This window comes from Marinobacter antarcticus (assembly GCF_900142385.1).
GTDB lineage: Bacteria > Pseudomonadota > Gammaproteobacteria > Pseudomonadales > Oleiphilaceae > Marinobacter > Marinobacter antarcticus.
In genome coordinates, this window is record NZ_FRAQ01000003.1 from 56,511 (window position 1) to 112,119 (window position 55,609).

Below are 55,609 nucleotides of genomic sequence, written 5' to 3' on the forward strand. Positions count from 1 at the left end.
CTGGAAAGTACGGCGCACGGTAGACAAGGAAGATTCAACAGCAGACCAGGTGGCCATTGCGGTGTCAGCTGACCCTGCCATAGCGGCCAAACTGGTTCGGGCCTGTAACAGCCCGCTTTACCGGGGGTTCAGCGATGTGCGAAATGTCCGTGAGGCGGTCATCCGGTTGGGCATGAGAACGACTCGCCAGCTTGTAACTGTGTTCTCCATGCGGGAGGTGTTCAAAACCCGTCAGCCGACACTGCAGAAAGAGATGGAAAAACTCTGGAGACACTCCCGTGAAGTGGCGGCACTTTGCTGGGTGCTGGCGGACCATACAACCCGGCTGAATCCGGAAGAAGCGCTGTTGGCTGGGCTGCTTCACGATATCGGTGTGGTTCCGATTCTGGTGCAAGCCGAGCACCACGTAAATCTGTTTGCCGACGACACTAATCTTCAGAATGCCATTAGCGAACTCCGGGCTGATGTCGGCACCGCTGTTCTGGAAAGCTGGTCGTTCCCGCCCGCATTCATTGATGCGGCGCGGCATGCAGAAGACTGGAGTTACGAGAGCCGGGAGGCGGAGCCACAGCTGGTAGATGTTGTGATTGTTGCTCAACTTCACGCCATGATCGGTTCCAGCCAGAACGAAGGCTTGCCAGCATTCGACCAGGTGCCTGCTTATCGCCGGTTGGGCGACCTTGAGTTGAATGCATCCCGCAGCCTTGAGCTTCTGACAGAGGCGCGGGCACGGGTCGATGAGGTTCAACAGTTGCTGTCCATCCGATGAAGGTTCCGGTTTTTCCTCTCAACTCGGTTGTACTGCCCGGTGGCAGGATTCCGCTGCAGCTGTTCGAGCCGCGCTATATAGATATGCTGACCCGTTGCATGAAGGGTGATCAAGGTTTTGTTATAACCTTGTTGCGTGATGGGGCAGAAACCGGTCGCGTGGCGTCTTTTTATGAGACCGGCACTTACGTGCGCATTATCGATTTTCAGCAGTTGGACAACGGGTTGCTGGGAATTACCGTGGAGGGTGAGGCCAAGGTTTCCATTACCCGCACCTGGCAGCAGAATGACGGGTTAAATCTCTGCGAGATGGTGTTTTTGCCGGTAGAAGTCTCGGGAAGTATTCCTACTGCTTTTTATGAGTTGCCATCAGTGTTGCGTGCGCTTTTCCGGCATCCGGTCATCCAAGAGCTGGGCATGAGCGTGGATTATGAGGATGCCCGGGATGTCAGCTGGCGGCTGACTGAGCTACTACCTCTGGACAAGCAGGAAAAGCAGCATCTCATGGAGATGCAAGATCCTATAGCGCGCCTGAGCCGCTTGCAGGGGCTGCTTGAAGCCCTCGAAGAGGGCTGATGCTGATGGCATCAGGAGGCTGGCGCATAATGCTGTATGGCATCTGGCCACATGAGCCAGATGTAACTGCCGCTGAACGCCAGCCAGACTAATGCTGCCGAAATGGTCACTATATCCGGAGCGATAGGAACCCGGTCAAACCGGCTGAAACTGGCTCGTGTTGCGCCGGTGATCGCCAGCCCCAGCAACAGCCCCCCTACGATATCGCTGAACCAGTGTACGCCCAGATAAAGCCGGCTGACGGCCACCGGAATCAGCGGTAACGAGAGCATAATGTAAGCCTGCCAGCGTTTGCGGTTGCGGGCTTCAGCTGCCACAAAACTGGCCAACAGCGTAACAAATACCGTGATGCCTGCAGTATGGCCGCTGGGAAAGGAGCCGGATGACGGTGGGTTTACAACCTGATCCGGGCGTACAGCGCCAATGGCGGATTTCAGACCCCAGACCAGCACAATGGTCATAACGGCAGCCAGCAGGATGTGAACGGCGGCAGCGTAGTGCCCCCGGAACGCCAGTGCCAGACAGGCCAGTATAGCTGCGGTTGCGAGAACTGGAGGGTCGCCCAGAAGTGTGGCGGCAATAGCAGGTGCATCAAATAATGGCTGGCGTAAATCGTTGAACCACTGCATTGCCAGTTGATCGAAAGGCTCAATCACTGCAGTCATGGTTGCCAGCTGGCCCCAGAGTATAAACAGGGCAAAAGCACCCAGGGCAAGCATTAGAGAGGCCAGCGGAAACTCTCCCTCATGTGCTGGGCGCTCATTGGTATAAAGGCGCCAGAAGCGATGGGTTGCCTCATACTGCGCCATCTGCCGCTGCAGCCAGAGATAAATTCGGCTGTCTTCGGCGAGGCCGAGCTGGAAGCGAAAGAGGACGACGTAGATCGCCGCCAGAGTCGCAAGACTGATGCCGGTAACCAGGTAAAAATGAGCGGGTGGCGGTACCTCGCTCGCTAATGCGCTACCCACCAGAAATCCCGGCAAAATATAAACCGGTGCCCAGCCGATGGCCGACCCGATGTTGAATGCCAGAAAGCGGCGCCAAGGCATCAGAAGAGCGCCGGCTATCACCGGAATCATCGGTCGGATAGGCCCTACGAAGCGTCCGATAATGACGCTCTTGCCGCCATGACTGCGGAAGAAGCGCTCGCCTTTGTTGACTAGCTCAGGGTGACGGTTAAACGGCCACACGCTTGTTAGCCGGCCCTGGAAAAGCCTGCCGATCGCAAAACTTGCTGTGTCCCCCGCGATCGCCCCTAGCCCGGCCCATACCAGTGTCGCCATCAGAGGCATGCCAATCTGGGCGGCCAGCGCGGCAATGGCGAACAGCAACGCAACACCGGGCACAATAATGCCCGCAACCGCCAGGGATTCAATAAACGCGGTGCTGAACAGTGCTATTGATAACCATCCCGGATTGGCACTCAGCCACGCGGTCAAATCCGTAAGCCAAGCGCTGCTCATGTCCGGAGCATCTCTCCCGGGCTGAACCAGGCCGAGTCAGCCCCGCGCCGGCGGGCTTCGAGCATGGCCTGATGCGCACGTTTGCGCAGAGTATCGGTGCGGGTGTCGCTGTTGCCCCGGGTTGTGCAGCCCAGGCTTACCGTGGCCTTGCCGATCACCGGCCAGTGATTTTCGGAGATGGTGCGCCTTATACGTTCAGCGATCACGCGCACGCCTTCTTCCGGAGTGAACGGGAGGATCAGGAAGAACTCTGAATCATTCAGCGTATACAGTGTGTCGCCGGCACGAATCACTCCGAACAGGTGCTGGGTCATATTGCAGAATAACCCCTGCATACCAGGTTTGCCGTGGAGGTCAGCCGCCTCGTCAGCGTAATCTATGGCCAGGTTGATCACCGAGAGACTGTGGCCGGTGGCAATTGCCCTGCTGATTTCTTTCTGCAGCGTCTCATCAAGAAAGCGAGCGTTGTGGGCGCCCGTAACCGGATCGGTAATGGCAAGATCCTCGGCAGACTGTGCCATGTGATCGTAATGCCATATATAAAGTGCCGCGACAGTCAGGACAATGAGCAAACCGCTGAGAGCCGTGAGGGCATCTGCTGGAGGCTGATTTATAAAGAGCAGAATCGCCGTGGGGGTAAGCAGAAGCAGGGACAGCATCAGCGCTTGGCGAAGCGGCAGTATCAGCAGGTTAAGTACCAGTAACGGCATGGCCCAGTGGGTAATGCCTGTGCTGTTCATTGTAAGCATGGCAGCCAGTAGGCCGCTGTTCAGGCCGGAGAGAATAACCAGGTGACCAGGCGCAGAGAGCTGGTGCCTGCGGCTCAGAAAAGTATAGGCGACGCCCGCAAGAGTCAGGGCAGCCATACCGGAAGCCAGATAGAAAAGCTCGTAAAAACCATAGCGAAGGTTTTGCAGGGCCAGAGTAAAAATAAACAGGGTGGCAAGGCCGTAGCCAACGCTGTGTGTCCAGGTTCTCAGCCGGGTTTCTGTCATGGCGCAGATCCTTCCGCACGTGGCTGAGTGGGGGTGGTGGGTTTCCAGGCGCTGTAGGCCTGAGTACGATTGCCGCCCTGTTGCTGCGCGCGGCGCAGTGCGTTAGCTGCACTCTGCTGCAGGCTGTCTGCATCGTCGCCGATGTTCAGGCCGGCGATACCGGTGCTGACGGTCAGGTTCATGCCGTGGGCCTCAAGTAGAGCGCCAAGCCCTTTACGAATCGTTTCGGCTCGGGTGATGGCCTCATGGGTGGCTATGCCCGGTAAAATCACTAGAAACTGCAGGTCTGCCGCCCGGTAGTAGGTGTCGAAATCCCGTAGCTGAGAGTGCAGGAAACGGCCGATTCTTGGAAGAATCGAGCGGATATCTTCGTCCGGGTCGTTGTCACTTGCATGGGCGTCAAGACCAATCATGATGATGGACATATCGGTTCCCTCGCGCTCGCTCCGCTGGATTTCCTTGTGCAGGTCTGCAGAAAGATATTCGCGGCTGGCGGCCTGAGTGAGTTCGTCTGTTCGCCTCAAGGGCGCCAGTTGGCGGGTTTTGTATTCGCGCAGGAATATCAGCACAGCAGAAAGAAGAATGGTCAGCAGAAGCGCACTGATCATCTGGTGGCGATCAGCAATGCCTTCGGCCCATTGGGCTGCGGCCATCGCAAGAACTACAATGACCACGGTTATCAGGGTTGCGATTCCGCGGGGAACCAGTGCAAACGCAACCAGTACAAGCCCGTAGAGCCAATGGCTGAGTGCCCAGGGCCCTGTCCAGAAACTGGTTATCAACAACAATATCAGCGTTGCGAAAAACAGTTTCTGAAGGGTTGGCCAGGGGCTGGTTCCGCGCCCCGGGTGGAAGTTGCGTCCGCTGAGAATAACACCGGCCGCAGCTGCTGCGCTGGCCGCAGTAAGCGGCTCTCCGAGTATGGCGCACAGAACGGCTATGGCCACGAAAACGGCGAGGCTGGTGCGTGATAACCGGGTCAGCAAAAACTTTTCGGCCGTCTGGGCCATGGTATTCGTCCTTTTTCGGAGTTCCCATTGTACCGCAGCGGTATAATATCTGTTTGGGGTGCGTACTTGAAACGGGAAAGGTAAAGTTAGTCTCTTATTCCTGAATTCTGGCAAAAACACATAAGGTAAAGGGATGGATATTGCAGCTTATATGACCGACGTCGGGCAGCAGGCCCGGGCAGCGGCAACACTCATTGCCCGCTCTACAACAGAGGTGCGGAACCGTGCGCTCCTGGCGACTGCCGAAGCGTTGGATGCTGCCCGGAGTGACTTGGCCGAGGCAAACGCACTCGATCTTGCCGGCGGGCGGGAAAGCGGTCTGGATGCTGCAATGCTGGATCGGCTCGAGCTCACGCCCGCACGCGTCGATGCCATGATTGAGGGGCTCCGCCAGGTTGCCTCCTTGCCCGACCCCATTGGTGTAATTACCGACATGACCTACCGTCCCTCCGGTATTCAGGTGGGCAAAATGCGCGTGCCTCTGGGTGTTATCGGCATTATCTATGAGTCCCGTCCCAATGTAACGGTTGAGGCTGCAAGTCTTTGCCTGAAGTCTGGCAATGCCGCTATTTTGCGCGGAGGGTCCGAGTCCATTCATTCCAATCAGGCCATTGCTTTGTGTCTGGCGCGTGGGCTCGCAGAGGCCGGTTTGCCGGAAACGGCAGTGCAGGTTGTCAAAACCACCGAACGGGCAGCTGTCGGCGAATTGATTACCATGCCGGATTACGTGGATGTGATTGTGCCCAGAGGAGGAAAGGGGTTGATTGAACGAATCAGCCGGGACGCGCGGGTGCCGGTTATCAAGCATCTTGATGGCGTGTGTCATGTTTATATCGACAGCCATGCCGATCCGGAAAAGGCATTGAGCGTCGCTGTTAATGCCAAAACTCACCGCTACGGCACCTGCAACACTATGGAAACTCTTTTGGTAGACAAGGAAATCGCAGCTGACATGCTGCCGTTGCTGGGCTCGGCTTTTATTGAAAAGGGTGTTGAGCTGCGTGGGTGCGAGCAGACCCGGGAAGTTCTTACAGATATAAAAGCTGCCACGGAAGCAGACTGGGAGGAAGAGTACCTGGCTCCCGTGCTTGCCATTCGCGTGGTGGATGGGCTGGATGGAGCCATCGAGCACATCAACCGTTACAGTTCCCAGCATACAGACAGCATTATCACGGAGAACTACACCCGTGCCCGGCGCTTTATCACAGAAGTGGATTCGAGTTCGGTGATGGTCAATGCCTCCACTCGCCTTGCTGATGGCTTCGAGTATGGCCTGGGCGCCGAGATTGGTATCTCCACAGACAAAATACACGCTCGTGGCCCGGTCGGGCTCGAGGGGCTGACCTCACAGAAATACGTGGTGTTTGGCGATGGTCACATCCGGGCCTGATGCCGATGCATGTGATTTATGGCGGTACCTTCGACCCGGTGCACCATGGCCACCTGCGCCTTGCGCTGGAGGTCAGTGAGCGGCTCGGAAACGTGCCTGTTAATCTCGTGCCCTGTCATATCCCGCCTCACCGGGGTGAGACCGGGGCAACGGCGGCGCAACGGCTGCGCCTGCTGGAGCTGGCGATAGCCGGTGAACCATGCCTGCAAATTGACGACCGCGAACTTCGTAGAGAAGGCGCATCCTATACCGCAGATACTCTGCGCCAGCTGCGTAACGAGCTGGGCGCAGATGCGCCACTGGTGATGGTGGTAGGCACGGACGCATTTGCCGGCTTTGACCGCTGGCAGGAGTGGCAGCAGATTCCAGGCCTTGCCCACATTATTGTTGTGCGGCGCCCCGGCACTGCGCTGGATCGGGAAAGTGAGCCGGCCCGTTTGCTGGCAGAACGCGGCGTTGAGAGCGCCGATGCCCTTTGTGGCCAAGCATCAGGGCGTGTTCTGGAACTTGATCCACCCTGGCTGGATATCTCCGCAACCGGCATCCGCGAGCGTATTGGAGGCGGCCAGTCACCTCGTTATCTGGTTCCCGATGCGGTCTGGGCGGAGATTCAGCGAATGGGGCTTTATGGAGCATGCCCAGTGAACAACTTTTAGTGTTACAATCGCATTTGAATATGACTTTTCGGGTGGCCATTCCGGCCGGCACCCGGACAACAGGGTGATTATGCAGGCAGAGCAACTCAAAGATCTGATAGTGCACGCACTTGAAGATGTGAAAGCACAGGACATCAGTGTTATTGATGTACGGGATCGCACCAGCGTTACCGACTATATGGTTCTGGCATCCGGAACATCCAATCGCCACGTTAGATCCCTTGCGGATTCCGTTGCCACTGACGCCAAAGAGCAAGGTGTTCGAGTAGGTAATGTGGAAGGTGGCGGCGGCAGCGACTGGATTCTGGTGGATATGGGCGATGTCGTTGTTCATGTAATGATGCCGGCAACCCGTGAGTTTTACGATCTGGAGCGCTTCTGGCGCGATGCACCGGAAGTCGGTGCTGCGGGCAGCGAGTAATCATGCGCTTGCGCCTGATCTGTGTGGGGCAGAAAATGCCCGACTGGGTCAGTAAGGGCTACGACGATTACGCGCGTCGTATGCCCCCGGAAATGCCTCTTGAGCTGGTAGAGATTGCCATGCCCCATCGTGGTAAAAACCCCGACATTCCGAGGCTGATGCAGCGCGAGAGCGAGGCAGTACTGGCGGCTGCAGGTTCCAGAGACAGAGTCGTCGCGCTAGAGGTGACTGGTCGCCCCTGGTCTACTGAAAAGCTGGCGAGCCAGCTCGAAAGCTGGCAGCAAGACGGGCGGGACGTGAGTTTTCTGGTAGGAGGTCCTGACGGTTTGGCCGAGCCTTGTCGCCAGCGTGCAGACCAACAGTGGTCGCTTTCTCCTCTCACCCTGCCTCATCCTCTGGTGCGCATCCTGCTAGCGGAACAGCTGTACAGAGCCTGGTCGATTACCCGTAACCACCCGTACCACCGGGCCTAGGAAGCATCCATGCCGTGGGGTGAATTCAAGGATACTGCCGCCGAACGCAGGCTGTTCCAGCGTCGCGCCACCGTTATGCTGGTGTTCGTGTTCCTGCTCCTTGCAGGGCTTGTAGCGCGTATGTATCAGCTCCAGGTGGTAGAGCACGACATTTACACCACTCTCTCCGATAAAAACCGCGTGCAGGTTCAGTCTGTACCGCCTCCGCGCGGGCTCGTTTACGATCGCAACCACATATTACTGGCGGAAAACCGGCCTGTGTTCAGTGTGACCGTTGTACCGGAGCGGGTTGGTGGCATGGAAGCGACGCTGGAGCAGCTGGTCGGAATTCTGGATGTTTCCGACGAGGATATGGAGCGGTTCCAGCGCCGCCTTCGAGAGCCCCGGCGGCCCTTTCAGGAGATTCCACTGCGTTACGATCTGACCGAAGACGAGATTGCTCGCCTGGCGGTGCATCGGCACGAATTGCCCGGCGTGGAAGTGGAGGCAGAACTGGTTCGGTATTACCCGCACAGCGAGCTGACGGCTCATGCGTTGGGCTTTGTCGGCCGTATTAACCGCGATGAGCTGCAGCGGATTGATCCGGTCAACTACGCGGGCACCAACTACATTGGAAAATCCGGTGTCGAACGGTTCTATGAAGAGCTGCTGCATGGAAAGGTTGGCTATCAGCACGTAGAAACCAACGCGCGAGGCCGCACCTTGAGAGTTCTGGAACGGGAAAACCCGGTGCCGGGTGAGGATCTGCAGCTGCATATCGACCTGCGGCTGCAGAGCCGGGCATACGAGCTTCTCGATGGCCGCAGGGGCGCTATCGTCGCCATCGAGCCTGCAACAGGCGGGATACTGGCGCTTGCCAGCGTGCCAGGGTTTGATGCAAACAAGTTTGTTACCGGTATCAGCGTGGCGGACTATGCCGAGTTGAGGGACAGCAAGGACAAACCTCTGTTCAACCGGGCTCTGCGTGGGCAATACCCTCCCGGCTCCACGCTCAAGCCCATGTTAGCAATTGCGGCGCTTGATAGTGGTGCTGTTACGAGGGATCACACCATCTGGGATCCCGGGTACTTCCAGTTCAACACTTCTGGCCGTCGTTACAGGGACTGGAAGCGAGGGGGACACGGTTGGGTTGATCTTACCTATGCAATGGCTCAGTCCTGTGATGTCTATTTCTATGAAGCTGCTGTGGAAATGGGCGTGGATACCATGCACAGCTATTTGTCCCGCTTCGGTTTTGGCGAAGATGCGACTCTGGATGTGTCCGGGGCTCTTAGCGGCCTTCTGCCATCCCGGGACTGGAAGCGGGCAATGCGTAATGAGCCTTGGTATCCGGGCGACTCTGTCAACCTGGGCATCGGTCAGGGTTTTATGCTCGCGACGCCTTTGCAGCTCGCCACGGCCACAGCGTTGATTGCCAATCGCGGGGAGTGGGTTGAACCGAGATTACTGAGAGATATCCTGGGAGACAGGTCGGTCGAAGAGTTCCTGCCGAATGAAACCCATGAGCCGTTGAAACTTAAAGACACAAGCGATTGGGAGTTCATAGCGGACGCCATGGCGGAAGTGATGCATGGGGCTAAAGGCACTGCCCGCGCTGCTGGCCGGGGAGCTTCTTACCGGATGGCCGGGAAGACCGGCACGGCCCAAGTGTTCAGCCTGGCAGAAGATGAAGAGTACGATGCCGAAGAGATCCGGGAGCGGTTGCGCGATCATGCCATGTTTGTCGGCTTTGCGCCTTTGAAAAATCCGCAGATTGCCGTTGCCGTGATTGTTGAGAACGGAGGCGGTGGCAGTAGTACCGCTGCACCCGTTGCCCGGGCCCTGTTCGATGCCTGGTTGCTGGAGTTTTCTGCGACCGGCGACGGCGCGCTGGTCAGCAAAACCGATTCTGAAAACGAGGTGCGTTAATGGCCGCCCGGGGAGTACTTGACTCAACTGCCAGCAATCCTCTTGGGCGTCCGAGAGGCATCTGGTCGGTTCTGCATCTGGATCCGATTCTGCTTTTTCTGCTTCTGGTGCTGATCTCTGGCGGGCTGTTCGTGCTTTACAGTGGCGCAGATCGCAACCTTGATGTGGTCAAGGCGCAAGGTTTGCGCTTTGGTATTGCCTTTGTTGTGATGCTGGTTTTCGCCCAGCTCGATCCCTCAGTATTCCGGCGCTGGGCGCCCTGGCTCTATGGTTTGGGGTTGGTGGCGCTGATTGCTGTAATTTTTGTCGGTATCGGAGCTAAAGGTGCGCAGCGCTGGCTGGCGCTGCCGGGGCTGCCCAGGTTTCAGCCATCAGAACTGATGAAACTGGTCGTGCCCATGATGGCCGCCTGGTATCTGTCGCGGCATTTCTTGCCGCCAAGGCTATCTCGTATCGGTGTGGGCCTGGCGATTGTGCTGCTCCCCATGGTGCTGATCGTGAAACAGCCGGATCTCGGAACGTCGCTTCTGGTGGGTATGGCAGGACTGTTTGTGGTGTTTTTTGCAGGCATGAGCTGGAAACTGATCAGTGCGTTTGTTGTTATGGTTTCAGTAGCCGCACCGGTGATGTGGTTTTTTGGAATGCGCGACTACCAGAAGCAGCGTGTACTGACACTGCTGGATCCCCAGAGTGACCCTCTGGGCGCTGGCTGGAATATTATCCAGTCGAAAACCGCCATTGGCTCCGGCGGCTTCGATGGCAAAGGTTGGCTTCAGGGTACCCAGTCGCATCTGGAATTTCTTCCTGAGAGCCACACGGATTTTATTGTAGCCGTACTGGCGGAGGAGTTCGGATTTATCGGAATTCTGATACTGCTCAGCGTCTACTTTCTGATTATTCTGCGGTGCCTCTACATTGCGGTGACCGCCCAGGATTCATTCAGCCGGCTGGTAGCGGGTGCGCTGACCATGACCTTTTTCATCTATGTGTTTGTAAATGTTGGCATGGTGAGCGGTCTGCTACCCGTGGTGGGGGTGCCCTTGCCCCTGATTTCCTACGGCGGCACCTCAACCGTCACGCTGATGGCGGCGTTTGGCATTCTGATGTCGATACAGACCCATCGCAGGATGATCACGGCCTGATGTCACGCCGGTAATGGTGATACCTGCAGGGAACCCGTTACAATGGTATATGTCGCGGCGTTTTTTATCTTGCGACACGTATTTCAGAGGACTTCCGGACAGTGATATCAAATCGTTTACGTTTATGGTCGGTGGTATCGACAGCTCTGGCACTGGCCGGCTGCGCTTCGGCACCGACTCCGGCCGGCACCGATCATTCGTCACGTTATACGATTTCCCAGGACCGAGCGCCCAAGGGAAACTTTGATGCCTCCGGGTTGTCAGATGCCGTACCCGTTTATCAGGCGCCGGTCAGAGCCGGAAACAAATCGCCTTATACGGTTTGGGGCAAGCACTATTCAGTGTTGGGCAGCAACGATGGCTATGTTGCTCGTGGTACCGCAAGCTGGTACGGCGAGAAGTTTCATGGCCACAAGACGTCTAACGGCGAAACCTTCGACATGTATCAGATGTCAGCCGCTCATAAATCCCTGAGGATTCCGGGGTACGCAAGAGTGACCAACCTGGATAATGGCCGTACAGTGGTTGTCCGGGTCAATGATCGGGGCCCGTTTCATGGCGACCGGCTGATTGATTTGTCCTATGCGGCGGCCAAGAAACTGGGTTACCAGTCGCACGGAACTGCCCGGGTAGAGGTAGCATCGATTACAGTAAAGCCGGATGGAAGTATGTTCATTGCGGGTCAGCCTTTTGCTCTCGATGGACAGTCGACAGTGCAGTCAGCTCCCGCAACGGAAAATGCTATCGCCGTAAATGATGGGCAGGGTGCCAGCGGCGGGCTGTTTGTTCAGCTTGGTTCGTTCAGCAGTCGTGACCCTGCAGAGAAATTGCAGATTCGCGCCAAGAGCTTACTCAGCAACCCTGTGCGGGTGCGTGCTATAGATACCGCCTCCGGGCGTTTTCACCGGGTACAGGTTGGCCCTTTTCAGGACGAAGGTAGTGCGAGAAAGACCCAGAGCCTGCTGGAAGCAAGAGGGTTTTTGCAGTCAATTGTGCTGACCGATTCTCACTGAGCGTCAGACCACACACAAAATACACTTAACGACGAATGAATGGACCCATGGCATTAAAATCAGTTTTTCGCTCGCTCTCTTTTATTACTACGTCTCTCGCCTTTGTGTTGATGCTTTCGGTATCAGCCAAAGCCATGTCCCAGACTGTGCTGATTCCGTCTCCGCCACAGATTGCTGGCAGCTCCTACGTGCTTATGGATCCGAAAAGCGGTCGCATTATTATGGAGGAGAACAGTAACGAGAGGCTGCCGCCGGCCAGTCTGACCAAAATGATGACGGCATACATTGTTGAGCGTGAGCTGGACGAGGGCCGGATCAATATGTCCGACATGGTTCCAATTAGCGTAAAGGCCTGGAAAACAGAAGGTTCCCGCACATTTGTCAAAGAAGGCACCAGCGTCTCCGTAGAGGATCTCCTCAAAGGCGTTGTCATCCAGTCCGGCAATGATGCAACAGTTGCGCTGGCGGAGTTTGTTGCGGGCAGTGAGGGAGCGTTCGTTGATATTATGAATCAGCAGGCTCAGCTGCTTGGCATGAAGGATACCAACTTCGTGAATGCTACGGGTCTGCCCGCTACCGATCACTTCTCCACCGCGTATGATCTTGCCGTTCTGGCGCGCGCGATTATTAATGATTACCCGGAGAATTATCCGATCTACGCGGAGAAGCACTTTACTTACAACAATATTCGGCAGCCTAACCGCAACAGCTTGTTGTGGCGCGATGACAGTGTTGACGGCCTGAAAACCGGTCATACCGAAGAGGCCGGGTATTGCCTGGTTGCCTCCGCGAAACGCAACGACACCCGCTTTATTGCGACGGTAATGGGTACCAGCAGTTCACAGTCGCGGTCACAGGAAATTCAGAAAATGCTGAACTATGGGTTCCGCTACTTTGAGAGCGAGCGTTTGTTCCGCGCTGGCCAGGAGCTGATTGAAGCCAAGGTATGGGGCGGTCAGTCGGATAATCTATCTGTGGGTATGCTTGAAGATGCTTACGTGACCATTGCCCGCGGATCCCGTGACAGCCTGGAGTCCAGCGTGGATCTCGATGCGGTAATCAAGGCGCCGGTTCAGGCCGGCGATGAGCTCGGGCGAGTGAAGGTGTCGTTCAACGGTGAGGTACTGATAGATCAGCCGGTGCTCGCGCTGACTGACGTTCCCGAGGGTGGCCTGTTCAAGCGTGTTTGGGATGCCATCAAGCTGTTTTTTATTCAGCTATTTCAGTAAGAGCGATTTGAGCCCGGGAGTAAAGCGGCATGAGTGAGCCGAAAGCACCAAAAATTGAGTTTCCCTGCGACTACGTCATTAAGGTGATAGGCGATTCTGCGCCGGATTTTACAGAGTTTGTGGTGGGGATTGTCGCTCAGCATGCTCCGGGAATCTGTGAAGAGGATGTTTCCGTCAAAGACAGCAGTAAGGGGCGGTTCTGCTCGGTTCAGCTGACCATCTTTGTGACCGGTGAGTCGCAATTAACAGCTTTGTTCGTAGACCTTAAAGCCAGTGGCCGCGTACACATGGTGTTGTAAGCCTGATGCCCGAACTGATTGTCAGATCATTGGGGCCGCAGCCCTACCTGGAAACCTGGGAGGCTATGAAAAGCTTCACAGCGAATAGAGGTGATGGCACTAAAGACGAGCTCTGGTGCCTTGAGCACCCTCGGGTCTATACACAGGGACAGGCGGGCAAGGCCGAGCATATTCTGGCGCCCGGTGATATTCCGGTTATTCCGGTGGACCGGGGCGGGCAAGTAACCTACCACGGCCCAGGCCAGCTGGTGGTTTATCTGATGATCAACCTGTCTCGCCGCAAGATGGGGGTGAGAGCGCTGGTTGATGTGATTGAGCAGGCTATTGTTCGCACATTGGCCGAGCTCGGTATTATCGCCAAGCCCCGGCCTGATGCGCCGGGCGTGTACGTCGATGACGCGAAAATCGCCTCCCTCGGGTTGCGTGTGCGCCGTGGCTGTTCTTTCCATGGCCTGGCGCTGAATGTCGCTATGGACATGGAGCCGTTTCTGAGAATTAATCCCTGTGGTTATGCCGGGCTGGCCATGTGCCAGGTCAGCGATTTTGTTGCCTCTGCATCCATCGATGGTATTGAAAAGCGTCTGGTTGCCCAGCTGGTTGCCGGCCTTGGTGATTCCGGGGTGGGGTATCGCCAGGGCTGGTAGGATAACGCCACTGCTTTGTGCTTCTGACCATAGCAAGTGTTAACACGCTGGAAGAGATCAATGGCCGCCAGGCCGAAAAATACAGGTCGAATCGGAGAGGTCTGGTGGTTACAGTATCCGTATAATGACAGGAGTCACCCACTGCTGTTACGTTTAAAGGATCAAATCAGAGATTCAATCAGGGTGGTTAAATCCTCCGATTCGGGCAGGTATGCATGTCATCCAGACACTCAGGTAAATCAGTCTCCCGCATCAAGACAGGCAGCTTCGAACGCCGTCTGAGCCTTACCCGCGCTGGGCTCTTTGCCGGAACGCGTGTAGCCTCGCACATGGCCACCAACTGGTTCAGCAGCAAGGAAAATCGGGATAAGCGCCACCGCGCGATGCTGTCCAAGCAGGCGCGCCTGCTGGTGGGTGAGCTCGGCCAGCTGAAAGGCAGCGTGGTCAAAATTGGTCAGGTGATGGCGCTTTACGGCGAGCATTTCCTGCCTGAGGAAGTCACGGAGGCATTACACACTCTGGAAGATCAGACCACCTCCCTCGATTGGTCAGCCATCGAGCGTGTGCTCAAAGTGGAATTGGGTAACGAGCGGTTGGCAGAGTTGGACGTGGACCAGGAGCCTATCGGGGCGGCCTCCCTTGGTCAGGTACACCGGGCTTTGCGACGCAGCGATGGTCTGGAACTGGTACTCAAGGTTCAGTATCCAGGTGTTGCAGATGCGGTAGACAGTGACCTGAATGCTGTAGCCCAGTTGCTCAGAGTGGCCCGTCTGGTGAGTTTCGGGCCTGAGTTTGAGAATTGGCTGGAAGAGGTCAGGCAGATGATGCACCGGGAAGTGGATTATCACCTGGAGGCGCGCACCACTGAGAAGTTCCGCCAGATGCTCGTTGATGACCCGCGTTTTGTGGTTCCCAGGGTGCTGCCGGAGTATTCCAGTGCACAGGTTATCGCCTCTACCTACGAACATGGCCATTCCGTCAGTTCCGAGCTGGTTCGGGAGCTGCCCCTCCAGCGCCGCAGCGCACTTGGAGAAGCCTCGCTTGAGCTTTTCTTCAGGGAACTGTTCGTATGGGGTGAGATCCAGACCGACCCCAACTTTGGTAACTATCGTATTCGCATTGCCGGAGAAAACGGTGAGGGCGTTGAGTATGATCGCATCGTTCTGCTGGATTTTGGCGCAGTGCAGTCGTACTCGAGGGAGTTTCTCGACCCTGTCATCCAGATGATCCAGGCCTCTTACGAAGACGATCTTGATGCTGTGATTGATGGAGGCATAAAGCTTCGCTTCATGAGTACAGACTGGCCTAAGGAAGTGTTGGAGACGTTTGGCCAGGTTTGTATGTCTGTTCTGGAGCCGTTGTCCAGTGATCACGAAAGCTGGCCGGACAATGCCGTTAACAGCAAAGGCCAGTACCGTTGGAAGCAAAGCGACCTGCCATCACGAGTTGCGCGGCAGGCGGCGCGGTCGGCTATAAGCCGTTACTTCCGGGTGCCGCCCAGTGAGTTTGTATTTCTTAATCGTAAGTTGATCGGGGTGTATACCTTTATTGCCGTGCTGCATTCTGAATTTAACGGCGAGACGTTGTTGCGCAAATACCTTTACGGCGAGGGCGATGGCACGCCCGACGCTTCGGCGACCAGCCAGATCACAAAGGCGTAACGCAGCCCTTTACCGATACCCACGAGCACAATAAAGTTGAGCCAGGGTACGCGCATTATTCCGCCGACCAGCGTCAGCGCGTCGCCGCCCAATGGCAGCCAGCCCAGCAGTAAAGACCACTGCCCATAGCGGTTAAAGCTGTTCCGGGCCTTATGCAGCTGTGTCTCGCTGATCGGAAACCAGCGCTTGTGTTTGAAACGGTCTACTTGCCTGCCAATGACGCCGTTAACCACAGACCCCAGAGTGTTGCCGAGTGTGGCCCAAAGCCATAGCCACCACAGAGAATATCCCTGAACAACCAGCGTCCCTATCAGTATTTCTGAATAGGCCGGTAGCAGCGTGGCCGCGGCGAAAGAGGTCAGGAACAGTGTCAGGTAGACCACAGAATTCTCCTTGCGCTGATGGGCATGTTTCTCCTTTTGGTAAGCGAAAGCTTTCTACGTATGATCCGGTACTATGGCGGTCATTCAAAGCATCAATTTTTAATTTTCCGCAACCATGTCATCATGAATTCATCATTTTGCGCAGCCCCGGAGTGATTCCGGGAAAACTATTCCGGAGGTTTTTTATGGAGCAGGTGACTATTTACGGTCGTTCAAGTTGCGGGTTTTGCGTGCGTGCAAAGAGCCTGTGTGAGTCCCGCAACATGCCGTATACCTGGGTCGATATGATCGAGCATGACATGACCAAGGCGGACATCGCTGACAAAATCGGCCGCCCTGTCTACACGGTTCCGCAGATTCTTGTGGGTGACAGGTATATCGGTGGTTTCGACCAGTTCGCCGCATACGTGCGTGAGCAGGAAGCAAGTCAGGCTCGCTGATTCTTGCTTTAAAGCTTTGAAAAAAAGGGCCCTGCAGCAATTCTGCAGGGCCCTTTTTTGGCGGCCCGGAAAGGCCTGTACAGAGCGGGAAGAGAATCCGGGCTATCAGAACTTAAAGTCGGTCTTCAGCTTCTTCTCTGCCAGAGTGTTCTTCAGTTTCGCAACCCGGGGTAAGCCATTGTCGAAAGGAGGAAAGCTCTCTCCGGCAATCAGTGGCTCAAGGTACTCCCGGCACTCCCGTGTAATACCAAAACCGTCATCAGTGATGTAATGGATCGGCATTTTCTTTTCCTGGTTGGCCACTTCGCTGAGTGGAGCCTCGCCAATCTTCCAGCGGTACGGCTTTGCCTGCTCGCGCACAATGGTTGGCATAACGGCCTGCTTCCCGTCCAGTGCCATATCCACGGCAGCTTTGCCGACAGCGTAAGCCTGCTCAACGTCGGTTGCGGAGGCAATATGGCGCGCGCTGCGCTGCAGATAGTCCGCGACCGCCCAGTGGTATTTGTGCCCCAGTGCCTGTTTGACCATATTAGCCAGTGCCGGCGCCACGCCGCCGAGCTGGGTGTGGCCAAAGGCATCCTTGGCTCCGGCGTCTGCCAGAAAACGGCCATCTTCGTACTGGGCGCCTTCAGACGCGACAACCACGCAGTAGCCATACTCCTTCACACAGAAGTCGACCCGATCCAGAAACGCATCGCGGTTAAACGGGATTTCCGGGAACAGAATGATGTGGGGTGGCTCGCCTTCGCCTTGGCCAGCCAAGCCTCCGGAAGCCGCAATCCAGCCAGCGTGACGACCCATTACTTCAAGAATGAACACCTTGGTGGAAGTCTCGCACATGGATTTGATATCCAGGCTGGCTTCCAGTGTAGAGGTGGCAATGTACTTGGCCACTGAACCAAAGCCCGGGCAACAATCCGTAAACGGCAGGTCGTTGTCCACCGTTTTGGGAATACCGATACAGGTAATGGGATAGCCCAACTTCTCGCCCATCTGCGAGACCTTGTAGGCTGTATCCTGGGAGTCACCGCCACCGTTGTAGAAGAAGTAGCCGATATCGTGGGCGCGGAATACTTCAATAAGGCGCTCGTATTCACGACGGTTTTCCGAGAAGTTTTTCAGCTTGTGGCGACAGGAACCGAAGGCTCCACCTGGGGTGTGGATAAGCTCCTGAATGGCCTTTTCACTTTCAAGGCTGGTATCAATCAGCTCTTCGTTCAGCGCGCCCAGAATGCCGTTGCGCCCGGCAAACACTTTGCCGATTTTGTCCGGGTGCTTGCGGGCGGTCTGAATGACCCCGCAGGCACTGGCGTTGATGACGGCGGTAACTCCGCCAGACTGAGCGTAGAATGCGTTCTTGATGGCCATCTCGGGGTGGAGCCTCCTGCGGTTTCAATTATGGCGCAGATGATACGCCAAACGCATACGATTTTCATGGCAAGAAGTGCGGATGGCAGTGCTCTTGACGGAGTCGGGCGGATACGGGAGGCTTGTCGGGTTTAAACGAAGAGGACAGTCGGCGAATGCATATTCATATCCTGGGAATCTGTGGCACGTTTATGGGCAGCCTGGCTGTTCTGGCAAGGGAGCTTGGCCACACAGTTACTGGTTCCGATCAGGGCGTTTATCCGCCCATGAGTACTCAGCTTGAGGCTCAGGGCATAGGCCTGATGGATGGCTTCAGTGCACAGCACCTTGAGCCAAAGCCTGATCTGGTGTTGATAGGTAACGCCATGTCCCGGGGCAACCCCGAGGTGGAGGCGGTACTTAACCGCAACATTGATTACATGTCTGGCCCCGAGTGGCTGTCCCGCGAAGTGCTGCGGCATCGCTGGGTTATGGCCGTCGCCGGCACTCATGGTAAAACCACTACCACCGCCATGCTGCTCTGGATTCTTGAGCAGGCAGGGCTTGCGCCTGGTTATCTGGTGGGGGGGGTGCCCAAAGATTTTCCGGTTTCGGCCAGTCTCGGAAACAGTGATTTTTTTGTCATTGAAGCCGACGAGTACGACAGCGCATTCTTCGACAAGCGCTCCAAGTTTATCCACTATCGCCCTCATACTCTGATTCTGAACAATCTTGAGTTTGATCATGCGGATATCTTCGACAACGTAGAAGCGATTGAACGTCAGTTCCACTATCTGGTTCGCACAGTCCCTTCCCAGGGGCTGATAATCCGCCCAAGCCTGGATGCCCATCTTGATAAGGCTGTGGCCATGGGCTGCTGGAGCCCTGTTCAGAGCGCGGCGATTGGCAGCGAGACAACGGGTATGGCGGACTGGCGCGCCGAATTGCTTGCCGAAGACGGCAGCCGGTTTATGGTTATCCATCATGAACAGCCGGTCGCAGTGGTGAAGTGGAGCCAGACCGGCCTGCATAATGTTCGCAACGCCTTGGCAGCCATTGCAGCGGCAAGGCATGTGGGCGTGACGCCGGATCACGCGATAGCCGCACTGTGCCGGTTCTCTGGTGTAAAACGTCGTATGGAATTGCTGGCGGACATTGGTGGAGTGAAGGTCTACGATGATTTCGCCCACCACCCGACGGCAATAGCGACCACGCTGGACGGATTGCGCAATCAGGTAGGCGAAGAGCCGGTTATAGCTCTTATTGAACCCCGCTCCAATACTATGAAGCAGGGCGTTCACCAGCATACGTTATTGCCGAGTGCCGCTTTGGCCGACAGGGTTTATTGGGCCAATCTCAACGATATGGACTGGTTGCCTGAGCTGGTATCTGTGTGGCAGTCAGAAAATCCTGAATCCGGGCAACACAGTGTTGAATCGACCGTAGAGGCGTTGATTGGTCGTGTATTGGCGAACCTGCCCAGCCCTTGCCACATTGTCATCATGAGTAACGGCGGCTTTGGCGGCATTCACGGTAAGCTCATTGCAGAACTCGAACGTATCCATGGCTGATCCGGGACTCAGGGAAGCATTAAGATGACGGAAACCATGACTAATAATCTGTCGAAAGCACGAACGGTCAATCTCGCATTCACCGGCGCGTCCGGTGCCCAGTACGGCCTGCGTCTTCTGCAGTGCCTGGTGGCTGCAGGTTGCCGGGTTAACGTGATGATCAGTAAGGCCGCGCAGATCGTTATTGCGACAGAAACCGACCTGAAGCTGCCGGGAACTCCGCCGGCCATGCAAAAAACCTTGTCTGAATACGCTTCTGCCGAGCCTGGCCAGGTGCTGGTGTTTGGCCGCGAAGACTGGTTTTCTCCGCCCGCTTCGGGATCTGGCGAAAAAGCACCTCTAGTGGTTTGCCCCTGCAGTACCGGAACCCTTTCCGCACTGGCTACCGGTGCCAGTAACAACCTGATTGAGCGCGCCGGCGACGTGGCACTTAAAGAACGGCGCCAGCTGATTCTGGTGCCCCGCGAAGCACCTTATTCCGAAGTGCACCTGGAAAACATGCTGAAACTTACGCGTATGGGCGCCGTCATCATGCCGGCCAGCCCCGGGTTTTATCATCGGCCGGGTTCGGTGCAGGATCTTGTGGACTTTATTGTGGCCCGTATTCTTGACCATCTGGACCTGCCCCAGGATCTCATGCCCCGTTGGGGTGAGGCGCGCGTCAACGCCAAAACGGAGCGTAACGATGGTTTTGGCCAGCATGATTGATGGTTTTAACCATTGAGCGAATCGGCCTGCCGGCAGAGACTTGGTGAGCGTTAATTACAACACTGTTCACTGACTGAGGTTTACCATGATTCCACGTACGCTCTTCGATGCTGATCTTGATGGCTTTCGGGATTCTGTCCGGAAATTCCTTGAGCAGGAAGCTGCGCCATACCACGAACAGTGGGAGAAAGATGGCCAGGTCAGCCGTGAGCTGTGGCAGAAAGCTGGTGAGTTGGGCTTTTTGTGCCCGACCATGCCTGAGGAATACGGCGGCGTTGGCGCTGACTTCCGCTACAGCGCGGTCGTGATGGAGGAGGTCTCCCGGGCCGGGCTTTCCGGTATCGGCTGGACTCTGCATTCCGATATTGTCGCACCTTATATTCTGAACTATGGCTCGGAAGAGCTGAAAAAACACTACCTGCCCAAAATGGCCTCTGGTGAAATTATTACTGCCATTGCCATGAGCGAGCCGGGTGCCGGTTCCGACCTTCAGGGCGTGAAAACCACCGCGTTGAAAGATGGCGACCACTACATTCTGAACGGCTCCAAAACCTTTATTACCAACGGCCAGATGGCAGACATGGTGATTGTTGTTGCCAAAACCGATCCGAAAGAAGGCGCTAAAGGGATCAGCCTGCTGCTGGTTGAAACTGCTTGGGAAGGTTTTGAAAAAGGCCAGAACCTGAACAAAGTCGGCATGAAGGCTCAGGATACCTCCGAGCTGTTTTTTCAGGATGTTACCGTTCCCGTCACGCATCTGCTGGGATCCATGGAAGGGCAGGGCTTCTTGCAGTTGATGCAGGAACTCCCAGCTGAGCGTTTGCAGATTGGCCTTACCGCTATAGCCTCCGCAGAAGCGGCCTGGCAGTGGACACTGGATTACGTGAAAGAGCGTAAAGCCTTCGGCAAGCCGGTAATCAAATTCCAGAATACCCGCTTCAAAATGGCCGAGATGAAAGCAGATATCACGGCAGCCAGGGTGTTCACCGATCGCTGCCTGGAGCTCCATCTTGAGAAGAAGCTGGATATTCCAACTGCAGCAATGCTGAAGCAATACACAACGGACCTGCAGTGCCGGGTGATGGATGAGTGTGTTCAGCTACACGGTGGCTACGGATATATGTGGGAATACCCGATTGCTCGCGCCTGGGCAGACTCACGCGTGCAGCGGATCTATGGCGGAACCAACGAAATCATGAAAGAAATCGTTGCACGGGCGTTCTGAACCGCATTCCGCAATAGCCCCGGGATCAGCTCCCGGGGCTTGTTTGTTACCAAACTTTACAAATTGCCAAGCCTATCAAGGTCTCCGGCAGCCACATCCCCTAAAGTAACGGCACAACCTCTAACAAGGATATATGGTTGCCGTGATGAATCGCCTGATTTGCCTGCCTGTTTCCGTTCTTTTTCTCACCATTGCCGGTTGCGGCAAGGAATCCGATGAGTTGCCCGTGGACGGGCGCGACTTTGAGAGTGTGCCATCTGGTGTGTACGCGAGGGTAGATTATCGCTACAAGAATCTGTCGGAATACTTTGTCGAGCTGCTGGAATAATCGGCAGCCGTGCAGGGTTGGGACGGCAGGGTGCAAGACCTGATTTGGGCTAGTGCCGTATTCAATATTCAAGTTTTTGGGGAAGTTCACACTTCTCGGGGAGAGGAGTGGTGCCGAGGAGAGGACTTGAACCTCCACGCCCTTGCGAGCACTAGCACCTGAAGCTAGCGTGTCTACCAATTTCACCACCTCGGCAGGTGATTTGCAGATTTACCGTTAGTTTGTTGAAAACTAGGCGTTTCTGCCAAAGATGAAATGTTACCTCATCAGATGGCGCGTACTTTAATAATTCCCACTGAAGCTGTCAAACGTTTTTTCAGTAAACGGGTCTAAGGTATTTGTGCGTATAAATGGTGGGTTGTTAGGCAGTCGATCCGTACCAACGTATACTATGCTGTAAATGAATGTGAACAGCGCCGCTGTGGCGCAGTATTGAACAAGGACCCGAATGGTTTCCAGGAATAAAAAACACCAAGACCCCCACGCCGGCCGTGAGGCTCAAAATTATGACAACCCGATTCAAAGCCGGGAATTCATTCTCGCGCACCTGAAAGAACGGGGGGCGCCGGCAACACACGAAACATTGTGTTCAGAGTTCGGCCAGACAACTCCGGAAGGCATCGAGGCGCTGAGGCGCCGGTTGATTGCCATGTGTCGGGATGGTCAGCTTATTTGCAATCGCCGCGACGCCTACCTTCCGATTGAAGAGGCCGATCTGGTCAGCGGCCGGGTTATTGGTCATAGAGATGGCTTCGGGTTCCTGGTGCCGGATGATGGCGGGTCTGACCTGTTTCTCACCGCGCGCCAGATGCGCATGGTGTTTCACGGTGATCGGGTGGTCGCACGCGTAGACAAGGTTGATGACCGTGGCCGGCGTGAAGGCGTCATTGTTGATGTCATAGAGCACCGGACGCATCAGACGGTAGGGCGCTTTTTCAATGAAAGCGGTATTGCCTACGTGGTGCCTGAGAACGCCCGGATCAATCACGAAATATTGGTGCCAGAAGAGAATATCGGAGAGGCTCTCCATGGCCAGTATGTTGTTGTGGACATATTGCGCCAGCCCTCAGGTCGCACCAAGCCAACTGGCAAAATAGTCGAGATTCTGGGGGAGCATATGGCCCCGGGGATGGAAATTGACGTGGCTATTCGCTCTTACGATATTCCCCACAGCTGGCCCACGGAGGTGGGCGAGCAGGCGGCAGCTATTTCGGGTGAAGTGGCAGAAAAGGATAAAGCCAACCGGGTAGATATCCGCAATATGCGGCTGGTGACCATCGATGACGAGACGGCCCGGGATTTCGACGATGCGATATACTGCGAGCCCCGTGGCCGCGGTGCCTATCGTCTGGTGGTGGCAATAGCTGATGTATCTCATTATGTGCGTACGGATTCACCCCTCGATGAGGAGGCTCTGCGCCGGGGCAACTCGGTTTACTTCCCGGATCACGTAGTGCCCATGCTGCCTGAGAAGCTTTCCAACGGCCTGTGCTCTTTGAATCCGGACGTTGATCGCCTGTGCATGGTGGCAGATATGACCATCAGTGCTGCGGGAAACATCAGCGGGTACACCTTTTACCAGGCGGTAATGCGCAGCCATGCCCGGCTGACCTACAACAAGGTCAGCGATATGCTGGAGCGGCCCGACTCGGAGCCGGGTTACCGTCTGTCGGCACAGTATGCGGATGTGCTGCCACACCTGCACAACCTGTACGATCTTTACAAGCTGCTGCGCAAAGCGCGAACAGAGCGCGGTGCTATTGATTTCGAAACCACTGAAACCCGAATTGTTTTTGATGCCGAGCGTAAAATCGAAGAGATTGTGCCGGTGCACCGCAATGATGCTCACAAAATTGTGGAAGAGAGCATGCTGTGCGCCAACGTGGCAGCGGCGCGTTTCCTCAAGAAGCACAAAATGCCGGCGCTTTACCGGGTGCATGATGGCCCCTCTGTAGAGCGACTTAATTCGGTACGCCTGTTCCTGGGTGAGCTTGGCTTGCAGTTGGGTGGCGGAGACGAGCCGACTTCGGCTGATTACCAGGGGTTGTTATCCCAGATAAAAGACAGACCGGATGCCAATGTGATCCAGACTGTCATGCTGCGTTCACTGAGCCAGGCGGTTTACAGCCCGGAAGAGAGTGGTCACTTTGGCCTTGGTTTTCCGAGCTATGCCCACTTTACCTCACCGATTCGTCGCTACCCGGATCTGATTGTGCACAGGGCTATCAAGTCGCGGATTCACAATCCTGAGGTAACGAAGGATGTCGTGTCACCGCGCGTCTCCGATCCGGAGCTGGTGAAGTACCCTTACGATTATGCCCGCATGGAGAAGCTGGGCGAGCATGTATCGATGACTGAACGGCGGGCCGATGACGCCACTCGTGATGTCATGGCGTGGCTCAAGTGCGAGTTTCTCAGTGATCACGTTGGGGAAGAATTTGACGGGGTGATCGCCTCAGTAGTGCCCTTCGGGTTCTTTGTTGAGCTGTCGGATGTATACATTGAAGGCCTGGTGCATATCTCTGCGCTCAGCGGCGATTATTTCCATCATGACTCAGCGAAGCACCGCCTGATTGGCGAGCGGACAGCTGTCAGCTTCCGCCTGGGTGATGAGGTGCGCGTTCGTGTGATGCGGGTTGGCCTTGAAGACCGCAAGATCGATCTGGAGCTTATCAGTACACCGCAACGCCGCCAAGCTGACCGGGATGCACTTGATGTGCCCAAGCGTGACAGCCGTGGAAAGAATGGTAAGCGTTCCGATAAGGGGCGTGGCCGTGGCGGAGCTCCCGGTGCTGATAAGTCGGGAAAAGGCGGAAAAGTGGGAAAGCCTGGAAAGACGGGTAAGCCAGCTAGCGCGAAAGCCCAGCTAGTGGCTGAAGCCGCCCAAGAGGCTGGTAAAAAGCCGAAGAAAAGCTCGGGTAAGCCAGCTGGTACCCGTAAGCCGCGAAAATCGCCGAAGTCAGACAAATAACAGGAAGTTGAATCAGTGTCCGGAGAATTTGTATTTGGCTGGCATGCGGTTGAAGCCGTTCTCAAACGCGAGCCAGGAAGGTTGCAACAGGTCTGGATTCAGACCGGCCGGCAGGATAAGCGGGTAAAGACCATCACCGAGGGTCTGGATGAGCTTGGGGTTCGGTGGGCTGTTGTCCACCGCCGGGAGCTTGATGAACGCGTGGCTGGAGTTCACCAGGGTGTTGTTGCCGAGGTGAATGAAAGTCGCGAGTGGACGGAGGATGATCTTCTGGCCCAGCTTGCGGGGAGCGATAAACCACCGTTTCTGCTTGTGCTGGACGGTGTAACCGATCCTCACAATCTGGGTGCGTGCATGCGCACCTGCGATGCAGTTGGCGTTCAAGCCGTTATCGCGCCCAAAGATAAATCAGCTTCGCTGACGGCGGTAGCCCGGAAGGTTGCCTGCGGCGCTGCGGAATCTGTGCCTTTTGTGCGCGTAACTAATCTGGCGCGTTTTCTCCGCACACTGAAGGATCAGGGTGTGTGGTTGATCGGTGCCGCCGGTGAGGCGGAAGTCACGTTGTATCAGGCTGACTTCAAGGGCCCGGTCGCGCTGGTAATGGGCGCCGAAGGCAAAGGCATGCGCCGGCTAACGCGGGAGCACTGTGATCAGCTGATCAACATTCCCATGCTCGGCCATGTAGATAGCCTTAATGTTTCTGTTGCAACCGGTGTCTGTCTTTACGAAGCCTTGCGCCAGCGCCTTGGTTAACTCTTGCACAGAAGGCTATGTCCGCCTAGAATACCTCACCCCTTTTTCAGGGGAAGGTTTTGTATTGCCTTTATTCAGGCATGCATCGCTTCGCTTTTGATCAAGCCTTTCTTGTAAAGCCTTCTTGATAAAGCAAAAAAAGCCGGCGGCTCAGGCTGCCACCTCCTTGCTTTCATGCGTTCCGGCGAGTCCGTGAAAAAGAAAGCTGCTCAAACCGTAGGGAGAATTCATGCGTCACTACGAAATCGTGTTTATGGTACACCCGGATCAGAGCGAGCAAGTGCCCGCGATGATCGAGCGTTATACCAACGTCATCACTGAAGATGGCGGCAAGGTACATCGCCTGGAAGATTGGGGCCGTCGTCATCTGGCTTATCCGATCAACAAGATTCACAAGGCTCACTACGTGCTGATGAACGTTGAATGTTCACAGACCGCAATGGACGAGCTGACTCACAACTTCCGGTTCAACGATGCCATCATCCGCGAACTGATTCTGCGTCGCGATGAAGCTGATACCGAGCTGTCTCCGATGAAAGCTTCCGAGTCCCGTGAGGACCGTCGCCCCAGCGCAGATGACCGTCCGCGCCGTTCAGCTGAATCTGATGACCGTCAAGAAGAGCGTCAAGATGACAGTCAGAAAGCTGAAACCCAGGACGAAGAAGAGTAATTAACCGGAGTTGAGGAGTTAAGTTATGGCTCGTTTTTTCAGACGTCGTAAGTTCTGCCGCTTCACGGCAGAGGGTGTTAAAGAGATCGATCACAAGGATCTGGATACCCTGAAAGGCTACATCACTGAAACCGGCAAAATCGTGCCCAGCCGTATTACTGGCACCAAAGCACGTTATCAGCGTCAGCTGGCAACTGCTATCAAGCGTGCCCGCTACCTGGCACTGCTGCCGTACTCGGACAGCCACGATAACTAAGTAACAGATAAACAGGACTTGGGACCATGCGTGCACTGGCACAATTTGTAATGCGCGGTCCCGTTCAGGCCAGTGTGGTAGCCGCAGTCACAACTGCGGTACCTTTGCTGTTCTGGATTGGCGCAGCCGTTGTGGGCCTGGTTATTCTCAGGCTTGGTATCGGTCAGGGGCTTACCATTGGTCTCTGGGCATTACTTCCGGCTCTTGGCTGGAGTGTGTTTGGAGGCGATCCAACAGCCTTGGCAGTGTTGCTGCAGGTGATGCTGATGGCGTCATTGATCAGAACAACGCTGTCCTGGGAAAGAGCCCTTTTAGGAGGGAGCTTTCTGGCGATCGTCATGGGGCTTACTTTGCCCATGATGTATCCCGGTTTGCTGGACGAACTCGTTCGCGCCGGGGTCAGTTTTTACGAACAGTACAATGCTGAAGTGGCCCGTTCGCTCGGGGGCGATCTCGAGACGGTTATCCGGGACACGATGAATGCCAGTATGGCGGGCAGTTATCTGGCAGTAGGCGTAGGCATGACAATGCTGGCAAGATCGTGGCAGGCGGGATTGTATAATCCCGGCGGTTTCCGTACGGAATTCCACGGTCTGAAGTTGTCACCTGCTATTGCTGTGGTTTTTGCCGCCACTATGGTTGTAGGTCCGTTTCTCGGGCTGAACGCTATGTTGCTGGTTTGGGTAGCAGGAACGCCGATGTTTTTGGCGGGCCTTGCACTGATCCATGGCATTGTCGGGCGTAAAAATATGAGTGCTCAGTGGCTGGCGATGTTTTACGTTGCGCTGGTGCTTCTGGGCCCAAGTCTGATGATTCTGTTAGTGGTTCTGGCTTTTGTTGATAGCTGGCTGGATATCCGAGGGCGAATAAAGCCTGCCGGGCCGGCTGAATAAAGTACGAAGAGGTTAACGAGATGGAAGTTATTCTGCTCGAGAAAGTTGCAAACCTTGGCTCCCTGGGCGACAAGGTAAAAGTTAAATCCGGTTACGGCCGTAATTTTCTGCTTCCATACGGCAAAGCTGCACCTGCCACTGAAGCAAACCTGAAGGCGTTCGAAGAGCGTCGTGCTGAGCTTGAGAAAGTTGCAGCCGATAAGCTGGCAACGGCTCAGGCCCGCGCTGAGGCTCTGGAAGGTGCGTCCTTCACAGTTACCTCAAAAGCAGGTGATGAAGGCAAGCTGTTCGGCTCAATCGGTGTTCGCGATATTGCAGACGTAATCACTGCTGCGGGTACCGACGTCGAGAAGAGTGAAGTTCGTTTGCCGGAAGGCCCGCTGCGGGCGACCGGTGAGTACGAAATCGAGCTTCACCTGCATTCTGACGTTGAAGTAATCGTTAAGCTGGCGGTTGTTGCCGAGTAATCTGCTTTCTCTGAAAGCAGAGCCGGGCTTGCCCCGGCCTCTGTAACACGCTGGTGGCTTGCGGTGAGCTCTTCGGAGTTCATTGTCAGCCAAACCAACAGGCCCGAACCGTTTAATACGGCTTTCGGGCCTGTTGCTTTCTGGTATGCTGTCAGCATCCGGTAACCCCCTCCCATTGCTGCGACTTTCTACTTACACTGTCGTGGTTATGACGTTCAACTGAAGATGTGTTCATGGCCAAGCCTAATCTGAAGCCCGCGAGTACTGATCCCGAAACCAGCCGAATCAAGGTTCCCCCGCATTCCGTTGAGGCGGAACAGGCAGTGCTGGGTGGCCTGATGCTGGACAACCGGCGATTTGATGAGATCACTGAGATAATCTCCGCTGCCGATTTCTATCGCCAGGACCATCGGTTGATTTTTGGCGCGGTTGAGCGCCTGGCCAGTGAGAACGAGCCGCTGGACGTGGTCACTCTGGCTGAGTTTCTGGAGCGTGCCGGTGATATTGAAGATGCCGGTGGGTTGTCCTACCTGGCCGAAATGGCCGAAAAAACGCCGGGCGCAGCCAATATCCGTGCCTACGCAGAGATCGTGCGCGAGCGTTCTATTCTGAGGCAACTTGTAGAAGTTTCAGGCAAGATTTCAGATTCGGCCTTCAATCCCCTGGGGCGAAATAGCAACGAAATTCTGGACGAAGCCGAGCGCAACGTATTCCAGATTGCTGAGTCGAGAGTCAAAGAAGGCTCCGGCCCCCAATCTATTAATCCTATTCTGACCAAAACTCTGAGCCGTATAGAAGAGCTGTTCGAGTCCGGTGAGCAGACAACGGGCCTGACCACAGGGTTCAGAGATGTAGACGAGCAGACTTCCGGTATGCAACCGGCAGACCTCATTATCGTGGCAGGCAGACCTTCAATGGGTAAAACCACGTTTGCCATGAACATTGTCGAGAATGCGCTTATAAGCACAGGTACGCCGGTTCTGGTGTTCAGTATGGAGATGCCGGCAGATGCGCTTGCCATGCGTATGCTTTCATCCCTTGGGCGGATCGACCAGAGTAAGGTTCGCGGCGGCAAGCTGGAAGAAGACGATTGGCCCCGGCTTACTTCCGCCGTCAGTCTGCTTAAAGACAAACCCCTGTATATTGATGATACGCCTGGCCTTAGCCCCACGGAGCTGCGCTCCCGCGCTCGCCGGATTGCCCGTGAGAACGGCGGCAAAATCGGTTTGATTATGGTGGACTACCTGCAGTTGATGCGAGTGCCGGGCAACACGGAAGGCCGGACGGCAGAAATCTCCGAAATCTCCCGGTCTTTGAAGGGCATTGCCAAAGAGCTCAGCTGCCCTGTGGTTGCTCTTTCGCAGCTTAACCGGAGTCTTGAGCAACGCCCAAACAAACGCCCGATCAACTCCGATCTGCGTGAATCTGGCGCGATCGAGCAGGATGCGGACGTGATCATGTTTGTTTACCGTGATGAGGTGTATAACGAGGACACGCAGGATAAAGGTATTGCCGAAATCATCATTGGCAAACAGCGTAATGGTCCTATCGGTACTATTCGCCTTGCGTTCATCGGGAAATACACCAAGTTTGAAGATCTGGCTCACGGTGACTACGGCGATTACAGTGGTGAATACTGATGCCGCGCAGCACAACCGCCTACATTAATCTGGATGCACTACGACGGAATTACCGCACGGCCAGTGAGCGTGCGGGCAGTGCGAGGTCTATGGCCGTTGTGAAAGCTGACGGTTATGGCCACGGCATTGCCCGGGTGGCATCAGCCCTGGCGGATGTTGCGCCCAAGTACGCAGTCGCATGCATTGAAGAGGCGTTGGCCATCCGTGCGGCGGGCCTGGCCCAGCCAGTGGTGCTGCTCCAGGGTGTGCATGCCCGTGATGATCTGGCCGATTGCGAACGTGGCGATTTTGAGCCAGTACTGCACAGCGAGTATCAGTTGGTGTGGCTGGAGCAGGGCGGCTACGCGCCCCGGTTCTGGTTGAAGGTTAATACCGGTATGAACCGTCTTGGTTTTCGGCCGGATGATCTGCCCGCCGTGATGGCAAGGATGGAAAAGACGGGCGCCGGGCGTCGGCTTCTGGGTTTTGTCAGCCACTTTGCCTGCGCTGATGATACCAATAGCACAATGACCGCAGCCCAGACGGCCGTCTTTGTAACAGCAACATCGGCTTGGCCGGCCCTGATGAAGAGCGTGGGCAATTCCGCGGCCCACTTTATTCCCGGCCAGCCGCTGTTTGACTGGAGCCGCCCAGGAATCATGCTTTACGGTGGGTCACCGGTCGTTGGCAAGACAGGCCCAGAGCTGGGTCTTGAGCCCGTCATGAGCCTGGAGGCGCCGCTCATCACGACACGGGTAGTCAGAGCCGGTGAAACCGTAGGTTATGGTGGGGCCTGGGTTGCAGAGCGCGATACCCGCATGGGTATGGTGGCCGTTGGCTACGCAGATGGCTATCCCCGCCACGCCGGCACCGACACACCTGCTGCGATTGGTGGTCGCCGAATCCGGCTGATTGGCCGGGTGTCCATGGATATGCTGGCGGTGGACCTGAGCAATGCCCCGAAGGCCGTTGAGGGTGATCCTGTTGAGCTTTGGGGGCGCACAGTCGGAGTGGACGAGGTTGCCAGTTGTGCGGGCACCATCTCTTATGAGTTATTGACGGGTGTTACCAGCCGCGTTCCCCGCACGTATCTTTAGCGTGCAGGGCATGCTGGTGGCCCGGTTCAGGCATCTTCTGGCTCGTGAATAATCTCCTCGATGAAATCGAGAATGACAGCCAGGCTGCGGTCATCCAGTTTTTTGAGTACTTTATGGACGACCATTTTGCTGCCTTTGAGCATGCTGCTGATGCCCACTCTGGCCATGCCCAGCATCATGCTGCTGGCTTTCAACCGTCGGAGTGGTTCCAGAAAAAAGAAGTCCAGGCCAGCGTCGGTCATTTCCGTGATCAGGCTGTGGAGCTTGTCGACCGCTTCCTTGTCGGCCTTGCCGCGCTTTCGCAGTTCTTCCACTGTATAGAGCGCGCGGGTGCGCAGTTCGTCTGGAATGGGCGCAACAATGTGACTGTGTTGTTTCAGCATGGCGATCCCTGATGTTGTATGCTTATGATAACGATGACAAAGATGGTGCTGATCAGGTTTGGCTGTCTGCATCCTTTAACGTGAACCATTCTAAGAACCGATGACGGGAAACCATTGGCCTGATGGGGTCCCGAGGCACGTCATATCAGTAATATCCGGAGGTATCGAACTCTAGTGCATGTACTTGTTGTTCACGATTATGGACCCTTGGGGAAAATTCTGCTTGAGCGGCTTCGGGAGACATCTCTGCGTGTCAGTCCTTTGCTGGTCAGCGATCCTGTCAGCGCAAATCTCAGTGCGCTGGAGAGCTGGATTCCGGAAGACACCGATCTCATTGTTAATGCGCTATGGCTGGCAGACCCTGAGGCCGCAGAGCGGGATGCCGAGGGCACTCACAGAGCAGCGTTTTCCCTACCCGTAGCCATCGCGGAGTTTGCCCGAGACAGAGGTATGGCGTTGTTTCAGTTATCCTCGTGCTATGTGTTTGATGGCCGTAAACAGAGTGGTTACATAGCCTCCAACCCCGGCCACCCGGTAAATGAGCTGGGCAGCTGGCAGTGGGAGTGTGAACAGGCGTTGCGTACGCTCTTGCCCAGGCACATCATATTACGTACCGGCTGGAGCCTGAGTCGTTTTATTCGGAAGGTTCAAGCCAGTACTGCCTCTGATGAAACTTTGTCGCTGCCCGGGCGGTGTATGGGTCAGCCTGTGTCCGTACGAGATCTTGCGCGGGTAATAACCGCCGTTATACAGCAGCTGGATTGTGGTGCCGAAGTATGGGGAACATTCCAGTATGCCGGTGCGGAGGAAGTCAGTCTGTATGAGCTGGGCCTGGCGATTGCCGGCTTACCGGGTATTCCTGAGGGTCTTCATGTGGTGGATAAAATGCCGGCATGGGGGGCTCTGGAACCGCCAAATACCGCGCTGATCTGTACAAAAATCCGCAATACTTTTGGCATCAAACAGTTTCCCTGGCGCTCCGGGTTGGTTGATGAATTGGCAATATTGAGGAGCGAGGCAAAGCATGTGGAAGCCAGAGCGCCGGCCGAATAGCGTCGGCCGGTTTCGGTAAAAACAGTCTATTGCTGGCAACCCTGGCGGGAAAACTCCCGGGTTACCATCTGCAGTGCTTCAACATCAAGCAACTCCACTTCACGACCCCGTGCACGGATGATGCCCTGATTCTGGAAGCGGGTGAAAACGCGGCTGACTGTTTCCACGGCAAGTCCCAGGAAGTTGGCAATGTCATTTCTGGCCATTGGCAGGCTGAAGTTAGTGCCAGACATGCGCCTGCGCTGGAAACGGCTGGAAAGCGAAAGAAGCAGGGAGGCAATGCGCTCCTCAGCGGTATTTTTGCTTAACAGCATTGCGAGCTGGTGACTGTTCTGGATTTCCTGGCTCATAAGGTGATACATGTGGTGTTGCAATTCTGGCAGCTTGCCGGTGAGCTCTTCCAGCTTATCAATCGGGAACTCGCACACGTTGGTGCGCTCCAGAGCCTTGGCTGTGCAGGCGTAGGCTTCACAGCTCATGCTGTCCAGACCCACAAGCTCACCGGGCATAAAGAAGCCTGTGACCTGCTCCTCGCCGCCTTCGGTAATAATCGATGTTTTGACTGAACCGCTTTTTACGGCAAAGCAGGAGCGAAATGGCTTGCTCTGATCAAAAATGTGTTCGCCGCGATTGTAAATGCGACCCTGCTGAACGATGTCTTCCAGACTGTCCAGATCGTTGTCCTGAATGGCCAGAGGCAGACACAGATTGCTAAGGCTGCACTGGTGGCAGGACGCTTTGAGAGGAGAGGGAGCTTGGCGAAATTTTATTGCTTGGGCCATCGCTTATAAACCATCCAAATTGATGCAAGTCAAATTGCTACTCTAATACGCGAGAGCCGGTTTGCCAATGACCAAACTTGAGCACATGTGTATATAGTGGAAATAAAAGGCGGAGCCAGAGAGCCTGGCTCCGCCTGTATAGTCGTCAGGCTGGCAGTTTCTCAAACACCAGAGACGCGTTTGTTCCACCAAAGCCGAAGCTGTTGGACATAACGGTAACAAGATCGGCTTCCCTCCCCTGAGGCCCTATCAGAGGCATATTTCCAATGGCCTCATCTACAGAGGCAAGATTGGCGGTGCCGGCAATAAAGCCGTGCTGCAGCATCAGCAGGGAATAAATGGCCTCATGAACGCCTGCGGCGCCTAGGGAGTGCCCGGAAAGAGACTTGGTGGATGAAATGGCGGGAATATCGGTGCCAAAGGTCTTATGTATGGCACCTATCTCGGCTGCATCGCCTACCGGGGTACTGGTTCCGTGGGCGTTGATGTAATCAATCTTGCCGCGAACGGTCGCCATGGCCTGCTTCATGCAGCGCTGAGCACCTTCACCCGAGGGCGCTACCATGTCGTAGCCATCGGAGGTGGCACCGTACCCGGTAAGCTCCGCAATAATGTTGGCGCCTCGCTTTTGTGCGTGTTCAAGCTCTTCCAGCACCACCATGCCGCCGCCGCCGGCGATCACAAAGCCATCACGCCCGGAATCAAACGGGCGGGAGGCAGTTTCCGGCGCATCGTTGTATTTGGTGGAAAGTGCGCCCATGGCATCGAACATCATGGTAAGGCTCCAGTCTTCTTCCTCACCACCACCGGCGAATACAATATCTTGCTTGCCGTTCTGGATCTGCTCCATAGCGTGACCTATGCAATGCGCACTGGTGGCGCAGGCAGAGGACATGGAGTAGCTCACACCACGAATCTTGTAAGCGGTGGCCAGGCATGCGGAAACCGTGCTGGTCATGATGCGCGGCACCATATAGGGGCCGATGCGTTTCACACCTTTTGCCCGCATGATGTCGGTCGCTTCCACCTGGCTTGAACAGGAGGAGCCGCCAGAACCGGCAATCAGCCCCGTGCGTTCGTTGGAAATCTGCTCATCGCTCAGGCCAGACTGGGCAACTGCCTGCTCCATGGCGAGATAGCTGTACATCGCAGAGGGGCCCATGAAGCGCCGGACTTTGCGGTCAATAACCGTGGTGTCGATTACTGGAGAGCCGGATACCTGGCTGCGGAATCCCATTTCCTTGTAGGTTTCGTTGAAGCGAATGCCAGAGGTTCCGTTTTTCAGGCTTGCATAGACTTCATCAAGAGAGTTTCCGAGGCAGGAAACGATGCCCATGCCGGTGACGACGACTCGTCTCATACTGTTCTCCTTATTGGCGGCGGCCAGAACGGGATGCTTTGGAGGCGGCCTTCTTATCTGTCAGTTTAGACTCTTTTTCAGCTTCGGCGGCAGCGGCTTCCAGTATCTCCACTTCTACCATCTCCGGCGTCTCCAGGGAAATCCGCCCCAGAGTACCGGCGCGGAATTCATTGAGCAGTACTTCAGAGACCTTGTTCAGATCGGGCACACCACCACGCCCCAGAAACCGGCGTTTGGCTGCAATTCCGTCCATCACGGCCAGGCCGTCCACTGGCAGCTCATCAAAGCCGTAACGGGCTTTCACCAGTTCCGGGTAGGCCTCCCGCAGGTAGTCGGCCTCAAACAAGGCGATGTCTTCGAAGTCCAGAACTGAACTGCGAATGGCTCCGGTGATCGCCAGCCGGTAACCGCATGCTTCGGGCGACAGCTTCGGCCACAGGAATCCCGGGGTATCGTAAAGAAGAATGTTGTCGGGCAGCTTGATGGTTTGTTGCGACTTGGTCACGGCCGGCTCGTTACCGGTTTTTGTGGCCGGGCGCCCGGCCAGGGTGTTTATCAGAGTGGACTTGCCGACGTTGGGTATGCCCAGGATCATTACCCTTAGAGCGCTCTTCTGGCGATCGTGGTTTGGTGTCATTTCACCGGCCAGCCGGAGAATATCCAGTGCTTCACCGCGCTGATTATGGGTGAGGGTGATGGTTCTCACGCCGCGTTCTTTCTCGAGCCACGCCTGCCACTTTGCAGTGACGTCCGGATCGGCCAGATCGCGTTTGTTAAGGACTCTGATCAATGGTGTTTCGCCACGCAGGGCTGGCACCAGCGGATTTTCGCTGCTAAAAGGAATGCGCGCGTCCAGTACCTCAATGATGAGATCCATCTGAGGCATGATCTTTTTGATCTCCTTGCGGGCTTTGTGCATATGCCCTGGAAACCAGTTAATGGCCATTTTTCTGCTCCGGCGTTGGATGAATCGCGCCAGTATGAAGGGGAATGACCAAACTTTCACATTTGTTTCGATTCGCTCATGTGGCGGGTTTTGAGCGGGCAGGGTGCACAACATGTACAAAAACAAGGGGTACCGGGGTAAAAATCAGGGCCGGGATGTTTTAGGCTGTCACTGCAGATATCCATCGAGATCAAATCGCACAATCAAAACCTTAACGGAGATTTCTATGAAACTCGCAAAACTGTTCGGTACTGCTCTTGTTGCGTTGAGCCTGTCGGCACCGGCATTGGCCCAGCAAGCAGCGGTTGGCAAGCCGGATCAGGTTGCCCAACTGGCACAGATGGTCGGGCTTTCGGAGGATCAGCAAAAAGAGATCCGCGGCATTCTCGATGAAATGCAGGGCGAGATTGGCACGCTGCGCGAAGAGGCCCGCGCCTTGCAAAAGCAGATGCAGAATGAAATCAAAGCGGATTATGATGAAAATACCATCCGCGAACAAGGTGATGATCTGGGTGATGTGACCGGTGAAATCGCCGCGCTTGCAACCCTGATGCAGGCCAGAGTAGACGGGGTGTTCACGCCGGAGCAGCGCGACGAGCTGGATAAGAAGATGCAGCAGATGCGTCAGCAAATGCAGCAGCGCCAGATGATGCAGCAACAGGGTCAGTAATCGCGAATGTCTGTAGCAATCTGACCGAAGCCGCCTCACGGAGAAGAGCTGTGAGGCGGCGTTCCTGTAAAGGCGGGTTGTAGCGTGTTCAGTCTAGGCTTTTTACAGGAATCTGCATGGCGTCAGCGACAGGCACCTCAGGCACTGCAAGCCCTAGGTTATTCTTGTCGAACACCTTGTCCGCCCGGTAGCTGGAACGCACCATGGGGCCGGAGGGTACTTCCATAAAGCCTTTTTCAAGGCCGATCTCACGATACCTGTTGAACGCTTCTGGCGTTACGTATTGCTCTACAGGTAAATGATTTGGTGTTGGGCGCAGATACTGGCCCAGCGTCAGGATGTCTACGCCAATTGCACGCAGGTCGTCCATCGTGGCAAGGATTTCTTCTTCGGTCTCGCCCAGGCCCAGCATCAGGCTGGTTTTGGTGAGCACATCCGGGCGATATTGTTTGGCATGTTCCAGTACGCTGAGAGTTTTCTGGTAGCCGGCGCGTGGGTCACGTACACGGCGCGTCAGCCGTTCCACGGTTTCCACGTTCTGCGCAAACACCTCCAGGCCGGAATCCAGCACCTTCTCCACATTGGACATCACTGCATCGAAGTCTGGCGTCAGCGCTTCCACTGCAACTTCGGGTGTGCGTTGTTTGATCGCTGAGACGCAGGCGGCGTAATGGGCGGCACCGCCATCATCCAGATCGTCCCGGTCTACCGAGGTAAGCACAATGTAACGCAGCCCCATGAGCTCGACGGACTTAGCTGTGTTTTCCGGCTCGTCATTATCCAGCCAGCCATTGGGGTTACCGGTATCCACTGCACAGAAACGACAGGCGCGGGTGCACACCGAGCCCAGCACCATGATGGTTGCTGTGCCGGCCGTCCAGCATTCACCTATATTGGGGCAGTGAGACTCCTGGCATACGGTGCTCACCCGGTTTTCGCTGACGTTTTTGCGCACGGCTTCATAGCGTTCACCGCCGGGCATACGCGCTCTTAGCCAATTGGGCTTGCGTTCAACCGGTACCGATTCCTGATTTGCTGAGCGTTTTACGCCATCTTTGATAGCCGAAAATCCATGCTCATTGCGGAATTTGGAACCACTGGTGACGCGGGGCTTTGCGCTTTCGCTCATTGCAACCAGACTCTCATTAAGGCTAAGGGGAACCTTAGAGAATAATAGGCTGGCGGGGCAGTTACAAGGCAGGTAAGGGCAATCACGGGCTAACAGAAGGGATACCGGGCACGACTTTCGTCGTACCCGGTTGAGGCTAATCAAGCCTGGGCTTTTTCCAGGGCCTGAGTGATGTCGGCCAGTATGTCGTCCACATGCTCAATGCCGATAGACAGACGTACCAGATCTTCACTAACACCCGCGCTCTTGAGCTCTTCCGGGTTCAGCTGGCGGTGTGTGGTAGTTGCCGGGTGACAGGCCAGAGATTTGGCATCACCAATGTTCACCAGGCGGTAGATCAGATCCAGCGCATCAATGAATTTCGCGCCAGCTTCAAGCCCGCCCTTGATCCCGAAGCTTACGATGCCGGATGCCTTGCCACCGCAGATTTTGTCGCAGGTGGCCTTGAACGGACTGTTCGCCAGCGTTGCGTAGTTCACCCATTCCACCGCCGGGTGATTCTGCAGGAAGTGGGCAACTTTCTCGGCGTTCTCGCAGTGGCGCTCCATGCGCAGCCCCAGAGTTTCCAGGCCCTGCATGATCAGGAACGAGTTGAAAGGAGAGAGCGCAGCGCCTGTGTTGCGCAGCGGCACAACGCGGCAGCGACCAATAAAGGCGGCAGCGCCCAGAGCTTCGGTGTAAACCACGCCGTGATAGGACGGGTCCGGCTCGTTCATCATCGGGAACTTCGCGCCGTTGGCCTTCCAGTCGAATTTACCGGAGTCCACTACAATGCCGGCTACGGTGGTGCCGTGACCGCCGATGTACTTGGTCAGAGAGTGGACTACGATGTCTGCGCCGTGTTCGAACGGGCGGCAGAGATAGGGCGTAGCGACCGTGTTATCCACAATCAGCGGAATGCCATGCTTATGGGCAACCTCGGCCCAGCGAGCAATATCGACCACATTGCCAGCGGGGTTGCCAATGGACTCGCAGAACAGCGCGCGGGTCTGGTCATCGATGGCTTTTTCGATCGCATCGAAATCATCGTGGCGGACCATGCGGCACTCAATACCCTGGTTGGGAAGCGAGTGAGCGAAGAGGTTGTAGGTGCCGCCATACAGCTGGCTGGTGCTGATAATGTTATTGCCAACCCGGCAGATGGTTTGCAACGCATAGGTAATTGCAGCCATGCCGGAAGCAACCGCCAGAGCGCCCACACCGCCTTCAAGCGCCGTCATACGCTCTTCAAGCACTGAGTTGGTCGGGTTCATGATTCGGGTGTAGATGTTGCCCGCAACCTTCAGGTCGAACAGGTCTGCACCGTGCTGGGTATCGTCAAATGTGTAAGACGTGGTTTGGTAGATCGGAGTGGTGGCTGCCTTGGTGGTCGGATCGCCTTTGAAGCCGGTGTGAAGGGCGAGCGTCTCGAATTTCATGTTAACTTCCTTGCGAATGAATAGTCGGTGTTGTCAGGTTCGGACCTCAGTATGCCATATAGATTTGGCAGGGTTTATAACGGTATGCAATCGTCACATACCGGAAGATCATATGCATTCGATGAGGGAGGGTAGTATCGGAAAGCTTTTGGGAACAGGGCGCGTTATTTGCGGGCTTGGGAAGCAGATAATGACTGATCCGTTAGCCGTTTAAGTGTGTGATCAAAGCCCAGGTTGAAAATGTAGTTCCAAACCGTGGCCAGAGTAGCGCCAGTCAGACCGAGTACGCCGATTTTTTCGAGAGAGTAGCCGAAGGCAGAGGCTGCAAGGGGAATGGAAATCAGTAGCCCTAGAACTTCAAAGGAAACCGCTTGCCGGATTCTGTCGCCGATGGTTCTCATGAGGACTCTCCGCAGAGGCAGGATGTTGCGCGCTTTCATTGCCCGTAAATAAAAAAAGGCCGCGACCTGAGTCGCGACCTTTTTCGAATAATGGTAGCAAGGGGCGGAGTTGAACCGCCGACCCCAGCATTATGAGTGCTGTGCTCTAACCAACTGAGCTACCTTGCCATCGCTTCACCAAAGGAAGCGGCGCGTATATTATGTACGGAGGGTCGAAGTGTCAAGAGCTGGCCGGTAAATCTGATCGCGGAACGGCTTTCGTATGGGTGCGGGTTTCTTTTAAGTTCTTTTGAAACAGCGCATTGAAGAGTTTTCCGGGATTGAAAAAGCTATCTGTATTTCTCTGAGCTTCGCCGGGGAGCAAAGTCCTGATTTCAAGAAGCCGGTTGATAATAGGCGTAGCTGAACCCATATCAGTAATATAGTCATCAACCGCAGAGGTTGAACATGAGCGAGTTGACCAAACAACATTTCGAAGCGTGCAGTAAAAATGCCCCAACAGTAACGGACATAGAGAAGCAAACTCTGCACAAGGACATACCGGACTGGAACTTCGTGGAGACCGACGGCGAAGAGCAGTTGCAGAAAATTTTCAAGCTCAAGAACTTTGCCCAGGCCCAGGCATTCACCAATAAAGTGGGCGATCTGGCCGAGGCAGAAGACCACCATCCAGCCATCCTGCTGGAATACGGCAAAGTAACCGTAAACTGGTGGACTCACGCGATCGGCGGTCTGCACAAGAACGATTTCATCATGGCGGCAAGGACCGATGCCGCTTACAACGACATGGAATAACTCAAGCAGCGGCGGAAACTGACTTCCGCCACCTACCTGCCTGAAACGGGACTTATCATGGTTGAAGATCGCATCGACAGCCCACTGACTCTGAAGCTGGGGCGTGAAGAATTGTTCGTTCGCCGCCGCTACGAGACGATCAGTATCATCAATGACTTCTTCATTGCCATCTGGTTTCTGTCGGGCAGCATCCTGTTCCTGTACCCCGAAGATGAAAAAACGGCCATCTGGATGTTCATCATTGGCAGTTTCCAGTTCCTGGTTCGCCCTACCATCCGGCTGATCAGCCATATCCACGTGAAGCGGATAGCGACGAGCAACTGGGAAAACTAGAAGCCGTCATCGACAGGGCTGCGGACACCGAATCCGCCTTTGCGAAGAACACGGCTGCATCCCAAAATCCACACCTTTCACCCGAAGCCTCAAGGCTTCGTTGATACGCAGGCCTGAGCCATACATCAAGCGCGCCACCGCAATGGCTCCGGCCGGCAGGTCTCATTCACCGTTGAGAACAAACGCGCACCAAATTACACCGACTGGATGAAGCACCGGGTGAACAGCCAGCGAGGCAAAGAAATATACAGTCATCGCATGTCGGTGGTGGAGCCGGTGTTCGGCAATATCGGCAGTAATAAACGTCTGAGTCGCTTCAGCCTGCGGAGCAAAAAGAAGGTGCAGGGTCAGTGGCAGTTGTATTACTTGGTGCACAACATTGAGAAGCTGGCGAATTACGGACAGTTAGCGGCATAACTACTAGACTTCGATGAAGCACGAAACAGTCCTCAGAGGGCTAGATGGGCAGCGTTTGGGGCTAAATGTAGCTAATGCTCCGGTGTTGCCGAGAAAATAACGAACTTGTGCCAGTTGATCGCAAGTGATGTAAAAACAACAAAGCGGCTGTGGATCAGGCTCTGTGAAGGGTTTTTCTACAGGCTCGTTATGAGCTATTAAAGAGGTTCACATGAACAGGGTCGTTATTGTTACTGGCGGCAGTCGAGGAATTGGAGCTGCAACGTCAAAGTTACTCGCGTCTAAAGGATATTTGGCTTGTGTGAATTATCGCTCCGACTCAAATAGTGCCATATCATTGGTTAATGAAATCATAGCGTTAGGCGGTCAAGCATTTCCGTTTCAAGCGGATGTATCTAAAGAACGTGAAGTGGTGGCTCTCTTTGACGAAACAGAACGTCAATTTGGTCAGGTGACACATTTAGTCAATAATGCAGGGTGTCTCTTTAAACAATCGAGTTTTATCGACATTGATGTTGAGCGATTTAATCAAGTGATGCAGTCTAACGTGACCAGTTGTTTTCTTTGCTCGCGTGAGTTCCTAAGGCGTAATCAAACCTATGGCTCTATTGTCAATGTATCATCGGCAGCTTCAAGAACAGGCTCTCCATTTGAATACATTGACTACGCAGCTTCAAAAGGTGCGATGGATACGTTAACCAAAGGTTTGTCGCTTGAAGTTGCAGAAAAGGGCATTCGTGTTAATTCTGTGCGTCCGGGTTTTATCCATACAGAGATGCATGCTGACGGTGGTGAGCCAAATAGAGTCGAGCGTTTAGCTCCACAAATTCCTCTTCAACGTGGCGGGACACCAGAGGAAGTGGCGAATACAATTACTTGGTTGTTATCGGACGATGCATCTTATGTTACAGGTTCATTCATCGACGTAGCCGGTGGAAAATAGCTCATAGCAAACGCTTCAAGAGGGACAGCCAACGCGTGGCATTTTTAGTTCAAATGAGCATTTTTGGTTACGGCTGTTATGTTTGAGTTCAGTGGTTTGCGTTGTCTGCTCCTTAAGCGGGCGTTGGGCGTCTATCGCTTAAAATGGATGCTGCGACAGACAGACCACCAAACTTAAAGCATCCATAAAAAAAGGGAAAACAAACATGCGTATAGCCAAAGAAGACATAGACGTTAAAATGGAGATTCCAGGCGCCGTGATACGTCAGCGAACGGAGTTCGGTGACGCCACTGGATTAGGTAAGATCAGTGGCGAGTATTTCAGCCTCTCGGCAGGCGTTGATACCACACCTTTGTTCCAGGGACTAGATGGCGATTTGTGCCAGTGCCCACACTGGGGTTTCGTCCTGTGCGGGCAACTCACGACGACGGACGCGAACGGCACACAGGAAACAGTCAACGCGAATGATCTCTTTTACTGGCCACCCGGGCACAATGTAAAGGTCAACGCAGACGCAGAGATCGTAATGTTCAGCCCTCAGCAACAGCACAGTCATGTCATTAATCACATGATTGAGAAGGTAAAAGGCTGACCCAGTCACAGTTTAGCCCAACAAATCGGCTGCAGCCGACGTCGAGATCGTAGACTCTGCCGGCTCGGTCCTCGACTTCGGAATGGAGATTCGCGACTGGGCACGGGTGGAGCCGCCCCTGTGCGCAACCTACTGCGATGGTTTGTCATATCGAGCCCGAAAGCACCGCGACCTTCTGCTACAGGTGATGACTGAGGAGGGGTTCGTCAACTACGCTCACGAGTGGTGGCACTTCTCTTACGGGGACCGGTTCTGGGCGTATTCGATCGGACGCAGGTGTCCATCTACGGCTGTCCCCCGGATAACAATGGGATCCAGCAGACTCGCTTCGCTCGTAGCTGATCCCAGACACGTTAGATGGGGAATATTTCAGAGACTTTAGTATGATTGAAACTGCGAGCTTAGCCCTAGCGACTTTCTTTGCAACAATTGGCCCAATCGACGTTGCGGCTGTATTTGCTGCATTGACAGCGACTGAATCGGTTCAGCGTAAGCGATCGATGGCTATCCGCGCTACACTCATCGCTACCGTAATCCTGATCACAACCGCACTAATCGGTGAAGTTCTCTTGGCTAGTATTGGTATATCGCTCCCTGCATTTCGGACCGCTGGAGGGATCTTATTGTTGCTAATTGGCATTGATATGGTGTTCGCGCGCTCTTCCGGCGGATCCTCAACGATAGAGGAAGAAGAGCGTGAAGCTATATCGAAACAGGATATTTCTATTTTTCCGATAGCTACACCGCTCATCGCAGGTCCCGGAGCTATGGGTGCTGCTATTCTATTAATGGCTAGTGCAGAAGGTGACTTAACACGGCAAGCAATTGTTATTGCATCGCTCCTTGCCATTTTGCTCCTCACCGGAATTGCATTGCTGCTTGCAAGCAAACTGCATAAACTTCTTGGTGTCACTGGCATGCATGTTATAAGTCGAATTATGGGCGTTTTGTTGTCTGCTTTGGCTGTTCAATTCATTTTTGATGGTATTAAACAAAGTGGGATAATTGGAAATTGACCGCATCCTTGAATCATCTAACGAGGGCATTCAACTGACTCTCTAAAGCTCGCAGATGATGCCAGCGTTAAGTTTCCGAGTTACCCACGAACAAAAGACACCGTCTATAGTTAAGGCTCCAGTTTTTTCGACAGCCTTGTTAGAAAACAGATAATGAAGGACGCCATGAAGAAATATAAGCCATTACTCATCTTCTTTTTAATCCTTTGGAGCTCTGCCACATTTGCTGGTGAAGCAGATGTGGTTGAAGTAAACGTTAACGAAAACAGCAAGAGCTCATACAGCTTTACCGTGGCAGTATTGCACGCAGATACTGGATGGAAACACTATGCCGATAAATGGGAAGTTGTTGATGAAGAGGGGAATATTTTGGGAACTAGAATCCTTCATCACCCCCATGTTGATGAACAACCGTTCACCAGAAGTCTTTCAGGAGTTGAAATTCCTGAGCATATTAAAACTGTCACGATACGTGCTCACGACTCTGTTCATGAATATGGTGGCAAGACTATAAGTGTTGAGTTGCGTTAACGTATTATAATAAAAAGCAATTTTCGACCAATCACTGCGGTGGGAACAGCTCAGAATTGGGTTTTTCTACAGCCTCGTTAATTAACTAATTTCCCACAGAGTTTCATATGAAAGAGCTCCTTGAAAAATATCATTTTATTCTCGCCGAGGCTGCCATCGTCGAAAGGCTCCGGCGTAACAAAAAGATAGAGTTGGACGGGAGTTTAGTTCACGCCCCTTTGGTCCATAGTGAAGAGGGTCGAGCCGCACTGCGGAGCCTGTATCAGGAGTATTTAGGCATCGCCGAGGCCAATAACCGGCCTATATTGCTATGTACGCCTACCTGGAGGGCAAACAAGGAGAGAGTGCAAGCCTCAAGTCAGCAACAGGACATTAACGTTGAGGCCGCAAAGTTCCTGAAAGAACTGGCTGCCGAAGAATCCGGGAAAGTACCCGTCAAAATCGGAGGTCTGATTGGCTGTAAAAACGATTGCTATTTGCCTGAGGAAGGATTGTCACTGAATGAGGCGAGCGAGTTCCATCAATGGCAGGTCGACCAGCTGGCAAGAGGAGGCGTTGATTTTCTAATTGCAGTCACGTTGCCCTCTGTAGAGGAGGCAGCGGGAATTGCTCTGGCAATGGAAGCAACAGGCTTGCCTTACATAATAAGTTTCGTGATCAGTTCCGATGGTAAGGTCCTGGATGGAACGGAGATTCAGAAGGCAATTGAATATGTGGATGCAAAGACCACGAATAAACCGCTTGGCTATTTTATTAACTGTTCCTATCCGTCATTTTTGAATCCGGCGGCCCTGTCTGAAAAAGTACTTGAACGGCTAATTGGCATACAGGCAAACGCGTCCTCTCTTAGCCATGCTGAGCTGGAAGGTTCTGAGGACCTGAAATCTGAATCCGTTTCAGAATGGGGTAGCCTTATGGTCCGATTGAACAGGGATTTCGGATTAAAAATACTTGGTGGTTGTTGTGGTACCGATGGCAAACATCTCGAGTATTTAGCAAAAAATATTATCTAGTGCATACAAGGAATTCGATGGCATGGCGTTGATATTCTGACTTTTTCATTAACGGGGTGGTCAACGGCTACTGCATCAACACGAAAGCTTTTCCATCTGCCCGGTGTCGAGATCGTAATACCTGATTTTTACTGTATTGAAGTTCAGGTCGACAAACAGATGGCAGTAATAGTCCCCATGGCGCCAGGCCATGGCCACACTGGAATTGTTGGAGTAATTCAGTTCAAAGTGGCCATCAAAGGCAGGGTAGTTGGTACGAAACTTCATCAGGCTCAGTAAGCGTTGCACGACGGGCTTCTGAATCTCCTGTTCCACTTCGTCCAGACTGTAGTAGTGACGATTAATATCCCGCAGCTCGCCGCTTTGCTCCATCAGTTCGTGGTCATTGCACCCGGCCAACAGCCCAACGTAATAGACCTGTGGAATGCCGGGGGTGAAGAACTGGATCGCCCGGGCCGCAATGTAGGCGTCATCGTTTTGCATGAGCGCGTCATAGAAGGTGCAGGTGAGCTGGTAGATTGCGCCAACGCTGTGGATATTGGCCGCTGAGCGCCGCATGATCGGGTCTGCACTGCGGGCATCAATGTTATCGATAAGCACTCTGATTTTTTCATCCGGCAACACACCTTCGACATCCGGAATACAGATTCCGTCGTGGGTGTCCAACACGGTGACCATGTTGCGTGGGCACATTCGCAGCCAGTTCTTCAGGTACACGCTGTTTGCGTCCAGCAGCGAGTAAAGCAGCAGCGGCGGCAAAGCAAAGCCATAGGGGTGCATGTTGCGTCGGCCGATCGCGTACTGATAGCTGGTGTGATCATGGACTTCCGGAAGGCATTCTGCGCCGTGTTTCAGGGCCACCTGGTTGACCCAGTCGAGTATCTGATAGACCTCGGGCTCCACCAGGAAGCAGCTGGTTCCGATACGTTTGGTGGTGTAGCCAAAGGCATCGAGCCTCAGCAGGTTGACGCCTTTTGAGGTGAGAAAGCCGATATAACTTTCCATCAGGCGGTAAGCCTGGTTGGACTCATAATTGAGATCAATCTGCTGCTCGGTGAAGGTGCACCAGACCCGGGTTTTTGTGCCATCCGCAAGCGTCACTTCCCGGAAGGGTTCTTTCTCCTTGCGAATGTGAATCCTGGCCATGTCGTCAGGGGAGATGTCGCCGAATTTGTCGACATGAACAAACAGGTCGGCATACTCCGAGTCAAAGCCATTGGCGATAAAGTCCTTAAACTCGGGAGACTCATCGGAGATATGGTTCACAGTCAGGTCGACGCATAGGTCGTACTTTTCCGTGAAGGCTTCAATGTCGTCCCAGGTACCAAAATCCGGGTCCACTTCCTTGTGAGTCAAGGGCGAAAACCCGCCATCGGCATTGGAGGGGAAAAACGGCAGGATATGCAGCCCACCAATGACCTCTGACAGGTGTTTGTCGACGACTTTGTAGAGGTCTTTCAGATCATTGCCAATTCGGTCTGGGTAGCAAATCAGCTGCACGGCATTTTTTAACAGCATGTGTCTGGCTCCTGGATTGGTTGAACGTCAGATCAAGCCGCGCAATGACCTATTGGCAAAATCTTGTTTAACTTTGTCGCGCGTCGCCGTTCGACCTCATTGATAAACTCCCGACCCCAGTACTCGATGTCATAACGGCAAACCACTTCGAAGGCTTCGCTCAGTCGGTTCCGGGCATCGCTACGGCTGATCGCCAATGCGTAGTAGCAGGTATCGGCCAGGTCCTGCGGGTGATGCGGATTCGCCAGAATGGCTCCGCGCAGTTCGGCCGCAGCGCCGGCAAATTCAGACAGCACCAGCACGCCACTGCCTTGAGTTAACCCCTGGGTTGCGATGTATTCTTTTGCGACCAGGTTCAGGCCATCCCGCAGCGGCGTAATCCACATAACATCGGCCATGGTGTAATAGGCCACCAGTTCTTCAAAGGGCAGGGCGCGGAAGAAGAACTGCACCGGGGTCCATCCGACCTGTGCAAACTGCCCGTTAATGCGCCCCACCGTCTGCTCGATCTGCGACAGCAATTCCTCGTAAATGGTCATTCCTGCTGCCGCCGGCACACAGACCAACATCAGGGTGACTTTGGTTTTCAGTTCGGGATGCTCGTTCAGCATGCGCTCGTAAGCATGTAGCTTTTCGATAATGCCTTTGGTGAAATCGAGACGTTCCACTGAGAGGATCAGCCGAACATCCTTGAATTCTTCACGCAGTGTTTCCATTTGCGCGACGACACTCTGATCAGACAGGGCGTTACGAACGCGATTCAGGTCAAGCCCGACGGGGTGTGCGCCCAGTCCGATCTTGCGGTCATTCACCTTGATTTCGGTGCTCATTTCATCAAGACCCACCGCGCACCCGTAGGTTAGAAAGCGTGGTGCACAGCCCATTTTCTGGGTGACTTCCAGCGGGGTGACGCCTCTTGCCACATCGACAAAGTTCTCGGCCTGCTTGGGGATGTGGAAGCCAATGTAGTCACATTGCAACAGGCTGCCGATGATTTCGCGGCGCCAGGGCAGCACGTTGAATACGTCAGCTGACGGGAAGTAAGTGTGATGGAAAAAGGCGATGGTGAGGTCCGGGCGCATTTCGCGTAAATAGGCCGGCACCATCCACAGATTGTAATCGTGAATCCAGACCACAGCGTTTTCCGCCGCTTCCTCGGCGGTGCGCTCGGCAAACATTTTGTTGACCTTGAGGTACACCTGCCAGTGGTCATCCCGAAAGGTGGCCCGTTCCCAGAACGTATGCAAGGTTGGCCAGAAGGCTTCTTTCGAGAATCGTTTATAGAAGATATCAACGTCTTCTTTGCTCAGTGCCACGCGTGCCGCGACCAGTTTTTCGTAGCGACGGGTATCCACTTCGGTGTGGGTCTGGAAGGGGCCGAGATCGGGATCATCAATCGACCAGGCGACCCAGGAACCCGCTTTGCCATCGGAAAAGAAGCTCAGCAGTGTCGGAATGATGCCGTTAGGGGATTTGGGCCGACGCCGAATCAATTCCCCATTCTCAACCACTTCTTCATAAGGCAGGCGATGGTAGACAATCACCAGGTCGGACTTGCCCCTGTTCATGTCGTCCGGAATTTCGGCTTCAATACCCAGATGGCCCAGATAACCGAAATGTTCGAAGGCCTCCAGAATGCCGCCACAGCCTGACGCTCCAGCATGAAGTACGCGCGCCTGATGCTCGGTTGCATCCAGTAGTCCGGCCTCGGATGCACCGACACAGACACCTTTGAATTCGTGTCTATACATCGACAAGTCATTCAGGGTGTCACCGGCAACCAGAACCGATTCCGGGTCAACCCCCAGATGTTCAACCAGGCGGGACAGGGTGCGCCCCTTGTTGACACCCTGTGGAAGTATGTCCAGGTACTTGCCCGCCGAAAACAGCACATCACAGGACAACGCGCTCACACGTGCCAGCATGTCTTCGCTGACCAGATCGCTGTCACAGAAGTAAGAGACGCGGCGCTCCTGAGGTACTTCCTGACGCTGTAGGCCTTCGAATGAGGACAGGGTGCTCTCCACAATTTGCTCACCTGGCCAGAGCTCGTCGATCTCGCCCTGCAGTGGCTGTATCGCCTGTTGCGAGGCGCCATGAACCACCGTGCAGCCGACATCGCAGATAATGTAGTCGGGATGCGGAATCGTCGGATCGGACAGCAGGGGTAGTACTGCTTCCAGCCCTCGACCGGTGACAAATACTAAATCGATTTCGGGGTGAGCAACGATGAGTCGATAGAGCTTGAGGCGATTTTCTGGATCACCAGCGAGAAAAGTACCGTCAAGGTCGGTGGCTAGTAGCATTTTATACACCTGTATAAGTCTTTACTTATGTCCAGGAGTTCAGCGAAACATTACGTAGAGATGGGAGCGGCTAGCATGGGCAAAGCTTTGCTGAACTAGTGGACCCTGCAAACTACGAATGCAGTTTCCATACCGGAATAGGACGGCAACACCGGTTCGCCGCTCATAAAATCCAAAAATACCTCGTAAAAACATGGTGATACAGAAAATCCAGTGCATGGCGTAGCTCTTGCAGGATTTGACAGCACACGCGTGATCACGAAGACGGTACATAAAGACAAGAACAATCCTCAAGTGCTTACAGGCCGCGGGTAGTACGCCCTAAAAGCAAAGCTAGGTCAGGAGGTTCCTATGTTGTCTCTTATGCGCCCCATTGGTGCGATTCTGGGCAGCGTCGCGCTATTACAGCTCGGTAGTGGTCTGCTCAACACGTTGCTGGCAGTGACCGCCAACGGCCAGAGTTTTTCAACAATCTGGATTGGCTTCATCATGTCCGGTTTCTTCGTCGGCTTTGCCTGCGGCATATTCGTCAGTGGTTGCCTGATCCGGCGTATGGGGCACATCCGCACCTTTGCTTTTTGCGCGGCACTTTGCGCCACCATCGCGCTTTTGCATGTAATTTGGGTGAACCCCTGGGTCTGGTTATTGCTGCGGTTTTTCTACGGCATTGCCTTTGTCACTCTGATGACAGTGACTGAAAGTTGGCTCAACACCCGTGCCGTCAGGGAAGAGCGCGGCCGCATCTTTGCGCTTTATATGGTCGTCAACCTCGGCGCTATCGCTCTGGCGCAGCAACTCCTGCGTTTAAACACCGGGGAAGTGTTCGTGCTGTTCTCTCTCTCAGCCATATTGATCTGCTGGGCGCTTCTGCCGATAACCATCACCAGCCGCAGTCAGCCCCTGATTCCGGATCGGGCGAAAAGCAGCCTGAAAAAGTTAATGAAGTTTGCGCCGCTTGCGGTCGCGACTTCGGCTCTCTCCGGTCTGGCCATGGGGGCCTTTTGGGGGATGGCGCCGCTATACGCCAGCAAGTTGGGCTTTGGCCTTTCAGAAGTAGGTTTGATGATGAGCCTTACCATTGTCGGGGGTGCGCTTTTGCAGATCCCGATCGGCCGTTTTTCCGACACCCATGATCGCCGCAAGGTTCTTATCTATGTCGCGGCTCTGGCTGCTGTGATGTGTTTGATAATGCCGCTGGTGCAAAGCCAGAGGATGTTGATGATTACGTTCTTTATCTGGGGCGGTCTGTCTTTTTCTCTCTATCCGCTGGGTGTGGCTCAGCTGCTTGATCAGTTGCATCCGGATGAAGTGGTCTCGGGGTCAACCGACATGCTGGTGTTGCATGGCGCCGGTGCCGCCCTGGCTCCCTTGTTTGTGGGAATTATCATGAATCTGGTGGGTATTCAGGGCATGCCGCTTTATATGGCGGGTATCCTCTTTTTACTGACAGCCTATGCGGCTTATCAGGTCAGACATGTGTCGGTTTTGACAGCAGGGGAGCATGCGCATTTCGAGCCCATGGTGCAGACGTCTCATGAGATTGTCGAAATGATAGAAAAAGAAGGGTGAGTCCCGGCCTGAGGCGCCTATCCGGTGTTTCGCGACCGCCAAAAGTGGGCAATGGCTGGCTTAACACTCACGCCATGAACCAGTATAGAGAGGGCAACCACGACCAGGGTCAGGTGTACCAACTCCAGTGCTATATTCTCTGGCAGCCCGTGCTGGATCGCGTACACCAGATAGTACAGCGAGCCAATGCCGCGCACCCCAAACCAGCTTGTCATATTGCGCAGGCGCATCGGCGCCTTGCTTCCCCACAAGCCCAGGTGAACGCTGATGGGGCGAGCAATGAAGAACAGGAAAGCCGCGAAACCAACGGCTCGCCAACTCCAGGAGTCCCAGAACAGCGACCCGCCGATTAGCAATACCAGCACAATTTCAGCGAGCTTTTCCAGGTGTTCGTTAAAGACCAGAGAGCTTTCATGGATGTGCACGATGGCATGAGATTCACTCGTTTCATGAACCTCCCCGGAGCTTGAATACGAGTAGTTTTGCTTAAGGCCAACCTGTTTCAATTCAGTATGGCGCAACGCCACTGCGGCACTGAATACGGCAAGAAAGCCCCAGGCGCCCACTAACAAACTGAGACCATAGGCAACGGCAATCAGCCCCAGGCCCACAAAGTTTTCCAGAAACTCCGAGCGTGTAAACGTCTTGCGGGTCGCCTGGACGACCCAAGCGACACCACAGCCAGCCATAATACCAATACCTATACCCGCGCCGCTGGCCCAGATCACATCCACTGCCAGCCAGCGCCAACCGTTATCGCCAAGATCGTGCAGCCCCAGCAAACCCAGGCCCAGCATCACGAAGGGGAAGGCGCTGCCGTCGTTCATACCCGCCTCGCTGGTTAAGGCAAAACGCAAGCGGTCGGGATCGGCGGCGTGACGAACCTGCACCTCGGTCGCCAGCACAGGATCCGTGGGCGCCACTATGGCACCGAGCAATACGGCTGCACCGAGCGGCAGGCTGAGCCAGTAGTAACCAAAGAGCGCCACCAGGCCGACAGTCAGCGTCATGGAGACAACAGCCAGCCGCAGAGGCGTGCGCCACCGCATGAAATTGACGGGTACCGGCATTTTTACGCCGGCGCAGTAAAGTGAAATAAGCACCGCGATTTCAGTCAGCAGCTCCAGCAATGCAGACTCTTCCAGCGGATTGAAATGGAACAGGCCGAAGCCCATGGGCCCGACAACGAACCCGATAACCAGATACACCATGGCCGACGTGGCCGGCACCGTTTTGATATAGGAAGCGGTGAAGCCCACCACCAGCAACAGCGAACCAAGCAATATAAACCAGGTGGCAGTGGTCATGAGTGACCCGGTGGTGGCGGATGGAATATAGAATTTTACCTGCCGTGAAGCAGGTATGGCGTTTAGAAGCTTAGCACGTCAATGAATGTTGAAGGCCTGGCCTTTAAGTCAATATCACCAGATGATTTGGCAGTTCATTCTTCTGATGAGTGTTTGGCACGTGAGCTTTCAGATGCATGCCGCAGGCTTCGATGCAGGTGAGAAAGCCCTGAAGCGTCTCGCCCTGCTTCACCTGCTTGGTGAAAGTCGCAATGATGGCTTCCCAGGCGTCATTGTCTACTTGGCTGGAAATGCCCTGGTCCACCAGAATCTCGACGTAACGCTCGGCTTCAGAAACGAAGATCAGCATGCCCGTGGCGCCTGCCGTGTGGTGCAGGTTCTGCTCCAGGAACTGGCGCCGGGCCAGGTTGGAAGCGCGCCAGTAGCGCACGGAGCGAGGGATCAGTCGCCTGTTGATGCCGGGTATCCGGAACACCAGGCTGAGTACGATAAACACACCCCACTGGCCGAGCAATAACGTGTCTGCGGTCAGCCAGCCGGTAAAGTAATTGATGATGCCGGGCACCAAAAGCGTAATGAGCCCGGCCCAGAGCAGAGGGATATAGGCGTAATTATCAGCCTGGGCCGTCAGCACGGTCACCATTTCAGCGTCTGTTTCCCGCTCGACGGCATTGATGGCGGCCGCGACCTGTTCCTGTTCCTGCTTATTCAATAATGTCATGGGGTATCGCTTTTTGATGGATTGAAGGCTGTTCTGGCGGTGAATGCCGTGTTGTTACCAGCCACCGGAGGCACCTCCGCCGCCGAAGCCGCCGCCCCCGCCGCCAAAGCCGCCACCACCGAATCCGCCGCCACGGCCGCCCATGCTGGCGCCCAGCAACGCGCCACCTAGTAGTGCTGCGCCACCGCGCCTACCTCGACCCCGGCCACCACCGATGAAGTAAATCACTGCCATGATGATGAAAAACAGCACTGAGACCAGGGAGAGCTCCGGTTTTTCCCGGCCACCACTGACGGTTCGGCTCGGTACGGCCAATGGTTCGCCCCCCAGGACGTTCACCATGGCAGCGGCGCCGTTGAGAACACCCTGCTCAAACTGACCCTGCTTGAACGCGGGCGTCATAATCTGGTTGATAATAGTGGCTGAAGCCGCATCGGTGAGACGACCCTCCAGACCATAGCCCACTTCTATTCGAATCTTGCGTTCTTGCTGGGCAACGATGAGCAGGGCACCATTATCCTCGCCTTTCTGGCCGATGCCCCAATGCCGTCCCAACTGATAGCCGAAGTCTTCTATGGCGTAGCCCTGCAGATCAGGCAATGTGACCACGACCACCTGTTCCGTGGTTCCCTGTTCGTGGGCCTGAAGCATCTGGGTGATCTGGGATTCGGTGGTTGGGCTCAGCATCTCGGCCTTGTCCACCACGCGACCACTCAGTTCCGGGAATTCCGGGGTGGATTGCGCCAAGGCGGCTGATATCGGTACTACGATCAGGGCAAGGAGGGTCGCAACGGAGTAGCGCGAAGGAAATTGCATTAAAACTCCACCTTGGGCGCTTCATCGGCGTTTTCAGCGGTGGCTTCAAAGTTTTCCCGCCGCTCCAGATCGCTGTATAGAATGCTGTGCCAGATTTTGCCAGGGAAAGTGCGGATTTCGGTGTTGTAGCGTTCCACCGACTGAATAAAATCGCGGCGAGCCACGGCTATCCGGTTTTCTGTCCCTTCAAGCTGCGATTGCAGCGTGAGAAAGTTCTGGTTGGACTTCAGGTCCGGATAACGTTCGGAGACAGCCATCAAACGACTCAATGCACTGCTTAGCTCACCCTGCGCTTGTTGAAATTGCTTGAGCTTCTGCGGGTTGTTGAGAATGCTTTCATCAACTTGAATGGACGTTGCCTTGGAGCGCGCCTCGATAACGGCCGTCAGGGTCTCTTTTTCCTGGGTAGCAAAGCCTTTGACGGTTTCCACGAGGTTGGGCACCAGATCGGCCCGGCGCTGATACTGATTTTCAACCTGCGACCAGGCGGCCTTGACCTTTTCGTCGTAGGTGGGAATGTTGTTAATACCGCAGCCGGTCAGCAGAAACGCCAGCATGAGCAGCGCCGTCAGTTGCCGCACCGAGCGCAGGGGTGCATAGATTGGCAGTGTTTGCGGCAGTGTTTGCATAGTGTCGGGATTCCCTGAAGATGGACGAGGCACTTGAGCTAAGGGCCAAGAATGCGTGAGAGGGTCTCACACTCAGCCACTTCAAAACAGTCATACGGCTTCTGTGGTATTAACGCTTATATTGGTTCTGGCCAGTGCAATGTGAAGTAAGCTCTTAGCAAGCCTCTCTGCGAATCTCTTCACACACCTGATCCTGGGTTTTGTGCTCGCCGCGAACAACCAGATCGGCGTAGCGGGTGTATAGTACTCGCCGCTCGGCAAATAGTTCTTCCAGTGTTTGGTCTGGGCGTTTGGAAATGCCTCTCAGGCTGAAGTCACCAATGCGCTGGCGCATCGTCGCCAGAGAAATATCCAAAAACACGATCACACTGTTGCGCTTGAGATGCTGCATCGCACGCTCGCTGTAAACTGCGCTCCCTCCGGTCGCAATAACGTGGCCAGTCACATCCAGGTTGCACAGCACTTGTTCCTCAACACTGCGCAACGCCTCGTAGCCGTTATTATCAACAATGCTTTGCAAGCTTTCGCCCGCGTGTGATTGAATCAACAAATCCGTATCTACGAAAGCCAACGCGGCGGCCTTGGCCAGCACAACGCCTACGGTACTCTTGCCTGAGCCCGGCATACCAATCAATACAACATTATTCAGCGGCGATGGCATAGTATGTACGTTACCTGCTCAGTAGTAATAATTGGTGTATTTTGGGGTTAGGCCGCATGGTTATACCCCCAAAAAAAGAGGATGTTCTTATGCTATTAGAAAAATCTAAAAAGAGAATATCTAAGAAAGTGAAGATGGGATTTCAGGGCTATCCAACACTTGGCATTACCTACTCTGGGCCAAATAATGGCTTGGCGACGGAGGTTCTCCTTGAATTCGTCTCGGAAGAAGGAGCAGAGCCACAAACCGAAAAACTCACCACTGCTGAATATGATATACGAGAGGATGAAACTGTCCAATCTGCAATAGTAAAAACGATAGAGAGGTCGGGTGCACGATCGATTACTTTAATACAACCGGAGTGATCCTGTTGACCAACGATGGGGCATGGGTCCCTGCGCATCAGGGTGAAACCGACGAAAGAGACCGGAAAGATCAATTACGTCGAGCTGACATCCTGAGACCTTGAGGCAACAAAGAGCTTCTCCTCCCCTCCTTTCGGTGAAGGGAGGGGAGGGTGTCAATTAAACGTTAAAGCGGAAGTGAATGACGTCGCCGTCTTTAATGATGTATTCCTTGCCTTCAAGACGCCATTTGCCGGCATCTTTGGCGCCCGCTTCGCCGCGGTACTGTATAAAGTCGTCATAGGCGATAACCTCGGCGCGGATGAAGCCGCGTTCGAAGTCGGTGTGGATGACAGCGGCACCCTGAGGAGCCGTAGCACCAATTTTGACCGTCCAGGCTCTTACTTCTTTAACACCGGCAGTAAAGTAGGTTTGCAGGCCTAAAAGGCTGTAGCCAGCGCGGATAACCCGGTCGAGGCCCGGTTCTTCCATGCCCATTTCGTCCAGGAACATGCTTTTCTCGTCGTCTTCCAGTTCCGAGATTTCCGCTTCAATCTTGTTGCAGATAGGCACCACAACGGCCTTTTCGTCTGCCGCGATCTCGCGCACCGTGTCCAGGTAGTGGTTGTTCTCAAAGCCATCTTCCGCCACGTTGGCAATGAACATTGTAGGCTTGATGGTGAGCAGGCACAGTTCACGGATCAGCAGTAGCTCGTCCTTGTCCAGCCCCATGCTGCGAACGGGTTTGCCTTCGTTCAGTACGGGCAAAAGGCGCTCAAAAATTTCCAGCTGAGCCTTGGCCTCTTTGTCGCCACCTTTGGCAACACGCTGCACCCGCTTGATGGCTTTCTCAACGGTATCCATATCGGCCAGAGCGAGCTCTGTGTTAATGATCTCAATGTCCGCAGCGGGATCTATCTTGTTGGCTACGTGAATCACGTTGCTGTCGTCAAAGCAGCGAACAACATGGGCAATGGCTTCGGTCTGGCGGATATTGGCAAGGAACTGGTTGCCCAGGCCTTCACCTTTGGATGCGCCGGCAACAAGGCCTGCAATATCCACAAATTCCATAGTGGTGGGAACGACTCTCTCCGGTTTTACGATCTCCGCGAGTTTGGTAAGGCGAGGGTCGGGCATGGCGACCACACCTGCGTTAGGCTCAATGGTGCAGAACGGGAAATTTTCCGCGCCAATGCCTGCTTTGGTGAGTGCGTTGAACAGGGTAGATTTGCCGACGTTAGGTAGGCCGACGATGCCGCAGTTAAAACCCATGGAGTGCCTCTGCTGGTACTGGAAAATTTGGCCGGATTATACCGGTGTCCGGCAGTGGGTGCGAGTAAGGGATATCAGGGGTGACTGAATAGCCGGGAGTATAGCCCTGCAGATTCAGGCGCTGGCAGGCTTGAAGCTGTGCAAACGGTTCATCGCGGCAGCGAAATTGCCGGAAGCAGCGTCGGGCAGCACTCGCATGATTTCGCCGAACACCGCGTTCAGATCTTCGGTTTCCCGTTTGCCAAGGCGGCCCAGCACGTAGCCGGTGACCTTGCGGCTGTCGCCGGGGTGACCGATGCCGATACGGA

Annotated in this window: 58 protein-coding genes, 2 tRNA genes and 2 pseudogenes (2 of these 62 only partly in view); 39 read left to right on the forward strand and 23 right to left on the reverse strand. The window is 54.7% G+C overall.

What is annotated here, in order from left to right; translation table 11 throughout:
* Positions 1-769 carry the 3' portion of an HDOD domain-containing protein gene (locus BUA49_RS14275; protein ID WP_072798812.1) on the forward strand. Its footprint begins 488 nt before the window's first position, so only the last 769 of its 1,257 coding nucleotides appear in the window; its start codon lies off the left edge, out of view; it ends in the stop codon at positions 767-769.
* Positions 766-1,344: an LON peptidase substrate-binding domain-containing protein gene (locus tag BUA49_RS14280; protein ID WP_072798814.1), complete on the forward strand. Its 579-nt coding sequence runs from the start codon at positions 766-768 to the stop codon at positions 1,342-1,344. Before BUA49_RS14275 ends, BUA49_RS14280 begins: the two co-directional genes overlap by 4 nt.
* A gap of 11 nt (positions 1,345-1,355) precedes the next feature.
* Here the strand turns inward: BUA49_RS14280 and BUA49_RS14285 are convergent, their stop codons facing one another.
* The 3 genes from BUA49_RS14285 to BUA49_RS14295 are packed head-to-tail and all read right to left on the reverse strand — an operon-like array spanning position 1,356 to position 4,812.
* Positions 1,356-2,807 (reverse strand): bifunctional DedA family/phosphatase PAP2 family protein, encoded by a 1,452-nt coding sequence (locus BUA49_RS14285; RefSeq protein WP_072798816.1) that lies wholly within the window; start codon positions 2,805-2,807, stop codon positions 1,356-1,358.
* Positions 2,804-3,802, reverse strand: coding sequence for a GGDEF domain-containing protein (locus BUA49_RS14290; protein ID WP_072798817.1), 999 nt, complete (start codon positions 3,800-3,802; stop codon positions 2,804-2,806). Before BUA49_RS14290 ends, BUA49_RS14285 begins: the two co-directional genes overlap by 4 nt.
* The gene (locus tag BUA49_RS14295; protein WP_072798819.1) at positions 3,799-4,812 is read right to left on the reverse strand and encodes a GGDEF domain-containing protein; all 1,014 of its coding nucleotides are present in this window, start codon (positions 4,810-4,812) and stop codon (positions 3,799-3,801) included. Before BUA49_RS14295 ends, BUA49_RS14290 begins: the two co-directional genes overlap by 4 nt.
* Positions 4,813-4,945: 133 nt before the next feature.
* Between BUA49_RS14295 and BUA49_RS14300 the strand changes: the two genes are divergently transcribed.
* The 11 genes from BUA49_RS14300 (at position 4,946) to BUA49_RS14350 (ending at position 15,648) form a co-directional block, all read left to right on the forward strand.
* The gene (locus BUA49_RS14300) at positions 4,946-6,202 is read left to right on the forward strand and encodes a glutamate-5-semialdehyde dehydrogenase (protein ID WP_072798820.1); all 1,257 of its coding nucleotides are present in this window, start codon (positions 4,946-4,948) and stop codon (positions 6,200-6,202) included.
* A gap of 5 nt (positions 6,203-6,207) precedes the next feature.
* On the forward strand, positions 6,208-6,858 hold the full coding sequence (gene nadD / locus BUA49_RS14305) for a nicotinate-nucleotide adenylyltransferase (RefSeq protein ID WP_072798822.1): 651 nt from the start codon (positions 6,208-6,210) through the stop codon (positions 6,856-6,858).
* A gap of 70 nt (positions 6,859-6,928) precedes the next feature.
* The gene (gene rsfS, locus BUA49_RS14310; protein ID WP_072799178.1) at positions 6,929-7,279 is read left to right on the forward strand and encodes a ribosome silencing factor; all 351 of its coding nucleotides are present in this window, start codon (positions 6,929-6,931) and stop codon (positions 7,277-7,279) included.
* Between the two features lie 2 nt (positions 7,280-7,281).
* Positions 7,282-7,752 (forward strand): 23S rRNA (pseudouridine(1915)-N(3))-methyltransferase RlmH, encoded by a 471-nt coding sequence (gene rlmH / locus BUA49_RS14315; protein WP_072798824.1) that lies wholly within the window; start codon positions 7,282-7,284, stop codon positions 7,750-7,752.
* 9 nt (positions 7,753-7,761) lie between these two features.
* Positions 7,762-9,660, forward strand: a complete 1,899-nt coding sequence (mrdA, locus tag BUA49_RS14320; RefSeq protein ID WP_072798825.1) for a penicillin-binding protein 2 — start codon at positions 7,762-7,764, stop codon at positions 9,658-9,660.
* A complete protein-coding gene (gene rodA, locus BUA49_RS14325; protein ID WP_072798827.1) occupies positions 9,660-10,802 on the forward strand; it encodes a rod shape-determining protein RodA in 1,143 nt (380 codons plus the stop codon). The genes mrdA and rodA overlap by 1 nt, the downstream gene beginning before the upstream one ends.
* 101 nt (positions 10,803-10,903) lie before the next feature.
* On the forward strand, positions 10,904-11,815 hold the full coding sequence (locus BUA49_RS14330; protein ID WP_072798829.1) for a septal ring lytic transglycosylase RlpA family protein: 912 nt from the start codon (positions 10,904-10,906) through the stop codon (positions 11,813-11,815).
* A gap of 47 nt (positions 11,816-11,862) precedes the next feature.
* Positions 11,863-13,044 (forward strand): D-alanyl-D-alanine carboxypeptidase family protein, encoded by a 1,182-nt coding sequence (locus BUA49_RS14335; RefSeq protein WP_072798830.1) that lies wholly within the window; start codon positions 11,863-11,865, stop codon positions 13,042-13,044.
* Positions 13,045-13,073: 29 nt separating this feature from the next.
* Entirely contained in the window at positions 13,074-13,343 is a 270-nt protein-coding gene (locus tag BUA49_RS14340) for an HP0495 family protein (protein ID WP_072798832.1), read from the forward strand.
* A gap of 5 nt (positions 13,344-13,348) precedes the next feature.
* Positions 13,349-13,987, forward strand: coding sequence for a lipoyl(octanoyl) transferase LipB (gene lipB / locus BUA49_RS14345; protein WP_072798834.1), 639 nt, complete (start codon positions 13,349-13,351; stop codon positions 13,985-13,987).
* A gap of 215 nt (positions 13,988-14,202) precedes the next feature.
* Positions 14,203-15,648 (forward strand): ABC1 kinase family protein, encoded by a 1,446-nt coding sequence (locus BUA49_RS14350; RefSeq protein WP_072798836.1) that lies wholly within the window; start codon positions 14,203-14,205, stop codon positions 15,646-15,648.
* Here the strand turns inward: BUA49_RS14350 and BUA49_RS14355 are convergent.
* Positions 15,588-16,031: a YqaA family protein gene (locus tag BUA49_RS14355; RefSeq protein ID WP_072798837.1), complete on the reverse strand. Its 444-nt coding sequence runs from the start codon at positions 16,029-16,031 to the stop codon at positions 15,588-15,590. The two genes, BUA49_RS14350 and BUA49_RS14355, sit on opposite strands and share 61 nt — an antisense overlap.
* 185 nt (positions 16,032-16,216) lie before the next feature.
* Between BUA49_RS14355 and BUA49_RS14360 the strand changes: the two genes are divergently transcribed.
* Positions 16,217-16,471 carry a GrxA family glutaredoxin gene (locus BUA49_RS14360; protein WP_072798839.1) on the forward strand — a complete coding sequence of 85 codons (255 nt, stop codon included), beginning with the start codon at positions 16,217-16,219 and terminating at the stop codon, positions 16,469-16,471.
* Between the two features lie 105 nt (positions 16,472-16,576).
* On the opposite strand, the gene BUA49_RS14365 is transcribed toward BUA49_RS14360, so the two are convergent.
* Entirely contained in the window at positions 16,577-17,839 is a 1,263-nt protein-coding gene (locus BUA49_RS14365) for a 6-phosphofructokinase (protein ID WP_072798841.1), read from the reverse strand.
* A 155-nt stretch (positions 17,840-17,994) separates the two neighbouring features.
* On the opposite strand from BUA49_RS14365, the gene mpl reads away from it, so the two are divergent.
* The 4 genes from mpl (at position 17,995) to BUA49_RS14385 (ending at position 21,650) form a co-directional block, all read left to right on the forward strand.
* Positions 17,995-19,389 carry a UDP-N-acetylmuramate:L-alanyl-gamma-D-glutamyl-meso-diaminopimelate ligase gene (gene mpl, locus BUA49_RS14370; protein ID WP_072798843.1) on the forward strand — a complete coding sequence of 465 codons (1,395 nt, stop codon included), beginning with the start codon at positions 17,995-17,997 and terminating at the stop codon, positions 19,387-19,389.
* A gap of 24 nt (positions 19,390-19,413) precedes the next feature.
* Positions 19,414-20,097 carry a flavin prenyltransferase UbiX gene (locus BUA49_RS14375; RefSeq protein WP_407656706.1) on the forward strand — a complete coding sequence of 228 codons (684 nt, stop codon included), beginning with the start codon at positions 19,414-19,416 and terminating at the stop codon, positions 20,095-20,097.
* 85 nt (positions 20,098-20,182) lie between these two features.
* A complete protein-coding gene (locus BUA49_RS14380) occupies positions 20,183-21,322 on the forward strand; it encodes an acyl-CoA dehydrogenase family protein (protein WP_072798845.1) in 1,140 nt (379 codons plus the stop codon).
* Positions 21,323-21,467: 145 nt separating this feature from the next.
* Entirely contained in the window at positions 21,468-21,650 is a 183-nt protein-coding gene (locus BUA49_RS14385) for a hypothetical protein (protein WP_139248796.1), read from the forward strand.
* Positions 21,651-21,758: 108 nt separating this feature from the next.
* Here the strand turns inward: BUA49_RS14385 and BUA49_RS14390 are convergent.
* Positions 21,759-21,845: transfer RNA gene (locus BUA49_RS14390), tRNA-Leu, on the reverse strand.
* Positions 21,846-22,098: 253 nt separating this feature from the next.
* Between BUA49_RS14390 and rnr the strand changes: the two genes are divergently transcribed.
* The 8 genes from rnr (at position 22,099) to alr (ending at position 30,376) form a co-directional block, all read left to right on the forward strand.
* Complete coding sequence (gene rnr, locus BUA49_RS14395; RefSeq protein ID WP_072798848.1) at positions 22,099-24,621, forward strand: ribonuclease R; 2,523 nt, start codon at positions 22,099-22,101, stop codon at positions 24,619-24,621.
* Positions 24,622-24,636: 15 nt separating this feature from the next.
* Positions 24,637-25,374 (forward strand): 23S rRNA (guanosine(2251)-2'-O)-methyltransferase RlmB, encoded by a 738-nt coding sequence (rlmB, locus tag BUA49_RS14400; RefSeq protein WP_072798850.1) that lies wholly within the window; start codon positions 24,637-24,639, stop codon positions 25,372-25,374.
* Between the two features lie 229 nt (positions 25,375-25,603).
* Positions 25,604-26,044, forward strand: coding sequence for a 30S ribosomal protein S6 (rpsF, locus tag BUA49_RS14405; RefSeq protein ID WP_072798852.1), 441 nt, complete (start codon positions 25,604-25,606; stop codon positions 26,042-26,044).
* A gap of 25 nt (positions 26,045-26,069) precedes the next feature.
* Positions 26,070-26,300: a 30S ribosomal protein S18 gene (rpsR, locus tag BUA49_RS14410; RefSeq protein ID WP_072798854.1), complete on the forward strand. Its 231-nt coding sequence runs from the start codon at positions 26,070-26,072 to the stop codon at positions 26,298-26,300.
* Positions 26,301-26,326: 26 nt separating this feature from the next.
* Positions 26,327-27,193 carry a YybS family protein gene (locus BUA49_RS14415; RefSeq protein ID WP_072798856.1) on the forward strand — a complete coding sequence of 289 codons (867 nt, stop codon included), beginning with the start codon at positions 26,327-26,329 and terminating at the stop codon, positions 27,191-27,193.
* A gap of 20 nt (positions 27,194-27,213) precedes the next feature.
* On the forward strand, positions 27,214-27,660 hold the full coding sequence (rplI, locus tag BUA49_RS14420) for a 50S ribosomal protein L9 (protein ID WP_072798858.1): 447 nt from the start codon (positions 27,214-27,216) through the stop codon (positions 27,658-27,660).
* A 233-nt stretch (positions 27,661-27,893) separates the two neighbouring features.
* Complete coding sequence (gene dnaB / locus BUA49_RS14425) at positions 27,894-29,300, forward strand: replicative DNA helicase (RefSeq protein ID WP_072798860.1); 1,407 nt, start codon at positions 27,894-27,896, stop codon at positions 29,298-29,300.
* On the forward strand, positions 29,300-30,376 hold the full coding sequence (gene alr / locus BUA49_RS14430) for an alanine racemase (RefSeq protein ID WP_072798862.1): 1,077 nt from the start codon (positions 29,300-29,302) through the stop codon (positions 30,374-30,376). Before dnaB ends, alr begins: the two co-directional genes overlap by 1 nt.
* Before the next feature lie 26 nt (positions 30,377-30,402).
* On the opposite strand, the gene BUA49_RS14435 is transcribed toward alr, so the two are convergent.
* Positions 30,403-30,759 (reverse strand): hypothetical protein, encoded by a 357-nt coding sequence (locus tag BUA49_RS14435; RefSeq protein WP_072798864.1) that lies wholly within the window; start codon positions 30,757-30,759, stop codon positions 30,403-30,405.
* 174 nt (positions 30,760-30,933) lie between these two features.
* On the opposite strand from BUA49_RS14435, the gene BUA49_RS14440 reads away from it, so the two are divergent.
* Complete coding sequence (locus tag BUA49_RS14440; protein WP_072798866.1) at positions 30,934-31,812, forward strand: sugar nucleotide-binding protein; 879 nt, start codon at positions 30,934-30,936, stop codon at positions 31,810-31,812.
* A 26-nt stretch (positions 31,813-31,838) separates the two neighbouring features.
* On the opposite strand, the gene fnr is transcribed toward BUA49_RS14440, so the two are convergent.
* The 3 genes from fnr to ylqF all read right to left on the reverse strand — a co-directional run bounded on the left by fnr (position 31,839) and on the right by ylqF (position 34,900).
* Positions 31,839-32,594, reverse strand: a complete 756-nt coding sequence (gene fnr / locus BUA49_RS14445; RefSeq protein WP_072798867.1) for a fumarate/nitrate reduction transcriptional regulator Fnr — start codon at positions 32,592-32,594, stop codon at positions 31,839-31,841.
* A gap of 145 nt (positions 32,595-32,739) precedes the next feature.
* The gene (gene fabB, locus BUA49_RS14450; protein ID WP_072798869.1) at positions 32,740-33,954 is read right to left on the reverse strand and encodes a beta-ketoacyl-ACP synthase I; all 1,215 of its coding nucleotides are present in this window, start codon (positions 33,952-33,954) and stop codon (positions 32,740-32,742) included.
* 10 nt (positions 33,955-33,964) lie between these two features.
* Positions 33,965-34,900, reverse strand: coding sequence for a ribosome biogenesis GTPase YlqF (gene ylqF / locus BUA49_RS14455; RefSeq protein ID WP_072798871.1), 936 nt, complete (start codon positions 34,898-34,900; stop codon positions 33,965-33,967).
* A gap of 226 nt (positions 34,901-35,126) precedes the next feature.
* Between ylqF and BUA49_RS14460 the strand changes: the two genes are divergently transcribed.
* Positions 35,127-35,570 (forward strand): Spy/CpxP family protein refolding chaperone, encoded by a 444-nt coding sequence (locus BUA49_RS14460; protein ID WP_072798873.1) that lies wholly within the window; start codon positions 35,127-35,129, stop codon positions 35,568-35,570.
* A gap of 88 nt (positions 35,571-35,658) precedes the next feature.
* On the opposite strand, the gene lipA is transcribed toward BUA49_RS14460, so the two are convergent.
* From lipA to BUA49_RS14480, 4 genes are all read right to left on the reverse strand, one after another.
* Positions 35,659-36,699 (reverse strand): lipoyl synthase, encoded by a 1,041-nt coding sequence (lipA, locus tag BUA49_RS14465; protein ID WP_072798875.1) that lies wholly within the window; start codon positions 36,697-36,699, stop codon positions 35,659-35,661.
* Between the two features lie 140 nt (positions 36,700-36,839).
* Positions 36,840-38,117, reverse strand: coding sequence for an O-acetylhomoserine aminocarboxypropyltransferase/cysteine synthase family protein (locus tag BUA49_RS14470; protein WP_072798877.1), 1,278 nt, complete (start codon positions 38,115-38,117; stop codon positions 36,840-36,842).
* 164 nt (positions 38,118-38,281) lie between these two features.
* Positions 38,282-38,518, reverse strand: coding sequence for a chlorhexidine efflux transporter (locus BUA49_RS14475; protein ID WP_072798879.1), 237 nt, complete (start codon positions 38,516-38,518; stop codon positions 38,282-38,284).
* A gap of 91 nt (positions 38,519-38,609) precedes the next feature.
* Positions 38,610-38,686 (reverse strand) — tRNA-Met (locus tag BUA49_RS14480).
* A 279-nt stretch (positions 38,687-38,965) separates the two neighbouring features.
* Between BUA49_RS14480 and BUA49_RS14485 the strand changes: the two genes are divergently transcribed.
* From BUA49_RS14485 to BUA49_RS14525, 9 genes and pseudogenes are all read left to right on the forward strand, one after another.
* A complete protein-coding gene (locus BUA49_RS14485) occupies positions 38,966-39,313 on the forward strand; it encodes a 4a-hydroxytetrahydrobiopterin dehydratase (RefSeq protein ID WP_072798881.1) in 348 nt (115 codons plus the stop codon).
* 57 nt (positions 39,314-39,370) lie between these two features.
* Positions 39,371-39,646 carry a YrhK family protein gene (locus tag BUA49_RS14490; protein WP_072798882.1) on the forward strand — a complete coding sequence of 92 codons (276 nt, stop codon included), beginning with the start codon at positions 39,371-39,373 and terminating at the stop codon, positions 39,644-39,646.
* Between the two features lie 129 nt (positions 39,647-39,775).
* A pseudogene (locus BUA49_RS14495) lies at positions 39,776-40,063 on the forward strand (transposase); the annotation flags it as partial.
* A gap of 211 nt (positions 40,064-40,274) precedes the next feature.
* On the forward strand, positions 40,275-41,006 hold the full coding sequence (locus BUA49_RS14500; RefSeq protein ID WP_072798885.1) for an SDR family oxidoreductase: 732 nt from the start codon (positions 40,275-40,277) through the stop codon (positions 41,004-41,006).
* Positions 41,007-41,211: 205 nt separating this feature from the next.
* Positions 41,212-41,598: a cupin domain-containing protein gene (locus BUA49_RS14505; RefSeq protein WP_072798886.1), complete on the forward strand. Its 387-nt coding sequence runs from the start codon at positions 41,212-41,214 to the stop codon at positions 41,596-41,598.
* Positions 41,599-41,635: 37 nt separating this feature from the next.
* Positions 41,636-41,980: pseudogene (locus BUA49_RS18295) on the forward strand (M15 family metallopeptidase); the annotation flags it as partial.
* Between the two features lies 1 nt (position 41,981).
* Positions 41,982-42,614: a MarC family protein gene (locus tag BUA49_RS14515; protein WP_072798889.1), complete on the forward strand. Its 633-nt coding sequence runs from the start codon at positions 41,982-41,984 to the stop codon at positions 42,612-42,614.
* A gap of 165 nt (positions 42,615-42,779) precedes the next feature.
* A complete protein-coding gene (locus BUA49_RS14520; RefSeq protein ID WP_072798891.1) occupies positions 42,780-43,145 on the forward strand; it encodes a hypothetical protein in 366 nt (121 codons plus the stop codon).
* A 107-nt stretch (positions 43,146-43,252) separates the two neighbouring features.
* Complete coding sequence (locus tag BUA49_RS14525) at positions 43,253-44,158, forward strand: homocysteine S-methyltransferase family protein (protein WP_072798893.1); 906 nt, start codon at positions 43,253-43,255, stop codon at positions 44,156-44,158.
* 75 nt (positions 44,159-44,233) lie between these two features.
* On the opposite strand, the gene gtfA is transcribed toward BUA49_RS14525, so the two are convergent.
* Entirely contained in the window at positions 44,234-45,676 is a 1,443-nt protein-coding gene (gene gtfA, locus BUA49_RS14530) for a sucrose phosphorylase (protein WP_072798895.1), read from the reverse strand.
* A gap of 32 nt (positions 45,677-45,708) precedes the next feature.
* The gene (gene ggpS / locus BUA49_RS14535; RefSeq protein ID WP_072798897.1) at positions 45,709-47,982 is read right to left on the reverse strand and encodes a glucosylglycerol-phosphate synthase; all 2,274 of its coding nucleotides are present in this window, start codon (positions 47,980-47,982) and stop codon (positions 45,709-45,711) included.
* 363 nt (positions 47,983-48,345) lie between these two features.
* On the opposite strand from ggpS, the gene BUA49_RS14540 reads away from it, so the two are divergent.
* On the forward strand, positions 48,346-49,551 hold the full coding sequence (locus tag BUA49_RS14540; RefSeq protein WP_072799182.1) for an MFS transporter: 1,206 nt from the start codon (positions 48,346-48,348) through the stop codon (positions 49,549-49,551).
* Positions 49,552-49,568: 17 nt separating this feature from the next.
* On the opposite strand, the gene BUA49_RS14545 is transcribed toward BUA49_RS14540, so the two are convergent.
* From BUA49_RS14545 to BUA49_RS14565, 5 genes are all read right to left on the reverse strand, one after another.
* Positions 49,569-50,858, reverse strand: a complete 1,290-nt coding sequence (locus tag BUA49_RS14545; protein ID WP_072798899.1) for a cation:proton antiporter — start codon at positions 50,856-50,858, stop codon at positions 49,569-49,571.
* Positions 50,859-50,961: 103 nt separating this feature from the next.
* The gene (locus BUA49_RS14550) at positions 50,962-51,579 is read right to left on the reverse strand and encodes a TPM domain-containing protein (protein WP_072798901.1); all 618 of its coding nucleotides are present in this window, start codon (positions 51,577-51,579) and stop codon (positions 50,962-50,964) included.
* A 54-nt stretch (positions 51,580-51,633) separates the two neighbouring features.
* A complete protein-coding gene (locus BUA49_RS14555; protein WP_072798903.1) occupies positions 51,634-52,395 on the reverse strand; it encodes a TPM domain-containing protein in 762 nt (253 codons plus the stop codon).
* Positions 52,395-52,952 carry a LemA family protein gene (locus BUA49_RS14560; protein ID WP_175547600.1) on the reverse strand — a complete coding sequence of 186 codons (558 nt, stop codon included), beginning with the start codon at positions 52,950-52,952 and terminating at the stop codon, positions 52,395-52,397. The genes BUA49_RS14555 and BUA49_RS14560 overlap by 1 nt, the downstream gene beginning before the upstream one ends.
* A 226-nt stretch (positions 52,953-53,178) precedes the next feature.
* Positions 53,179-53,685, reverse strand: a complete 507-nt coding sequence (locus BUA49_RS14565) for a shikimate kinase (protein ID WP_072798907.1) — start codon at positions 53,683-53,685, stop codon at positions 53,179-53,181.
* Between the two features lie 89 nt (positions 53,686-53,774).
* Between BUA49_RS14565 and BUA49_RS14570 the strand changes: the two genes are divergently transcribed.
* Entirely contained in the window at positions 53,775-54,050 is a 276-nt protein-coding gene (locus BUA49_RS14570) for a hypothetical protein (RefSeq protein WP_072798909.1), read from the forward strand.
* A gap of 159 nt (positions 54,051-54,209) precedes the next feature.
* Here the strand turns inward: BUA49_RS14570 and ychF are convergent, their stop codons facing one another.
* Positions 54,210-55,301, reverse strand: coding sequence for a redox-regulated ATPase YchF (gene ychF / locus BUA49_RS14575; protein WP_072798911.1), 1,092 nt, complete (start codon positions 55,299-55,301; stop codon positions 54,210-54,212).
* Between the two features lie 114 nt (positions 55,302-55,415).
* Positions 55,416-55,609: the end of an aminoacyl-tRNA hydrolase gene (gene pth, locus BUA49_RS14580; RefSeq protein WP_072798912.1), read on the reverse strand. The gene runs 400 nt beyond the window's last position; 194 of the gene's 594 nt are visible here — the last part of the coding sequence; its start codon lies off the right edge, out of view; its stop codon occupies positions 55,416-55,418.

Excerpts from the sequence above, each read along its gene's own strand:
- BUA49_RS14280 (WP_072798814.1), top strand. The coding sequence starts at position 766 with ATGAAGGTTCCGGTTTTTCCTCTCAACTCGGTTGTACTGCCCGGTGGC.
- BUA49_RS14285 (WP_072798816.1), bottom strand. The coding sequence starts at position 2,807 with ATGAGCAGCGCTTGGCTTACGGATTTGACCGCGTGGCTGAGTGCCAAT.
- BUA49_RS14290 (WP_072798817.1), bottom strand. The coding sequence starts at position 3,802 with ATGACAGAAACCCGGCTGAGAACCTGGACACACAGCGTTGGCTACGGC.
- BUA49_RS14295 (WP_072798819.1), bottom strand. The coding sequence starts at position 4,812 with ATGGCCCAGACGGCCGAAAAGTTTTTGCTGACCCGGTTATCACGCACC.
- BUA49_RS14300 (WP_072798820.1), top strand. The coding sequence starts at position 4,946 with ATGGATATTGCAGCTTATATGACCGACGTCGGGCAGCAGGCCCGGGCA.
- nadD (WP_072798822.1), top strand. The coding sequence starts at position 6,208 with ATGCATGTGATTTATGGCGGTACCTTCGACCCGGTGCACCATGGCCAC.
- rsfS (WP_072799178.1), top strand. The coding sequence starts at position 6,929 with ATGCAGGCAGAGCAACTCAAAGATCTGATAGTGCACGCACTTGAAGAT.
- rlmH (WP_072798824.1), top strand. The coding sequence starts at position 7,282 with ATGCGCTTGCGCCTGATCTGTGTGGGGCAGAAAATGCCCGACTGGGTC.
- mrdA (WP_072798825.1), top strand. The coding sequence starts at position 7,762 with ATGCCGTGGGGTGAATTCAAGGATACTGCCGCCGAACGCAGGCTGTTC.
- rodA (WP_072798827.1), top strand. The coding sequence starts at position 9,660 with ATGGCCGCCCGGGGAGTACTTGACTCAACTGCCAGCAATCCTCTTGGG.
- BUA49_RS14335 (WP_072798830.1), top strand. The coding sequence starts at position 11,863 with ATGGCATTAAAATCAGTTTTTCGCTCGCTCTCTTTTATTACTACGTCT.
- BUA49_RS14340 (WP_072798832.1), top strand. The coding sequence starts at position 13,074 with ATGAGTGAGCCGAAAGCACCAAAAATTGAGTTTCCCTGCGACTACGTC.
- lipB (WP_072798834.1), top strand. The coding sequence starts at position 13,349 with ATGCCCGAACTGATTGTCAGATCATTGGGGCCGCAGCCCTACCTGGAA.
- BUA49_RS14350 (WP_072798836.1), top strand. The coding sequence starts at position 14,203 with ATGTCATCCAGACACTCAGGTAAATCAGTCTCCCGCATCAAGACAGGC.
- BUA49_RS14360 (WP_072798839.1), top strand. The coding sequence starts at position 16,217 with ATGGAGCAGGTGACTATTTACGGTCGTTCAAGTTGCGGGTTTTGCGTG.
- BUA49_RS14365 (WP_072798841.1), bottom strand. The coding sequence starts at position 17,839 with ATGGCCATCAAGAACGCATTCTACGCTCAGTCTGGCGGAGTTACCGCC.
- mpl (WP_072798843.1), top strand. The coding sequence starts at position 17,995 with ATGCATATTCATATCCTGGGAATCTGTGGCACGTTTATGGGCAGCCTG.
- BUA49_RS14375 (WP_407656706.1), top strand. The coding sequence starts at position 19,414 with ATGACGGAAACCATGACTAATAATCTGTCGAAAGCACGAACGGTCAAT.
- BUA49_RS14380 (WP_072798845.1), top strand. The coding sequence starts at position 20,183 with ATGATTCCACGTACGCTCTTCGATGCTGATCTTGATGGCTTTCGGGAT.
- BUA49_RS14385 (WP_139248796.1), top strand. The coding sequence starts at position 21,468 with ATGAATCGCCTGATTTGCCTGCCTGTTTCCGTTCTTTTTCTCACCATT.
- rnr (WP_072798848.1), top strand. The coding sequence starts at position 22,099 with ATGGTTTCCAGGAATAAAAAACACCAAGACCCCCACGCCGGCCGTGAG.
- rpsF (WP_072798852.1), top strand. The coding sequence starts at position 25,604 with ATGCGTCACTACGAAATCGTGTTTATGGTACACCCGGATCAGAGCGAG.
- rpsR (WP_072798854.1), top strand. The coding sequence starts at position 26,070 with ATGGCTCGTTTTTTCAGACGTCGTAAGTTCTGCCGCTTCACGGCAGAG.
- BUA49_RS14415 (WP_072798856.1), top strand. The coding sequence starts at position 26,327 with ATGCGTGCACTGGCACAATTTGTAATGCGCGGTCCCGTTCAGGCCAGT.
- rplI (WP_072798858.1), top strand. The coding sequence starts at position 27,214 with ATGGAAGTTATTCTGCTCGAGAAAGTTGCAAACCTTGGCTCCCTGGGC.
- dnaB (WP_072798860.1), top strand. The coding sequence starts at position 27,894 with ATGGCCAAGCCTAATCTGAAGCCCGCGAGTACTGATCCCGAAACCAGC.
- alr (WP_072798862.1), top strand. The coding sequence starts at position 29,300 with ATGCCGCGCAGCACAACCGCCTACATTAATCTGGATGCACTACGACGG.
- BUA49_RS14435 (WP_072798864.1), bottom strand. The coding sequence starts at position 30,759 with ATGCTGAAACAACACAGTCACATTGTTGCGCCCATTCCAGACGAACTG.
- fnr (WP_072798867.1), bottom strand. The coding sequence starts at position 32,594 with ATGGCCCAAGCAATAAAATTTCGCCAAGCTCCCTCTCCTCTCAAAGCG.
- fabB (WP_072798869.1), bottom strand. The coding sequence starts at position 33,954 with ATGAGACGAGTCGTCGTCACCGGCATGGGCATCGTTTCCTGCCTCGGA.
- ylqF (WP_072798871.1), bottom strand. The coding sequence starts at position 34,900 with ATGGCCATTAACTGGTTTCCAGGGCATATGCACAAAGCCCGCAAGGAG.
- BUA49_RS14460 (WP_072798873.1), top strand. The coding sequence starts at position 35,127 with ATGAAACTCGCAAAACTGTTCGGTACTGCTCTTGTTGCGTTGAGCCTG.
- lipA (WP_072798875.1), bottom strand. The coding sequence starts at position 36,699 with ATGAGCGAAAGCGCAAAGCCCCGCGTCACCAGTGGTTCCAAATTCCGC.
- BUA49_RS14470 (WP_072798877.1), bottom strand. The coding sequence starts at position 38,117 with ATGAAATTCGAGACGCTCGCCCTTCACACCGGCTTCAAAGGCGATCCG.
- BUA49_RS14475 (WP_072798879.1), bottom strand. The coding sequence starts at position 38,518 with ATGAGAACCATCGGCGACAGAATCCGGCAAGCGGTTTCCTTTGAAGTT.
- BUA49_RS14485 (WP_072798881.1), top strand. The coding sequence starts at position 38,966 with ATGAGCGAGTTGACCAAACAACATTTCGAAGCGTGCAGTAAAAATGCC.
- BUA49_RS14490 (WP_072798882.1), top strand. The coding sequence starts at position 39,371 with ATGGTTGAAGATCGCATCGACAGCCCACTGACTCTGAAGCTGGGGCGT.
- BUA49_RS14500 (WP_072798885.1), top strand. The coding sequence starts at position 40,275 with ATGAACAGGGTCGTTATTGTTACTGGCGGCAGTCGAGGAATTGGAGCT.
- BUA49_RS14505 (WP_072798886.1), top strand. The coding sequence starts at position 41,212 with ATGCGTATAGCCAAAGAAGACATAGACGTTAAAATGGAGATTCCAGGC.
- BUA49_RS14515 (WP_072798889.1), top strand. The coding sequence starts at position 41,982 with ATGATTGAAACTGCGAGCTTAGCCCTAGCGACTTTCTTTGCAACAATT.
- BUA49_RS14520 (WP_072798891.1), top strand. The coding sequence starts at position 42,780 with ATGAAGAAATATAAGCCATTACTCATCTTCTTTTTAATCCTTTGGAGC.
- BUA49_RS14525 (WP_072798893.1), top strand. The coding sequence starts at position 43,253 with ATGAAAGAGCTCCTTGAAAAATATCATTTTATTCTCGCCGAGGCTGCC.
- gtfA (WP_072798895.1), bottom strand. The coding sequence starts at position 45,676 with ATGCTGTTAAAAAATGCCGTGCAGCTGATTTGCTACCCAGACCGAATT.
- ggpS (WP_072798897.1), bottom strand. The coding sequence starts at position 47,982 with ATGCTACTAGCCACCGACCTTGACGGTACTTTTCTCGCTGGTGATCCA.
- BUA49_RS14540 (WP_072799182.1), top strand. The coding sequence starts at position 48,346 with ATGCGCCCCATTGGTGCGATTCTGGGCAGCGTCGCGCTATTACAGCTC.
- BUA49_RS14545 (WP_072798899.1), bottom strand. The coding sequence starts at position 50,858 with ATGACCACTGCCACCTGGTTTATATTGCTTGGTTCGCTGTTGCTGGTG.
- BUA49_RS14550 (WP_072798901.1), bottom strand. The coding sequence starts at position 51,579 with ATGACATTATTGAATAAGCAGGAACAGGAACAGGTCGCGGCCGCCATC.
- BUA49_RS14555 (WP_072798903.1), bottom strand. The coding sequence starts at position 52,395 with ATGCAATTTCCTTCGCGCTACTCCGTTGCGACCCTCCTTGCCCTGATC.
- BUA49_RS14560 (WP_175547600.1), bottom strand. The coding sequence starts at position 52,952 with ATGCTGGCGTTTCTGCTGACCGGCTGCGGTATTAACAACATTCCCACC.
- BUA49_RS14565 (WP_072798907.1), bottom strand. The coding sequence starts at position 53,685 with ATGCCATCGCCGCTGAATAATGTTGTATTGATTGGTATGCCGGGCTCA.
- BUA49_RS14570 (WP_072798909.1), top strand. The coding sequence starts at position 53,775 with ATGCTATTAGAAAAATCTAAAAAGAGAATATCTAAGAAAGTGAAGATG.
- ychF (WP_072798911.1), bottom strand. The coding sequence starts at position 55,301 with ATGGGTTTTAACTGCGGCATCGTCGGCCTACCTAACGTCGGCAAATCT.